The 55,780-nt window shown below is 68.0% G+C and carries 48 protein-coding genes; 18 read left to right on the top strand and 30 right to left on the bottom strand.

Annotated elements, in window-relative coordinates:
• Nucleotides 1-193 precede the first annotated feature (193 nt).
• On the top strand, nt 194-769 hold the full coding sequence (locus tag D7V77_RS04455) for a hypothetical protein (RefSeq protein WP_120575022.1): 576 nt from the start codon (nt 194-196) through the stop codon (nt 767-769).
• Nucleotides 770-783: 14 nt separating this feature from the next.
• Here the strand turns inward: D7V77_RS04455 and D7V77_RS04450 are convergent, their stop codons facing one another.
• Together D7V77_RS04450 and D7V77_RS04445 are read right to left on the bottom strand one after the other, a co-directional pair.
• Nucleotides 784-1,197 carry a hypothetical protein gene (locus tag D7V77_RS04450; RefSeq protein ID WP_233596680.1) on the bottom strand — a complete coding sequence of 138 codons (414 nt, stop codon included), beginning with the start codon at nt 1,195-1,197 and terminating at the stop codon, nt 784-786.
• Nucleotides 1,198-1,392: 195 nt separating this feature from the next.
• Nucleotides 1,393-1,980, bottom strand: a complete 588-nt coding sequence (locus D7V77_RS04445) for a Crp/Fnr family transcriptional regulator (RefSeq protein WP_120575021.1) — start codon at nt 1,978-1,980, stop codon at nt 1,393-1,395.
• A gap of 67 nt (nt 1,981-2,047) precedes the next feature.
• On the opposite strand from D7V77_RS04445, the gene D7V77_RS04440 reads away from it, so the two are divergent.
• Together D7V77_RS04440 and D7V77_RS04435 are read left to right on the top strand one after the other, a co-directional pair.
• Nucleotides 2,048-3,295 (top strand): sterol desaturase family protein, encoded by a 1,248-nt coding sequence (locus tag D7V77_RS04440; protein WP_120575020.1) that lies wholly within the window; start codon nt 2,048-2,050, stop codon nt 3,293-3,295.
• Nucleotides 3,296-3,394: 99 nt separating this feature from the next.
• Nucleotides 3,395-4,237 (top strand): alpha/beta fold hydrolase, encoded by an 843-nt coding sequence (locus D7V77_RS04435; protein WP_120575019.1) that lies wholly within the window; start codon nt 3,395-3,397, stop codon nt 4,235-4,237.
• A gap of 20 nt (nt 4,238-4,257) precedes the next feature.
• On the opposite strand, the gene D7V77_RS04430 is transcribed toward D7V77_RS04435, so the two are convergent.
• From D7V77_RS04430 to D7V77_RS04410, 5 genes are all read right to left on the bottom strand, one after another.
• Nucleotides 4,258-4,929, bottom strand: coding sequence for a VOC family protein (locus D7V77_RS04430; protein ID WP_120575018.1), 672 nt, complete (start codon nt 4,927-4,929; stop codon nt 4,258-4,260).
• Nucleotides 4,930-5,148: 219 nt separating this feature from the next.
• Nucleotides 5,149-7,653: a hypothetical protein gene (locus D7V77_RS04425; protein WP_120575017.1), complete on the bottom strand. Its 2,505-nt coding sequence runs from the start codon at nt 7,651-7,653 to the stop codon at nt 5,149-5,151.
• Between the two features lie 18 nt (nt 7,654-7,671).
• The gene (locus D7V77_RS04420) at nt 7,672-9,036 is read right to left on the bottom strand and encodes a hypothetical protein (RefSeq protein ID WP_147451973.1); all 1,365 of its coding nucleotides are present in this window, start codon (nt 9,034-9,036) and stop codon (nt 7,672-7,674) included.
• Between the two features lie 224 nt (nt 9,037-9,260).
• Entirely contained in the window at nt 9,261-9,947 is a 687-nt protein-coding gene (locus D7V77_RS04415) for a TVP38/TMEM64 family protein (RefSeq protein WP_120575015.1), read from the bottom strand.
• An 8-nt stretch (nt 9,948-9,955) separates the two neighbouring features.
• A complete protein-coding gene (locus tag D7V77_RS04410) occupies nt 9,956-10,549 on the bottom strand; it encodes a hypothetical protein (RefSeq protein WP_233596679.1) in 594 nt (197 codons plus the stop codon).
• 366 nt (nt 10,550-10,915) lie between these two features.
• Here D7V77_RS04410 and D7V77_RS04405 point away from each other — a divergent pair, with 366 nt between their 5' ends.
• Nucleotides 10,916-11,875 (top strand): neprosin family prolyl endopeptidase, encoded by a 960-nt coding sequence (locus D7V77_RS04405; RefSeq protein ID WP_158624315.1) that lies wholly within the window; start codon nt 10,916-10,918, stop codon nt 11,873-11,875.
• A gap of 1 nt (nt 11,876) precedes the next feature.
• On the opposite strand, the gene D7V77_RS04400 is transcribed toward D7V77_RS04405, so the two are convergent.
• The 3 genes from D7V77_RS04400 to D7V77_RS04390 form a co-directional block, all read right to left on the bottom strand.
• Nucleotides 11,877-13,205 carry a DUF418 domain-containing protein gene (locus D7V77_RS04400; protein ID WP_120575013.1) on the bottom strand — a complete coding sequence of 443 codons (1,329 nt, stop codon included), beginning with the start codon at nt 13,203-13,205 and terminating at the stop codon, nt 11,877-11,879.
• 515 nt (nt 13,206-13,720) lie between these two features.
• Nucleotides 13,721-14,968 carry a hypothetical protein gene (locus D7V77_RS04395; RefSeq protein ID WP_120575012.1) on the bottom strand — a complete coding sequence of 416 codons (1,248 nt, stop codon included), beginning with the start codon at nt 14,966-14,968 and terminating at the stop codon, nt 13,721-13,723.
• 297 nt (nt 14,969-15,265) lie between these two features.
• Nucleotides 15,266-16,678 (bottom strand): hypothetical protein, encoded by a 1,413-nt coding sequence (locus D7V77_RS04390; RefSeq protein WP_147451972.1) that lies wholly within the window; start codon nt 16,676-16,678, stop codon nt 15,266-15,268.
• Nucleotides 16,679-17,839: 1,161 nt separating this feature from the next.
• Between D7V77_RS04390 and D7V77_RS04375 the strand changes: the two genes are divergently transcribed.
• Complete coding sequence (locus D7V77_RS04375; RefSeq protein WP_120575009.1) at nt 17,840-18,355, top strand: hypothetical protein; 516 nt, start codon at nt 17,840-17,842, stop codon at nt 18,353-18,355.
• A gap of 76 nt (nt 18,356-18,431) precedes the next feature.
• Here the strand turns inward: D7V77_RS04375 and D7V77_RS04370 are convergent, their stop codons facing one another.
• The 4 genes from D7V77_RS04370 to D7V77_RS04355 all read right to left on the bottom strand — a co-directional run bounded on the left by D7V77_RS04370 (nt 18,432) and on the right by D7V77_RS04355 (nt 23,748).
• The gene (locus D7V77_RS04370; protein ID WP_120575008.1) at nt 18,432-19,433 is read right to left on the bottom strand and encodes a PD40 domain-containing protein; all 1,002 of its coding nucleotides are present in this window, start codon (nt 19,431-19,433) and stop codon (nt 18,432-18,434) included.
• A 286-nt stretch (nt 19,434-19,719) separates the two neighbouring features.
• Nucleotides 19,720-20,490, bottom strand: a complete 771-nt coding sequence (locus tag D7V77_RS04365; protein ID WP_158624314.1) for an NTP transferase domain-containing protein — start codon at nt 20,488-20,490, stop codon at nt 19,720-19,722.
• Nucleotides 20,487-21,116, bottom strand: a complete 630-nt coding sequence (locus D7V77_RS04360; protein WP_120575006.1) for a gamma-glutamyl-gamma-aminobutyrate hydrolase family protein — start codon at nt 21,114-21,116, stop codon at nt 20,487-20,489. Before D7V77_RS04360 ends, D7V77_RS04365 begins: the two co-directional genes overlap by 4 nt.
• Nucleotides 21,109-23,748 carry a PEP-utilizing enzyme gene (locus tag D7V77_RS04355; protein ID WP_126933154.1) on the bottom strand — a complete coding sequence of 880 codons (2,640 nt, stop codon included), beginning with the start codon at nt 23,746-23,748 and terminating at the stop codon, nt 21,109-21,111. The genes D7V77_RS04360 and D7V77_RS04355 overlap by 8 nt, the downstream gene beginning before the upstream one ends.
• Before the next feature lie 188 nt (nt 23,749-23,936).
• Between D7V77_RS04355 and D7V77_RS04350 the strand changes: the two genes are divergently transcribed.
• Entirely contained in the window at nt 23,937-24,725 is a 789-nt protein-coding gene (locus tag D7V77_RS04350; protein WP_120575004.1) for a hypothetical protein, read from the top strand.
• Between the two features lie 5 nt (nt 24,726-24,730).
• Here the strand turns inward: D7V77_RS04350 and D7V77_RS04345 are convergent, their stop codons facing one another.
• From D7V77_RS04345 to D7V77_RS04320, 6 genes are read right to left on the bottom strand one after another with little or no spacing between them, the layout of a single operon-like run.
• Nucleotides 24,731-25,720, bottom strand: a complete 990-nt coding sequence (locus D7V77_RS04345) for a nucleoside-diphosphate kinase (RefSeq protein ID WP_120575003.1) — start codon at nt 25,718-25,720, stop codon at nt 24,731-24,733.
• Nucleotides 25,717-27,405, bottom strand: a complete 1,689-nt coding sequence (locus D7V77_RS04340; RefSeq protein WP_120575002.1) for an alpha-amylase family glycosyl hydrolase — start codon at nt 27,403-27,405, stop codon at nt 25,717-25,719. Before D7V77_RS04340 ends, D7V77_RS04345 begins: the two co-directional genes overlap by 4 nt.
• The gene (locus D7V77_RS04335; protein ID WP_120575001.1) at nt 27,402-28,313 is read right to left on the bottom strand and encodes a nucleotidyltransferase domain-containing protein; all 912 of its coding nucleotides are present in this window, start codon (nt 28,311-28,313) and stop codon (nt 27,402-27,404) included. Before D7V77_RS04335 ends, D7V77_RS04340 begins: the two co-directional genes overlap by 4 nt.
• The gene (locus D7V77_RS04330; RefSeq protein ID WP_120575000.1) at nt 28,310-29,560 is read right to left on the bottom strand and encodes an aminotransferase class I/II-fold pyridoxal phosphate-dependent enzyme; all 1,251 of its coding nucleotides are present in this window, start codon (nt 29,558-29,560) and stop codon (nt 28,310-28,312) included. Before D7V77_RS04330 ends, D7V77_RS04335 begins: the two co-directional genes overlap by 4 nt.
• The gene (locus tag D7V77_RS04325; RefSeq protein WP_120574999.1) at nt 29,547-30,356 is read right to left on the bottom strand and encodes an ABC transporter permease; all 810 of its coding nucleotides are present in this window, start codon (nt 30,354-30,356) and stop codon (nt 29,547-29,549) included. Before D7V77_RS04325 ends, D7V77_RS04330 begins: the two co-directional genes overlap by 14 nt.
• On the bottom strand, nt 30,353-31,246 hold the full coding sequence (locus D7V77_RS04320; RefSeq protein WP_255424546.1) for an ATP-binding cassette domain-containing protein: 894 nt from the start codon (nt 31,244-31,246) through the stop codon (nt 30,353-30,355). The genes D7V77_RS04325 and D7V77_RS04320 overlap by 4 nt, the downstream gene beginning before the upstream one ends.
• Before the next feature lie 306 nt (nt 31,247-31,552).
• Here D7V77_RS04320 and D7V77_RS04315 point away from each other — a divergent pair, with 306 nt between their 5' ends.
• From D7V77_RS04315 to D7V77_RS44205, 5 genes are all read left to right on the top strand, one after another.
• Entirely contained in the window at nt 31,553-32,491 is a 939-nt protein-coding gene (locus tag D7V77_RS04315) for a hypothetical protein (protein WP_120574997.1), read from the top strand.
• A 237-nt stretch (nt 32,492-32,728) separates the two neighbouring features.
• The gene (locus D7V77_RS04310; protein WP_120574996.1) at nt 32,729-33,355 is read left to right on the top strand and encodes a hypothetical protein; all 627 of its coding nucleotides are present in this window, start codon (nt 32,729-32,731) and stop codon (nt 33,353-33,355) included.
• A gap of 50 nt (nt 33,356-33,405) precedes the next feature.
• The gene (locus tag D7V77_RS04305; RefSeq protein ID WP_120574995.1) at nt 33,406-33,879 is read left to right on the top strand and encodes an RICIN domain-containing protein; all 474 of its coding nucleotides are present in this window, start codon (nt 33,406-33,408) and stop codon (nt 33,877-33,879) included.
• A gap of 196 nt (nt 33,880-34,075) precedes the next feature.
• Nucleotides 34,076-34,345, top strand: a complete 270-nt coding sequence (locus tag D7V77_RS45500) for an SDR family NAD(P)-dependent oxidoreductase (protein WP_120574994.1) — start codon at nt 34,076-34,078, stop codon at nt 34,343-34,345.
• Complete coding sequence (locus D7V77_RS44205) at nt 34,342-34,893, top strand: SDR family NAD(P)-dependent oxidoreductase (RefSeq protein ID WP_255424545.1); 552 nt, start codon at nt 34,342-34,344, stop codon at nt 34,891-34,893. Before D7V77_RS45500 ends, D7V77_RS44205 begins: the two co-directional genes overlap by 4 nt.
• 130 nt (nt 34,894-35,023) lie before the next feature.
• Here the strand turns inward: D7V77_RS44205 and D7V77_RS04290 are convergent, their stop codons facing one another.
• The 3 genes from D7V77_RS04290 to D7V77_RS04280 all read right to left on the bottom strand — a co-directional run bounded on the left by D7V77_RS04290 (nt 35,024) and on the right by D7V77_RS04280 (nt 40,084).
• Nucleotides 35,024-37,921, bottom strand: coding sequence for an HAD-IC family P-type ATPase (locus D7V77_RS04290; protein ID WP_120574993.1), 2,898 nt, complete (start codon nt 37,919-37,921; stop codon nt 35,024-35,026).
• Between the two features lie 161 nt (nt 37,922-38,082).
• The gene (locus D7V77_RS04285) at nt 38,083-39,330 is read right to left on the bottom strand and encodes a TerB family tellurite resistance protein (protein WP_120574992.1); all 1,248 of its coding nucleotides are present in this window, start codon (nt 39,328-39,330) and stop codon (nt 38,083-38,085) included.
• Between the two features lie 247 nt (nt 39,331-39,577).
• Complete coding sequence (locus tag D7V77_RS04280; protein ID WP_120574991.1) at nt 39,578-40,084, bottom strand: SgcJ/EcaC family oxidoreductase; 507 nt, start codon at nt 40,082-40,084, stop codon at nt 39,578-39,580.
• Between the two features lie 269 nt (nt 40,085-40,353).
• Here D7V77_RS04280 and D7V77_RS04275 point away from each other — a divergent pair, with 269 nt between their 5' ends.
• The gene (locus tag D7V77_RS04275) at nt 40,354-41,904 is read left to right on the top strand and encodes a hypothetical protein (protein WP_120574990.1); all 1,551 of its coding nucleotides are present in this window, start codon (nt 40,354-40,356) and stop codon (nt 41,902-41,904) included.
• Here the strand turns inward: D7V77_RS04275 and D7V77_RS04270 are convergent.
• Nucleotides 41,898-42,443, bottom strand: a complete 546-nt coding sequence (locus D7V77_RS04270; protein ID WP_233596678.1) for a DUF2378 family protein — start codon at nt 42,441-42,443, stop codon at nt 41,898-41,900. The two genes, D7V77_RS04275 and D7V77_RS04270, sit on opposite strands and share 7 nt — an antisense overlap.
• 299 nt (nt 42,444-42,742) lie before the next feature.
• Between D7V77_RS04270 and D7V77_RS04265 the strand changes: the two genes are divergently transcribed.
• The 3 genes from D7V77_RS04265 (at nt 42,743) to D7V77_RS04255 (ending at nt 48,065) form a co-directional block, all read left to right on the top strand.
• Nucleotides 42,743-43,561 carry an SDR family NAD(P)-dependent oxidoreductase gene (locus tag D7V77_RS04265; protein ID WP_120574988.1) on the top strand — a complete coding sequence of 273 codons (819 nt, stop codon included), beginning with the start codon at nt 42,743-42,745 and terminating at the stop codon, nt 43,559-43,561.
• A gap of 198 nt (nt 43,562-43,759) precedes the next feature.
• The gene (locus D7V77_RS04260; protein WP_120574987.1) at nt 43,760-44,938 is read left to right on the top strand and encodes an efflux RND transporter periplasmic adaptor subunit; all 1,179 of its coding nucleotides are present in this window, start codon (nt 43,760-43,762) and stop codon (nt 44,936-44,938) included.
• Between the two features lie 19 nt (nt 44,939-44,957).
• Complete coding sequence (locus D7V77_RS04255; RefSeq protein WP_120574986.1) at nt 44,958-48,065, top strand: efflux RND transporter permease subunit; 3,108 nt, start codon at nt 44,958-44,960, stop codon at nt 48,063-48,065.
• Between the two features lie 66 nt (nt 48,066-48,131).
• On the opposite strand, the gene D7V77_RS45495 is transcribed toward D7V77_RS04255, so the two are convergent.
• From D7V77_RS45495 to D7V77_RS04240, 3 genes are read right to left on the bottom strand one after another with little or no spacing between them, the layout of a single operon-like run.
• Nucleotides 48,132-48,263, bottom strand: coding sequence for a hypothetical protein (locus D7V77_RS45495; protein ID WP_255424544.1), 132 nt, complete (start codon nt 48,261-48,263; stop codon nt 48,132-48,134).
• A gap of 5 nt (nt 48,264-48,268) precedes the next feature.
• The gene (locus D7V77_RS04245; RefSeq protein ID WP_120574985.1) at nt 48,269-48,868 is read right to left on the bottom strand and encodes a hypothetical protein; all 600 of its coding nucleotides are present in this window, start codon (nt 48,866-48,868) and stop codon (nt 48,269-48,271) included.
• Nucleotides 48,865-49,806, bottom strand: a complete 942-nt coding sequence (locus D7V77_RS04240) for a 3-hydroxyacyl-CoA dehydrogenase family protein (RefSeq protein ID WP_255424547.1) — start codon at nt 49,804-49,806, stop codon at nt 48,865-48,867. Before D7V77_RS04240 ends, D7V77_RS04245 begins: the two co-directional genes overlap by 4 nt.
• Before the next feature lie 301 nt (nt 49,807-50,107).
• Between D7V77_RS04240 and D7V77_RS04235 the strand changes: the two genes are divergently transcribed.
• Nucleotides 50,108-51,616, top strand: coding sequence for an aldehyde dehydrogenase family protein (locus D7V77_RS04235; protein ID WP_120574983.1), 1,509 nt, complete (start codon nt 50,108-50,110; stop codon nt 51,614-51,616).
• A gap of 80 nt (nt 51,617-51,696) precedes the next feature.
• Complete coding sequence (locus D7V77_RS04230) at nt 51,697-53,382, top strand: hypothetical protein (protein ID WP_120574982.1); 1,686 nt, start codon at nt 51,697-51,699, stop codon at nt 53,380-53,382.
• On the opposite strand, the gene D7V77_RS04225 is transcribed toward D7V77_RS04230, so the two are convergent.
• Entirely contained in the window at nt 53,383-54,237 is an 855-nt protein-coding gene (locus D7V77_RS04225) for a class I SAM-dependent methyltransferase (RefSeq protein ID WP_120574981.1), read from the bottom strand.
• 75 nt (nt 54,238-54,312) lie between these two features.
• Between D7V77_RS04225 and D7V77_RS04220 the strand changes: the two genes are divergently transcribed.
• Nucleotides 54,313-54,744, top strand: coding sequence for a helix-turn-helix domain-containing protein (locus tag D7V77_RS04220; RefSeq protein WP_120574980.1), 432 nt, complete (start codon nt 54,313-54,315; stop codon nt 54,742-54,744).
• 20 nt (nt 54,745-54,764) lie between these two features.
• Here D7V77_RS04220 and D7V77_RS04215 read toward each other — a convergent pair whose 3' ends face one another.
• On the bottom strand, nt 54,765-55,082 hold the full coding sequence (locus D7V77_RS04215; RefSeq protein ID WP_120574979.1) for a hypothetical protein: 318 nt from the start codon (nt 55,080-55,082) through the stop codon (nt 54,765-54,767).
• Nucleotides 55,082-55,471, bottom strand: a complete 390-nt coding sequence (locus tag D7V77_RS43570; protein ID WP_158624310.1) for a hypothetical protein — start codon at nt 55,469-55,471, stop codon at nt 55,082-55,084. Before D7V77_RS43570 ends, D7V77_RS04215 begins: the two co-directional genes overlap by 1 nt.
• Nucleotides 55,472-55,780 lie beyond the last annotated feature (309 nt).

Raw genomic sequence — 55,780 nt, 5'->3', positions numbered from 1 at the left:
GGCCTTCCGCGGGGACGTCCTGTCCGAGCTGCCCCGTACAGGCCAGCCAGAAGGAGACAGCCAGGAATGCGCATGGCTTCAGTCTTGAGATGTTCACCGTCCCGAGCATAGGCGGAATGTGAGCCCTCCTGTGTTGTGGACAAGGTCAGGTGCCGGGTCTGCTGCTATGAATGCGTGACGCTCAAGGAGCCTCATGGGAAACGCATCCGGCAGACAGAAGCAGAAGCCGCTCATCCTCGGTCCAGCTCCTGGCTCCGGCATGGGCTCCTACGCGGTGGCGTTCGATGAGTTGGAAGACCGCGAACTCGCCACGCTCAAGGAGAGCGAGTCCCCTGATGCCTTCTACCTGCCGTGGAAGACCGGTGACGTCACGGAGGGCGAGATCGATCTCACGACCGACACCCTCGCGTACTTCTTCACCGCGAACCTGAGCGGTTGCAGCCTCTGGTACAAGTTCCAGGATGGCAGCATCTTCATCCGGCACGAGGCGCGCACCGACAGCGCCTCGCAGAACCTGCACAAGCTGGCCGGCTTCAAGTGTGTCGTCGACAGCAGCCTGAACCCGGACGACGTCCAGCTCTCGGTCGACGAGGAGACGATGGTCCGCAAGGCGCGGTACTACGTCGTCTACGCGCTCTTCGACCACGATGCGCGGCAGGTGGAGTTCCGCGCGCAACTGGTCGCGCAGCAGACGAACCTGCTCAACCGGCAGGAGTCCTACGACCTCGTCAAGGTCACCACCGCCGTCGTCAAATTCCCCAAGCTTTAGAGCTGGAGGGCGGGCTACTTCTTCTTGCCCTTGCCCTTGCCCTTGCCGCCCTTGTGGTGGTCGTCGTGATGATCATCGTGGTGATCATCATGGTGGTCCCGGTCCCGGTGGTGGTCGCGCTCATGGTACGACGCGGGCACGGCAACATGCTTCTTCTTGTGCTTCCACCGCTTGTAACGGCCGGGAGGCACCTTGACGACGGTGACGGGGACTCGCCGCTCCTCCACGTACTCCCAGCCTCCGTGGTAGTCGCGCGCCCTGAACCACCGCCCATCGCGGCGCACCCAGTACACATTGTCCACGACGTAGAGATCCTCGTCGTAGTCCTCCACCACCTGCACGCCAGGCTGCACGACGACGAGTGGCGGCGGGGTCGTGAAGACGATGTCAGGCAACTTCACATCGATGCGCACCTGCCCGAAGGCCATCGAAGGAAGAAGGATCAACGCTGCAAGCAGTCGGGTCATCGGGCGAGCGTAGAAGCGGGCGTGCTCGCCAGACAACCTCCATCTGTCACGGAAGGATGGATGAAAACTTTGGCTCAGGTTGTATCAACTTTCCACGAGGCGTCCTGTCAGTCGACCTGACCCCGCACTGTGTGTCGTTGCGTCCGGGCTTGCTGCTCAATCGGTGCGCTTGCGCCGCCGCGACACGATGCGACTCAGGCCCACCTCGGTGATGCCGAGGTAGGCCGCCACGTCGCGCTGGGGAATCCGTCCCTTCAGGTGCGGATGCTCCTCCCAGAAGTTCACGAGCCGCTCCTCCGCGGACAGCTCCAGGAACTCCTGCTCCCGGCGCTCCTTGAGGAGGAAGTGCTGCTCCGCCACCCGACGCGCCAGCCGCTCCCAGCACACGTGGCCCTGCTCCAGCGTCTGGAAGTCCCGCGTCTGGAACACCAGCACGCGGCTCGGCTCCAGCGCTTCAATCGCGGTCATCGAAGGCTTCCGCTGCAACATCTCCGCGTAGGCGCCAATCAGCTCGCCCTCGGCGCGGAAGGCCTTGATGGACTCGCCTCCGCGTGGCGACACGCGCACGCCCCGGAAGACGCCCTGGAGCACCACGGCGAACCGGTCCGCCGCATCCCCCGGACGCATGAAGAACTCCCGCTTCGCGAGCGACTGTTCCTTCGCCACGGCCTCGGCCTTCGCCCATTCCTCGGGAGGAAGCGGGGCCAGCGTGGCGAGGCGCTCGAAGAGCTTGGGGAATCTCACGTCTCTCAGGACCCTGGCTTGACCTGGGTTAAGGCGCAGGCCGCTCGGGGGACCATATACCGGAGACATGTCCATCAACGTCTACGCCGTGGCGACGCCCTTCGTCATCGTCCTGGCCCTGACCGAGTTCGCCTGGTGCGTGGTGCGCCGCAACGGCTACTACAGCTTCCAGGACTCCATCGCGAGCATGGGCACGGCGGTGATGAACCAGTGCGTCAACGTCGCGGTGGCCCTGATGGTGCTGCCCCTCTTCACGCAGCTGGGCCAGTTCGCGCCGTGGAGGCTGGACGCATCGTCGCCGCTGTCGCTGGTGGCGCTCTTCCTGGGAGTCGACTTCCTCTTCTATTGGTTCCACCGCTTCGGGCATCGCACCAACATCGGCTGGGCGGCCCATTCGCCGCACCATTCCACCGAGGAGCTCAACTACGCGGTGGCCCTGCGCGCGAGCGTGACGCAGCGCCTGTTCTCGTTCCTCTTCTACTGGCCGCTGGTGCTGGTGGGCTTTCCGCCGGAGGCGGTGCTGGCGATGGTGGCCTTCCACCTGGTGCTCCAGTTCATCCCCCACACGCGGGTCATCCCCAAGCTCCCGCGGTGGGTGGAGTCGTGGCTGAACACGCCGTCGCACCACCGCGTGCACCACGCGCGCAACGACGCGTACATCGACAAGAACTACGCGGGCTTCCTCATCATCTGGGACCGGATGTTCGGCACCTACGAGGAGGAGACCGAGCCGTGCTCCTATGGCCTGACGACCCCGGCGAACACCTGGGACCCGACGGTCATCAACTTCCAGGCGTGGGCCCGGCTCTTCGCGGACGCCGTCGCCACGAAGAGCCACTGGGACCGGCTGCGCCTCTGGGTGATGCCCACGGGCTGGCGGCCCGCGGACCTGCCTCCTCGCACGTTGGGCTACTGGCAGCAGGAGGGCGCGGAGGTGAAGTACCACTCGCGGGAGCTACCTGGCGTCCGGGGGTACCTCGTCTTCCAGTTGTTCGCGTCGATGCCGTTCATGCTCCTGGTGAGCCACCACGCCTCGCCGCTCTCCGGCTGGCAGAAGGTCGCGTTGAGCCTGCTGCTCTGGGCGATGGCGACCGCCTGGAGCGGGATGCTGGAGTCGAAAGCGTGGAGCGAGCCACTGGAGCTTGCCCGAGTGCTCGCGATGGGGGTTGCGGTGACGCTGTGGCTGGTCTGGGCCAGCGCGCCCCAGACATGGAGCGCGCTCACTGCGGCATGGCTGATGGTCTCGCTGGTGTGGCTGCGCGTGGCGCGGGGAGCCGCCGCCCGGGGGCCCCAGTCGAATCCCCATCCAAGCTGAGTCATCAGGCCTGGACTCCGGTCTGGGTTGTCGCGGTCGTGTCGGCCACCCACCTTCCGCGCCGTCCCGCGCCACGCGCGGGCCCATTCGGAGAGGCCGATGAACGCTCAGCGCTTCACCCAACAGAACGTATGCCGGCTGGGTCTGCTCTATGCCCTCTGGGCACTGATGGCTGTCAGCGTCACTCCTTCCCAGGCCGTTGCATCCGAAGACGCGTGGAACACCGGCTGTCGTCGCAAGCCCACCATCGTCCTTGTCCACGGCGCATTCGCCGACGCATCCGGCTGGGCCGACGTGATCAAGCGGCTGCAGAAGCAAGGCTACACGGCCTACGCGTTCGCGAATCCCTTGCGCAGCATCTCGGGTGATGCGGAGTACCTGCGGTACTTCCTGGGAACCCTCACCGGTCCCATCGTCCTGGTCGGCCACTCCTACGGTGGCGCCATCATCACGAACGCAGCCACCGGGAATGCGAACGTGAAAGCGCTCGTGTACATCGCCGCGTATGCACTCGACGAGGGGGAGACCATCTCGGAGGCCAACACTCTTGGTGGCGGCCATTCCGAGCTCAGCGAGCACCTCGTCTTGCGCCCGTTCCCTGGGGGAGGAACCTCGGACGCCGACGCCTACATCGACCCCGCCTTCTTCCAGGAGCTCTTCGCGGCAGATATCCGTGACAAGGACGCGGCGGTGGCGGCCGCCAGTCAGCGCCCCGCCGCCGCCTCCGTCTTCGATGAGCCATCCGGCCCGCCGGCGTGGAAGGCCATCCCGTCGTGGTACATGGTCGCCCGCGACGACAACGCCATTCCGCCCGAAGCCGAACGCTTTATGGCCCGGCGCGCTCGCGCCCGTACCGTCGAGATTCGCAGCTCACACGTTGCGATGATCAGCCACCCCGAAGCCGTCACCGAGCTGATCTTCAAAGCAGTTGGCTGCCGTTGACGACGGAGATGGCTCGCTTTTCAGGTCGGCAGCTCCGTCCCGGCCCGCTCCGCGGCCATGTACGCGGCGTACCAGTCGGGCCAGTTCGCGTCCCTCTGCCCGGTGCGCTTCTCGTGCTGGCCGTGGGCGGCCTCCGCGCGCCGCAGTGCGCTCGCCAGATCGCTCGCGGAGCCGAACGCTGTCTTGGAGGGGTCGACCCGGCCGGGCAGCCGCGTCGTGACCTCCTGCAGCAGCCAGCCGTTACCGTCAGGGTCGCTGAACGAGGCGAAGGTGCGGTAACTGCCCTGTCCGGGCTCGGGCCCGCGCAACCGGCCGTCCATGCCGAACTGAGCCCCTGGCTTCCCTGCATGGAATACCTCGCTGACCTCGACACCGTGGCTGACGAGGTCGTCTCGCGCGGCCTGGATGTCGGAGACAATCAGGTAGAGGCCCTGGGCCGTGCCGGGCGCGGCTGACGTGACGTTCGTACCGAATTGGATGGAGCCCCCCGAGCCAGGCGGCGTGAACTGGATGACCCGGAAGCCGTTATCGAAACGGAAGTCGGCGTCGAGCCTCCACCCAAGCTTCCCGTAGAACGCCTTCGAGCGGTCGACATCCGATACAGGAATGACAGCGGCTTCGAACTTCATGTCGACCTTCCCGGCGCGCGCGTCGGTGGTCGCATCCTGACTCCGGGTTGCGGTGGTGCTCATGGCTGCCTCCTGGCAATGGCATCGCGTGCGGACGAGCGCATGAGGGCCTCCTCAGCGCTGAGCGCGTAGGTCAACCCTGTGCATGACCTCAAGTGAAGACAATGCAGGCGCCCGAGCCAGGCGCTCGGGAGGCATTCTTGGGGGCTACCGGAATCACGACACCCACGGCGGGCCCACGCATCAGGCCCGCCGCGAGTCACGGCGGTAGCAGTCCCTTGTTCAGAGCAACTGCACGTTGCCGCCGAGCGAGGCGATGTACTTCGTTCCGCCCGAGTGCACGACCGTCGTTCCGAAGAAGGACCGGATCGCGCTTCCGGTGGGCACGACGAGCGAGTAGGGCTTCGCGCCAGACACGTTCGCCATCGTCCCGTAGGGGCCGTAGGTCTTGCCCCGCGCCGTCTTGAACGTGACCTGGGCAATCTGCGTCATGCCGAAGTACGTGCCCGTGTAGCCCGTCATCGACACGATGCCGTCGTCCGTGAGGTCGAGCGTGTGCGCGTTCCCTCCAGGGCCGCCCTGGTAGGGCGCGGCGTTGGAGCCATAGCTTGGCTGGATGGCGTCGATGATGTCGCCCGAGCGCACCAGGAGGCTCGTCATGGGCCCCCATCCGCTGACCGCCGGCAGGTTGTCCCAGGCCGTCCCCGAACCGCCCTCGGGGCCCATGGGTCCGTAGGGCATGCCCGCGTTGAACCAATCCAGGATGAGCTTGAGCTTGATGGCGGACAGGTCGCGGCTCACCGGCATGTGCAGCGGCTGGCTGATGTCCAGGCCGAGCACCCGCGCGATCTTCTCGCGGTTGTTGATGATGCCGTCATAGGTCCACAGCTGGAAGCGGCCCATGACGGGATAGAGCATGCCGTACTGCCGCAGGATGTCTCCAATCCCATTGACCCACGTCGGCGTGCCCGTGATGGGGGTCTGCTGGTAGATCTGAACGCTGACCAGGTCGTTGGGGTCCTGCTTGTAGTCAGCGACCGTGGGACTGAAGGTGTACCGGGTGAAGTAGACCTGCCCGTCCACGTAGACGCGGGGATTCTTTGGATCCGCCGCGGTGAGGGTGACGGTGGCCTTGCCTCCGGTGACGCTCACGACATTCGGGGAGAGCGCCAGGATGTTCTCGGGGGTCGAGATGTTCTTCTCGCTGATGCCATTGGTGCCCTGAGTGCCCAGTGTGTTCAGGGTGTAGTCGGCCGCTTCGGTCGGGGTGAGGGTGTTCAGGGCGATCTTCCATTGCTCCGTCCCCTCGATGCGGCCGAACTTGCGCACGTAGAGGTTGAGGGTGTTGGTCTCCCCGAGCTGGAAGCCAGGCGTGGTCTGCATGCCCGGGTTCATGCGGTAGATGAACTGATCCGCGCGCAGGCTCAAACCCTCGGAGTTCTCCTCCAGCAGGGTCAGCGTCACGGCATCGGTGCCAGTGCCGGTCGTGCTCCGGAGCGCGAGCGGCAGGTTCGCGAGGCTCTTGGGATCGACACCGCCAAAGTTCGTGACGACCAGCATCCCGGACTGCTTGTCGATGAAATCGGGATTGCTGTAGTCAATCGACGGGACGATGGTCGTGTACGTCTTCGAGTCACCGGAGCCCGTGTAGTACGCGAGCGACAGTGTCCCCAGCTTCTCCGTCCAGAGCGAACGGCCCGGCCACTGGACGGGCAATGAATTGCCCAGGTCGAGCGTCAACGAGGGCGTGGAGTCCAGGTTGAGCTGCGCCAGGGCCCACCACGCTTTCACGGCCGGACGCGGGTGCGGGATCTGCGCCAGGGTGCGCGCGGGCACGGCGAAGGTGGGCTCGTCATCCAGACAGGGGCCCACGGAGCCAACGAGCTTGCCGTAATTGAAGTTGAAGAGCGGCTGCTGGGGCAGGGGCTCCTTGGTGGTGTAGTTGATCCACGGATGGTAGGGCTGCTGGGTCACCGCCAGGATGGTGGGCCCGTACTGTTGAGCCGTGGCCTGGCCCAGCAACTGCTCCAGCAGGGAGCTGACGTACATCTGCGTGGGGATGTAGCCCCGTCCCGGCTCCACCGGCTTGCCATCTTTGTCCACGTTCATCACGTAGTCCTGGAGGATCGCGAGTTTGTCCACGATGGCGGCGGGGACCCCCTGTGCCTGCATCGCCTGGAAGGTGGCGGAGTTGAAGGCGAAGAGGTACGGGGCGTTGTTGTGGGCGCTGACCACCAGGCGGATGGACAGGCGGTGGGGGGACGCCTTCTGCAGTGCCTGGAGGACCGCCGAATTGCCGACGTTCCACTTCAGGTTCGTGAGCGTGGATTGATAGGCGGCGGAGCCGCTCGCGGAGCTCCTGGGGGTGTTTGGGTCCTGCGAATTCATCCAGATGCCGTTGAATGCAACCGGCGTGAACACGCCCTGGACATTGGCGCCGCTGATGTCACCGATGATGACGTTGAAGCCCCAGATTTCACTGCCGTTCTGCTGCATGGGATCCAGGTCCACCAGCTTGGGCGGAGACCCCATGTACAGGGCGCTCACCCCGGCTCCCATGAGGGAGTCGCTGCCGCCGCCGGGCAGCTCGACGGTGGTCACCTTGCAGTCGAGCAGGTCGAAGATGCTGTCGCCCTTGGGCTCCCAGTAGAGCTCGATGTTGTTGGGCTTGAGCGAGTCCTCGTTGTAGTTCGCCGGGTTGTAGTTGTTGGGCGTGTTGTTGATGGTGGCCGGCGAAGCCTGGAACGAACCGGAGAAGTTGATGCGAGGCGTATCAAGGTAGCTCATGGAGGTCTCCTCGGGGGTCTAGTTGCCGCTGCCGATGTAGGGGGCGCACGCGGCGGGAAGCGAGCCGTTCGTGCACCCGCCGGGCATCTGGACTTCGTCGAACAGGTGGCTCAATCCCGCGGGCGGCAGGTTCTGGCTTCCGGTGGGGCCCGACATGTCGTGGCAGCTCAAGCAGCTGTAGGGATTGGTCATCGCCGCGACGCCGTTCTGGACGAAGGTCTCCATGGAGGTGTTCGCGGCGGACAGCGAACCCTGCTGCGCTTGCAGATAGGGCGGGACCGTGCCGTTGACGGTCCACACGTTGCCGACGAGCTCGTAGTTGGCCCAGACCTTGTTGATGCGGCCGGGGTTGGCCTGGATCAACGCCTGGACGCTGCTGTTGATGGCGTTGAGCGCCTGGGTGCTCTGGGCGAGCATCGTGCGGGTCTTGTCCTGACAGGCGAACTGATTGGGATTGACGCTACAGTCGACGCCGCCGGGGAAGGTGCCGATGGCCGAGTCCCCCTGCGGGTGCATGCGGCAGACCTGGGCGGGCTTGCCCGGCTGATAGGTGTTGGTCACGCAGTCGGTGCAGGCCGGGTTGTAGAAGTTCCACGTTCCTCCGAGCGGAGGCGCCGCGGAGAGGTTGCTACAGTCGGGCGCGTTGTTGCGGTGCTCGAACGTGGCCCAGATCATCGCCGGGAAGCTGGGCGTCTTGGACACGATGTGCATGCCGGTCAGTCCCAGGTTCACCTGCCGGCAGGGGCTGTCCTTGACCTGGATGAGGCCGGGAACCACATAGAAGAGGCCCGAGCTGGCCGTCGCCTCGTCGAGCACCATCCAGCTCGTCTTCAGCTCGACGGCCGTGTCCGGGTACGCGAGGTTCGGATACTTCTTGATGATGTCGATGCCGTTGTTCCCGGGCTTGAGCTGACCCGCGCAGTTCGCCTGGTAGAGCTGACAGGACGTCAGCATCGTGTAGGTGCTCTGGTTGACGGACATGCCGTAGTAGACGAACTCGCCCTTCAGGTCGATCAGCGGCTGATCCGCGCCGGCCTGCTTGATGATGTCGGTGTAGAGGCGGGGCGGCTTGCCACCCGCCGTGGGCTTCACGGCGTTGGTGCAGGAGACAGGCGGCTCCTGGCCCCAGGCCGTCGGCACCCCGTCCTTGATGAAGATGCCGTAGGACGGCATCCACGTCTCGAACTGCACCATGTCGGGCTTGCCGCTGGCGGGCTGGACGAGCGCGAGCATGCTCTGCCACATGAACTGCTCGAAGTTGCAGATGGTCTTGTTCCCCGGCACTTCGCTGGGGAGGGTGGAGCTGTTGAGCCAGGCCACGTCCGCCGGGCAGTCATTGGCTTCGAGCGCCGTCGCCTTGGGGACGGGGGGGCCCGAATCCATGAGCGACGTCGTTGGGCAGGCCAGGAGGCCGGTGGCACCCAGTGCCACGGCGAGCAGGACGCGCGGTTTGTCGGACAAAGGCAATCTCCCCCATGCGGTTGAGCCCGACGAGACGCCGGGCTTGGGCGCAAGAGTTTAATCGCTGCGGGGGAGAAGCCGTCGAGGGCTAAACAGACTAAAAACGGTCTTGGCTGAAATTCGTGCTGGGGCGGCAAAGTCCGCTGTCAGTCCATTGGCGATGTCTGGGTTGCGGGACGCCCGGGTAGAAAGCGCCGCACCAGCCAGAGCGCGAGTCCAGGCAGTAAAACCATGCCCAAGAACAATGTCAGGAATGACCCGAGTCGCGCCGAGTACGCCCCCACCGCCGCGTAGGTGGCGCAGACGCCCAGATTGGAGAGCGCGCAGGCTCCGAGGAAACTCCCCAGAGGCATGCGGCTGGCGCCAGCGAAGAGGACGGAGGACTCCGCCAGCATGGGCACGCCGCGCAATGCAATCAGCAACCAGGCACCCCGGCGTTCGGCCAGACGTGACAGGCGTTGGAGTTCCACCGGACCCAGGGTGCGTCGCAACGCCGCCTCGCCGCCCCTGGCGCCCAGCAGGTAGCCCCAACCACAGCCCACCATCATTCCCACCCAGCAGGCCGTCAGGCCGCCCCAGAAGCCCAGCAGCGCCCCGGACGCCGTGCCGACGAGGCTGGAGGGCACCGGCAGGACGATGTCCCCCGCCAGCAACCCTCCCAGCACGAGCGCCACCTGCCAGTCGGGTGGACGCGCCTCCAGGAAGGATTGGGTGGCGGCCTCCAGTTGCTCGCCGAAGAGGAGGAAGGGAACGAGGATGGCCGCCAGCACCACGCAGACGCAGAGGCTCCAGCCCACCGCCGCGCGCTTCGTTCCAGGGCTCGCCAGGGTCATGGTGCGGCTCAGAATCCAACGCCGAGCGTGAACGAGGCGCTCGGCTGGAAGCGGGCCTGCGGTCTGATCAACTGCGGCGCGGCGTTGAAGTACGCGGCGCTGAACCCCAGCTCCCCCACGAACTCAAAGCCGGAGGAGATGGGCAGCAGGGCCCGGAGGGACGCGCCCACCTCGGGGCCGGCGGTCTCCACGCCGGTGGGGCCGGAGCCCCCGAAGTCGAAGCCCGAGCTGTCCTCGCCAATCTGCAGCTCGGCGAAGCCGGCGCTCAACCGGGGCTGGAGCCAGCCGATGCGCGTCTTGAAGGAGGTGAGCGTCAGATTGGCGCGGAAGTGGGCGATCTCCGGTTCCGGGTCGCGGTGGAGGAACCCCGAACCCGTGCCGCAGGCCTCCACGCCGAGCCGCGCCAGTGGAGACAACTCCAGACAGATGCTGGGACGCCGGCCGGAGGTGGACGCTCCGGCGCGCAGGTTGCCGTAGTTGCGCGGAGGCTCGTCCCGCCGGTCCTCCGCGACGCCCACCGGGGCCTCCTCCGCGACCGAGAAGCCGCCTCCCATCAGGATCGCGAACACCAGGAGGCGCTGCGGAAGGCCAAGGCGTGTCATCAGGCACCAGGGATGCGACCGCGGGGAGAAGGCTGGCCATGTTGCCCGAACAGAGCAGGCGCATCCAGGCCATGTCTTGAATTCGCCCCTGGCGGTCATCATCGACCCCTGTACGACAGATTTGTCATTCCATCCCCCCGATTCTTCCTGGATGTTTTCACTCTGGCTGTCTTCATGAGCGAAAGACATCCACGTCTGGCCGGCGCCGTCGTCAAGGCCGGGTCAGGAGAAACCGCGGCCCGGGTCCACCCGGTCCGGAGCCACACCTGGATGACGGCAGGCCGCATGTCAGAGTCAGAAGAGAAGATGGCCGGTGTCGATGTACGAAAGGAACCGTCCATGTCGAGAGCTGGCTTGTTGCTGTCAATGTTTTTCATCGGATGTGGCGAGCCTGCGAGCGAGGTTCGCCCGGAGGCCGTCGCCGATACGTCGGAGGTGGAGCTCGCGCTCGCGCCTGGGGAGTACCGCTGCGAGGCGATGACGGAGGCCGCACGCGCCGCCGTGCCTCCGCCTCCCCCCAGCGTGGAGAAGGCCGCGTTCGCCCCCCGTGTTCGCGCCGTCTGTCCCCCGGGCCAGGTGCCGATCTACGCGCAGGCGGAGCTTCGGACGCGCAAGGCCGGTCCGCCGTTATCTGGCCCGGCCGCCATGAAGTCGCTGGCAGGGTCGTACTGGTACGCCGGAGTGATGAAGCCCACGGACGCGTTGAGCCAGAGCGGCGTTGGAGCGTCCATCCTGTTCTCCAACCCGGCGGTGTACGACCAGAGCGACATGGTGACGTCCCAGATGTCCATCGTCCGTGGCGCCAACTATCACCTGGTGGAGATGGGCCTGCGGAAGTTCTGGGACGCCTTCCCGCGACTGATGATCTCCCAGTGGAGCTACGGCCAGTTCAACGACGCCGCCGGGTTCGTCCAGGTCCACGGCGTCTACGGGCCCGGGATGCCGCTCTCCAGCTATTACGGGTACTCGGTCCAGCAGTACATCCGCTATGACAACGGCAACTGGTGGATCTGGTTCAACGATGCCTGGGTCGGCTACTTCCCCGGCACGCTCTGGAATGGCCAGTTCACTTCTGGCGACATGGCGCACTTCTACGGCGAGGTCTACTCGGCGCAGAGCCGGGTCCCGCCGCTCACCGACATGGGCACGGGACAGTTCTCCGGGACCTTCGGCACCGCGTACATGCAGGGGATGTGCATTCACACCGCGGGCCCCAACTGCACCTACGTCACCGACGGCTGGCCTTTCCAGACCAACGCCGCGTATTACTCCCTCTCGTATTGGAATGGCTCGTATATGGAGTTCGGCGGGAACGGCGGCGGCTGAGCTATGCCGGCGCCGTGGTGCGTTGGTCCGAGCCGTCATCCCGGCGCATCGGCTGGGCCTTTCCATACGTCAGCGACCGCCACACCCACTCGGCGGGGCCGAAGCGGAACCTGGCCAGCCACAGGTGGCTCCACACCCCCTGGACGCAGAAGATGGCCAGGCAGTACGCCATGCACGCCGCGGGGCCCAGCTTCGTGATGAAGCCCAGTCCGTAGCCGTAGAAGAACAGCACGCTGATGATCGACTGTGACAGGTAGTTCGTCAGCGCCATGCGGCCCACCGGCGCGAGCAGACCCAGCGCTCGCTGCCAGGTGGCCCGCTGGAAGAGCAGGGTGATGCTGGACACGTAGACGGCCGCGAAGCCCAGCTCGCCCAGGTTCCGCAGCGGCGCCATGGCGAAGGACACCCACGCCGGCAGTGTCTCCGGCGTGAAGACCTGCTTCAGCATGAGCTGTTGCAGCACCAGGCCGCTGCCGCTGCCAACCACCCCCGCGACGAGACCCCAGCCGAGGATTTTGCGGAACAGCCCCAGGTGCTGGGGCACGTCGTGGAAGATGCGGCGCTTCCCCGCCAGCAGGCCCAGCAGGAACCGGCCAAACGTCGAGAGCGTGATGGCCAGCAGTAGCGGGAAGTAGTCGCGGAAGAAGAAGTGGAAGGTCGCCTTCGTCACGTCCAGCCAGCTCCCGCTGGCGTAGGCCGCGAGCGTCTGCGCCTTGATGGCCGCGGACTTCTCGGTGGCCGCCTTGGCGATGGCCGCGCCGGCCTCCGGCGTGTCCGCCATCAGCTGCGGGAGCTTGAGGATGGCCACGCCGACGACGGACCACCCCAGGGCGAACAGCAGGGCGCAGATGAGCAGCGTTCGCTCCGAGCGCCCCCGGAACAGGAGCAGGCCGAATCCCAGCACCGCGTAGGTGCTGAGGATGTCGCCGTACCAGATGAGGAACAGGTGGGAGAGCCCCATCACCAGCATCACCCCCAGCCGCCGGACATAGAGCGGCGTGATGGAGGTCCCTCGCGCCTCGGCGCGGCCCATCTGCACCGCGAAGCCAAGGCCGAAGAGGAACGAGAAGAGGGTGATGAACTTCCCGGCCACCAGGAACGAGAACGCCTGCCAGGCGACGGTGTCGGCGAGCGACGCGTTGTTCAGCGCCGCGAGGGTCTGCTCTCGCGGCAGGAATACCCTCCCGCTGAACCACACCATCACGTTGGAGATGAACACGCCGCACAGGGCGAAACCACGCAGTGTGTCGAGCAGCGCCAGCCGCTCGCTGGAATCCACGGGACGGGCCTCGGCACTGGGGGACGAGGCCTCGGATGGAACTGTGGGCATGCTCGGAGAAAGGGTGGGCAACGTGAAGCTGCCTTCCAGTATTCCGAACGAGCGCGTCACACGGACTTCGCGTCAGGGAGGCGTGTCCTTGGGGGCGCGCGAGGACGAACCTCTCTGGCGGGCGGTGCTGGCGCGCAAAGGAGTTCAGCCTTCTCGAGTCGGTTCGCGCAGCGGCCACTTCGACGCGAGCACGTCGCGCGTCATGAAGGTCGCTCGGCGAAGGAGGCTTCGACGAGGAGTTCGTCGGCCCCACCTGGGCCAGAATCACCTGGTCGGCGCAGGGCCAGCAGCTGGAACCTACCTGCCTGGGGACACCCGGCTGAGGAGTCGGGGCCCGCGCACGCAAAAGCGACGTGGGCCCGGCACGCGCGGACGCCGGTCTTGAGCTCAGGCCCCAGGGGACATGGGGGGGGGAACGAACGCGCGGCGTCAGGGGGCCGGAGACACGCCCGCCGGGCCCCCCGTGATGGAGGACCCGGCGGCGGAATGCGAAGGTTCAGCCGGAGCGACAGGGACTACCGGGCGTCGCGCGCGTCCACGGTGAGGCAGGGCTCCATCTTCTCCGGGGCGACGAGGAACAGCTCCTCGCGGCCCAGGTCCTGGGTGAGGCCCGACGTGGCGAAGCCAATCTGCCCGCCGCCGTCATACGCGAGCGCCGTCCAGTCGTTCTGAGACGCGGGGAACACGTCGGCGAAGCCGTTGCGGTTGAAGTCCCGGACATAGGCCGCGGCCTGGATGCTCCCATTGTTGTTGAAGTCGGTGTTGGTGCTCGCGTTGCCCGTGACCTGGGCGTCGTTGAATCGAAGCCCGCTGATCTTCGCGAGGTCCGCTTCGGTGGTGGGGGCGACGGGCGCGAACCCGGAGACCTCGTTGACGCTCTGCTCGTTGAAGGAGGCCACCTGCACGCGCGAGTAGTCGAGCACGTTGTTCAGGCCGCCAATGCCGAAGCCATAGAACTGGTACTCGTAGTTCATGATGCTCAGGTAGTTGGGCTTGTAGTTCGAATCGTCGTTGCCGCCGTGGCGCAGGCCGATGTTGTGCCCCAGCTCGTGCATCAGGGTGCCGGCCAGTTGCAGCTCCGTGATGCCGGCGGCGAAGCCCAGCGTCACCACGAAGTCATGCGCGGGGATGCCGCGCGAGATGCCGCTGGAGTTGCCACCGCCGTACCGGTTCGCGAACAGCATGTAGTGGAAGTAGGGCGCGCGGTTCGCGGCGAAGTACTTGCCCTTGATGACGTCGAAGTCCGTCCAGACGGGGCTCAGGTCCAGGTCCGCGTCCGCCGCGGTGATCTGCTGGTCCACCACCAGGTGCAACGTGATGCCCGTGGAGCCATCCGGGTTGGACACCGGCGCCTTGGAGAAGGCCGTGATGACACGGTTCAGCATCGCCTGGGTCGGCTGCTGTCCCGGGTAGTAGTCCACCTCGATGAAGATGTCCTTCTTGCGCGCGTTCGCGCCGAGGGCCGTCAGGTCCAGGCCGCCGCCGAAGCCGAACGACTCCGCGTAGTCGTTGAGCCGGTCCCCATCCGTGTCGGGGTTGTTGGGGTTGGTGCCCAGCAGCGTCTCCACCAGGTCACAGACGCCGTCGCCATCCGTGTCCAGCGCGCCCGCGCAAGCGGGGATCGGCAGCGGGATGGCCGCCGCCACCTGCATGCCCTGCTGGGCGGTGGCCAACTCCGGCTCCGGAAGCTCCGTGCCACCACACCCGTTCAACCCCAGGAGCGCGACGGAAGCGGTCAGCAGCGTTTGATGAAGCTTGGACATGGAATTCCCTTTGTTCGCAAAGGATTGGCAGCGCACCAATCACCCCGTACTTGCTATCCACTGGATTTTTTGGCTATTCATTATTTACGTGAATAGGACGATTTTCAGGAATCGGGCTCTATTTGCTGCTGATGCGGAGCCGCCGGAGCCCCCCTGACGCGGGGCCCGGCGGTGGAGTGCGACTTCCAGGCATGTGGGATGGTGACTACCGGGCACGTTGTTCACACCGCCCATGCGAAAGCCATACACCTGATACTCGTAGCTCCTGAGGCTCAGGTGGCTGACTCGGAGCGGCGCTCAGTAGCAGAGATAGTTGTTGTTCCAGCCGTGAGCGGAATCCGCGGGCTCGTTCCACGCGATGCAGGTCTTCCCAGAGATGGGGCCTGCGCTGGACCACTGGAAGTTGAGCAGGCTGAGGTTGGGCACGCAGACGTAATTGTTGTTCCAGGTGTTGGGGTCGCTGGGCTCGTCAACGAGCGTGCACCGCATGCCAGCGATAGGCCCCGCGTTGCTGAAACGCACGCCTTCGTCCACCTCGGAGCACAGGAAGTTGTCATTCCAGCCATTCGGGTCGGCCGGCTCGTTGACCGAGACGCAGGTGGTACCCGCGATCTTCCCCGCGGGGGAGAACGCGAACCGCTGCGTGTAACACAGGTAGTTGTTGTTCCAGGAGTCGGGGTCGCCCGGCTCATTCCACTGCGTGCAGCGCATCAAGGGGATCGGGAGCAACGAGGACCAGACGAACTGCAGGGGGCTGTAGGTGGGCACGCAGAGGTAGTTGTCATTCCAGCCATCGGGGTCGAGGAGCTCGTTGATCAGGGTGCAGCGCTGGCCCGCGATGGGTCCCGCATAGGACCAGCTCACCCCCTCCTGACCCGCGGTGCAGAGGTAATTGTCATTCCAGCCGTGGGAATCGCCCGGCTCGTTGACCAGGGTGCACGTGGAGGGGAACGCGTAATGCTGGAACTGGAACTCGACGGGAGACACGCCATAAACCTGGCGCAAGCCCTGAATGTCCAGGGCGCTCAAGGTCGGCCGGCCCCACGCGGCGCAGTAGTTCATGGTCGAGAGAGGGTCGTACGCGGTGATGACCTCGCCATTGGCCTGCTGAACGATGGTGTTGTCGCAGTAGCCCGGCGTGTTGGGTTGATTGCCCGGAGAGTCCTGCTCATGCCAGAAGCCCAGGGCGTGGCCGAACTCGTGCAGGGCGACGCCGCGGATGCAATATTCGCGGTCATCTCCCGGCAACGATGCGTCATCAACACCGTCGTTGCAGACGTGGCTCCAACTGGCGAAGTTGAAGTTGAGCCACATGCTGGGGCTGCTGTTCGAGCGGCCGACGATGGAGCGCGGGCCGCTCTCATCCACCTGGATGCGGATGGCCTGAGCAGGAGTAAGGATGTCGCAGTCGCCCCAACCCGTGAAACGCAAACTGCTGTTCGTGTCCCACTGCGCCTCGACGATCTGCCTCACCCACGTCTTCTCCGAGTTCCAGCCTGCCGTGGTCCAACAAACGGGGACGTCGGTGAAGCCCGCGGCGTTCGTGGGCCAATAACCGGCGGGATTGCCATAGAGTTCATCCTGCCGTGAGTCCACTGCCACGACTTCCATGTCCGGGAAGGGCTCGGCCGCGGGATTGCAAGCCACGAGGAGCGAGGAGAGCAACCCAAGGACCTGGGTCACTCCAATGACACGCAAACTGTTTTTCATGAATTCCCCCGGCGAAGCATTTTTCACTGCGGGTCATTGTCTAGCACGGAATAAAAGCCGGCCCCAAGCAAAGGCTTGTTGCCTTCCAGTGCGATAGAAATCGTCTGGCTGGAATAATCCACAAAGTCAGACGGAAGGCGCGCCTGGGCTCCAGGGCTCGAACACCTGATGCGTTTTGACGTGCAAGTGTATGTCGACCCCCAGCTCCCTCCCGGCTGCGAGGACACGCCCCCACGCCCCTCCTTCGACGCGGGGACCCCGGATGCCGGCCCCTTTGTCTGGGGCGGCACGTACACCGAATTGGAGGAGCACGGAGATTGGGGGGCCGGGACCCCTTCGCGCCGTGCGGCTTCGATTCGCGGGACGCGTCCAGCAGGGCCTGCGAGGAGCTGTCCCGCTTCGATGTCTCGAATTGCGCCCCGGCGGCGCTCGCCATGCTTCCCGAGGAGGGCATCTGTCTGGCCAACACCCGGGATGAGCGACGCCTGGAGGACGGGGGCACCCTCATCAGCACCGGCCCTGTCGGCTTCCAGCTCCGGAGTGACGGAGGCACGAGCACGTTGTACGACGAGCCGCTCCGCTTCCGGGACACGCAGCGTGGCCAGCAGCAGCAGGGGCGTCCTTGTCTACGGCCTCGCCAATCCCGCGCTGCCTGTCTTTGCGTATAGGCGGGATAGAGGCCATGTGGAGGGTGAGGGCAGGAGCGGAGGTGCCGCGGAGGGCCGCGGACGGGGTCGCTCAAGCAGTGTGAGCCAGGCGGGTGGAGGAGCGGCTTGAGCCCCTTGGGGTACACGCTGGCCCTGGCCGCCCGCTCATGAGGTGCGCGGCAGGGGCCTGGCTCTCTGGGCCCTGGCGGCTTGAGCTTCAACACCCTGCGGCTTGGAGGGGTCCGCGCGCAGGGGAGAGCCTCGCACCTGCCGTGGGCAGGCCCAGGTGCTCTAGAATCGCTCGCACCCCTCCTGCCTCGTTCACGTACGCCAGCACCCGGCGCCTGCCGTCACACCTCGCGCGGGCCCACACGTCCAGCGCCCTGCGTGCGGCGTCCCGTTGTACGAGGTGCTCCAGGGACCTTGAGCATCCCGCCTGGGGTAGAACCACCGGAGCAGGCTGTCAGACCGCGAGGGCAAGCTTCCTTCGACTGGCACCGAGCGAAGGACGTTCATGGCAACCCTGAAACAGCTGGCGTTCCGGATGGCGCGCACCCCTGCCTCCGGCTCCCTGGTGCGCTTCGGCTTCGCGCACGCGGACCGGCTCCTGCCCCTCACCTCCGTGGACCGCTCGGAGCAGGCCGCCATCTACCGGCACCCGCGTCCCGTCTACGGCACCTTCCATCACATCGCCGTTCCCCTGCGGGGAGTGCCGGACGTCTTCGCCCTGGCGCACCCGCGCCATGCCGGGCTTCGCACGGGCCTCTTCGCGCTCATCGCCGGAGCACGGCAGCGGACCCCCGCGTCGGTGCTCGTCAACGCGGGGCCTCGGCAGGACGTGGGGCAGGTGCACTTCCACCTCACGGACGACACGCCCTTCAGCGACGCTGTCCGCTCGGAGCACCTCACCTGGCCGGACTGGGACGCGGCAGTCCGCGCGCTGACCTCCGTGCCCGACATCCAGGAGCGCTACCGCGCTGGCTTCTCGCTGCTCCAGGATGCCGGGGACCCTCGGGTGCGCCTCATCTGACCGCGGCATGGATGCGGCCGCCTTCACGCTGGCGCGCCCACCTGGCGGGTGGGCGCGCCGTTTCACCGGGCTTCCATTACTGCCAGGACGGTTCGACGTCGTTCGCGCTCACGGTGTTCGTCAGGTTGGTCAGGGTGCCGTTGACGGACCGCATGAAGATTTCGCCACTGCTCGCGCTGTTCGTGAAGCGTTCGAACACCAGGGTATCCGCAGTAGGACTGTAGGCCGGGCATTGGTCGTCCTCCGGCCCGTTCTGCAGCGCGACCAGCCCCGTCCCGTCCGCGTTCATGGAGTAGAGGTCCCGCTCGTACAGGCTCTGCACCGAGATGCTCGCGGTGAAGGCAATCTTCGTCCCCGCCGCGTTGTAGACCGGGAAGAACGAGGTCCAGTTGGACGGGCCTTCGTTCAGCCTCACCAGGCCCGTCCCATCCACGTTGATGCGGTAGATGCCCCGGAAGGGAATGTCCGACGTGCTCAGCGCCTCGTAGCCGAATACGACCTGCAGGCCATCGGGGCTGAAGCTCGGCGTGATGTAGCTGCCGGCGCCTTGCAGGTCCGTGGCCAGGAGGGCCAGGTGCTGGCCGTTGGCGTCCATCAAGTAGAGGCTGCACCGGGAGGTGCAGTGGACGAAGACGATGCGCGTCCCGTCGGGGCTGAAGGCGGGCTGTTCGTCATCACCTTCCCAGTTCGTGAGCCGCTGCATGTTGCTGCCGTCGATGTTGGCGGTGACGATCTCGAAGTCGCCAAAGTACGGATACGTCTGGCCGTAGGCGCGCTGCCAGACCACCTGGGTGCGCGCCTTGTTGAGTTTGGGGCGCCGGTCCATCACGAGGTCGTTCGTGAGGCGGTTCAAAACGGTGCCATCGGTGCCCATCACGAAGATGTCGTAGGTGTTGATGGGGTGGGCGGGGTCGCTTCCCCGGTTTGACGCGAAGGCGATCTTCGTCGGCGGTGGGCAGTTGGGGAGGCACGTCTTCGCCGTGACATCGTCCTCCGCGACCTCCTGTTCAGGGTCGGAGACACCACACGCGGCCGTCAGCAGGACTGCTCCAAGGATGCAGCTTCTTCCCATCATCATGGCACTGGCTCCCAGCTGTGTTTCAGGTTCGCCGTCCTGGCCCCGGCCTCGCGAGGCTCACCCTGGAAGGGGGGGCCCAGGCGGACCGGGACGGAAGGGCGGACATGCCGTCGACAGAGCAAGGGCAGGGCCAATCCACGTTCCAGGCCGCTTCCCCTGGAGCAACCTGCGAGGACGGCAAGTCTTGCCGCGATCCGGCGCTTCGGGCTGGCAAGAGTTGCCGTTGCCGGCTGGGTTTGCCGGCCGTGGACCTGCTCCAGGACGCCTGGGGACCCCAGGGTGCGCCTCATCTGACGGCCGTGGGGGACCAGAAGCCCGCCAGCGCTCCCGAGGCGTGGGCCTCCGTGTAGCGGCGCAGGTCCTCCGCGTTGTCCGCCTCCAGCCAGCCGGATGCGATGGGCACGGCGTGGACCGCCACGCCGTCGGAGATGACGTCCTGGAGGAAGGCCGTCATGGAGATGTTCCAGTAGCGCGGGTCCTTCGCCACGCGCTGGTCGAAGCGCTCCAGGAGCGCGTGCAGGACTCCGGGCCCGAACCGCAGCAGCCCGATGTATTGCCCCTGCACCTCCTCCACCGAACGCACCCGCGAGCCGATGTCCACGATGCGCTCGCCTTCCAGGCGCAACGACTCGCAGTCCGTCGTGGGGTCCTCCATCCGCAGCTCCCAGAGGCGGCGCCACTGCATGTCGATGGCGACTTCGACATCCCGGGACGCGGCGAGCATCCGCCCCAACACCTCGTGCGAGAAGACGATGTCCCCATAGGAGACGAGGACTGGCTCCGTGCGGGACACCACCGGCAGGCTGAAGCGCAGCGTGGAGACCATGTTGCCGGTGGTGTAGGCCGGGTTCACCACGACGCGCACGTTGCGGCCCGCCTTGGTCAGCTCGGGATACGCGCCGGCCATCACCGTGACGTCCACGCCGAAATGCGCGTAGACGGCCAGCTGATGGTCGAGCAGCGGGGCTCCCGCCAGCTCCACCAGGCACTTCGGCCGGTTCGCCGCGAGCGGCCCCATGCGGGTGCCCAGGCCCGCTGCAAGGATGATGGCTTTCACGGTTCGTACGCCTCCATGGATTCGAGGACCGAGTGAAGGTGGTGGGGCGCCCGCTCGGGGTGCCAGAGGACGCCCAGCGAGCGCCGCTCCCAGTTCGCGAAGGCCTCCACCGCGCCGTCCTCCGAGCGCGCGAGGACGTCCCATCCGTCAGGCATGGAGTCCTCCGCCACGCTCCAGTGGTGGAAGCTCGCCACCTCCGCCGGGCCCCGCCACGCATTGGCGAGTGGACCCGTCAGCGCGTGGCGCACGCGCACGTGGCCTTCGACAGGCACGAGCCGCATCCCCGCGAAGCGCGCGAGCATCTGCGCGCCCCGGCACACGCCCAGCACCGGCGTCCGCGTCCGGGCGGCGAGCGACAACAGGACGGACTCCGTCTCGTCGCGCGCGGGAACGGAATCCGGTCCCGTTCCAGGAGCGTCGTTGCCTCCACTCAGGATGACGAGCCCCGGACGGAGGGCTTCGAACTGGGCCACGGCAGCGGCGGCCACGTTGACCACGGGGAACGGCACCCAGCCGGCCCCCCACAGGCCCGAAGCCCAGGAGTCCTCGAGCCCATCCCGCACCTCCGGACGCCCCGAGACACGGTCGCTGCGCTGGGTGATGAGTGCCACGCGGCGCTCACTCATGGACGAGCCTGCGCCCCCCGCAGTCCAGCGTCATCACCCGCCCACCTGACAGCCGCCGGAACTGCTCCCGGCCCACGCCAATGGCGGCGGGCAGCTGCAGCTCGGTGCAACGCACCGCCATGTGCGAGTTCGCGCCTCCGTACGCCGTGACGATGCCTGCGACGCCCAGCGCGAGCAGCCCGTCGTAGCCGGGGTCGGCGCGCTCCAGCAGCACGATGTTGCCGCGCACGCGCTCCGGGTCTGGCAGCCCGTCCGCGACCAGCACCGGCGCGCGCACGCACGCCTTGGTGACGAACAGGGGCTGCTCTCCACTGCTCACGTGGAAGAGCAAGTGCGACGCGCGCGTCAGGATGTCCGGCAGTTCGATGAGGGTGACGGCGGCGGCATGCTCGCGAGCCTCCTCCACGGCGTCGCGGCACCACGACCGGGCTTCGAGTGGCGGCAGCGCCAGGGCGGTCTCCACCTGCTCCAGCGACAGGTGCGCCAAATCATCCCGGCTCAGCCCCAGCGGCTCGCCCCACTCCGCGAGGTGTTCGAGCACGCCACTCAGCGTCTTCGTGAACACGTGCTTGCCGTACTCGCGCCCCGCGATGCCCGCGCCCAGGTGCGCGAGAAACACCTCGCTGGTCATCGACAGGCCGGCGCTCCGGAGGCCCGCGCCCAGGCGCTCGTGGAGGCTCAGGGACAAGGGGGCTTCGTGCCTGAACGGTTCCTCCGCTCCGGAGATGAGCGGGCCGAGGTAGCGCTCCGGATCCGCGCCATAGCGTGGCACCCGGATGTCATAGGTCCCGGGGCGCAGGTGCCCGAACTCCGCGACGAGCGCCTCCAGGCCCAGCTCGCCCCGCCGCACGCGGAACGCGTCCGCTTGCAGCTGGCCCGCCACCGTCCGGATGCGCTGGAGCACCTCGCGCTGCTCGCTCGAATTCATCACGCCCTCGCGAACGAAGCTCTTGAGCAGCGCGGTCACCACGAACGCCGTCCGTGCCAGATGCGCGAAGGGCAGGGTGCCCAGCTTGCGCAGGCGCGCGAGGACGGGACCGAGCCCGCCATCGAAGCCCGGCGCGAACGGTTCGGCCCGCAGCCGCTGCACCTGCTCCACCTGCGCGGGCAGGTCGCGAAGCCCGTGGAGCGTGATGTCCCGCAGCGCGGTGGCCAGGGCATCCAGCTCGCCTGCATCCAACGAGGACGCATAGAGCCTCCGGAGCCGCTCGCGCAGGCCGAGGCTCGCGCACGTGTCCGCGATCTCGAACTCCACCTTGTCATGCAGCTCGGGGGCGCTGGCCAGCCGGGCCAGTTGCTGGGAGACCAGGACCTCCGCCACGCGCGCCGGGGTGACGGCCGGGATGAAGGAGTTGAGCGACGCGCGCACGTCCACATAGGCGTGCCCCGCGAAGTCGCGCAGCAGGGGAGTGCCGCGCAGGTCGCGGTACCCGTAGGCCGCGCGCTGCTCCGCCCAGGTCTGGTCCGTGATCAGCCTGCCGTAGAGCGTCCGCGCGAGCGGAAGCGGACGCCGGCCAATCATCTCCGCCGGGTTCCAGTCCGTCATCGTGCTGTAGACGGGACCGTCTCCGACGACGGGGGCCTTGGGCCGCAGTAGCGCCTGGTGCGCCGTGCAGGCATCCGCCAGCAGCATCGCCCGGCGGACCTCGCCTCCCTCTGGCAGCGACGAACCCTTGGCGATGGGACGCACCTGGAGGAGGTGGAAGTCACCGCCTGCCAGCGCGAACTCGATGTCCAGCGCCTCCACGCCAACGAGCTTCACCAGCTCACGCCCCACGGTGACGACGCGACGGAGCGAGTTCGGCAACAGGCCCCGGGGCACGCCGTGCTCCACGTACGCGGAGGAGGGCTTCTCCAGGGCGCCGGACGTAATCTGATCCGTGCGCCCGCTGGAGACGTCCGACGCCACCACCCAGTACGAGGCCAGCGTCTCCGGGTGCCGCGCCATCAGCACGCCGCTTTCGCTCACGGGGTGGACGTAGGACTGGAGGAAGACCTTCTCTTCCCGTGCCCCCGGGCCATACGAATCGAACACGTCCGAAATGGCGCCGCTCACGGCCACGGCATCGCCCGCGTCCACGTCGAGCACGGAGAGGAAGCGTCCCGCGTTCGACGCGGTCCACGCATCCTCCGCGGAGCAGGAGGAGCGCACCACGATGCGCACGTTCCCGAAGCGCTCCCGCACACGTTGGAGCACGGCGTCCCGGTCCTGGGCCCAGTCCCCGCTCCACACGATGTGCGGCCGGGAGACGCGCCACGGCCCGTGCAGCTCCGACAGGATGTCGAGCGTGCGCGCCTTGTCCCCCAGCACGAGCCGGCCTACGGGGGCCTGGGGCTCGCTGGAGACCTCGTCGTCTTCCATCTCGAAGCGCGCCACGTCTCCGGCCTGGGCAAGCCGGTCCGCCACCTCGTCCAGGTCCCATCCCTCCAGCGCCTCACGCACCGCCTGGGTCCTTCCGACGATGAATCGGCACTCTCCCCGCCAGGTCGCGATGACGGCGGAGGCCTCATCGAGCAACACGCGGAGCGCGCGCGGACGCGGGAGCACTGTTCCCTTGAACGCGAGCGTCAGCGGCACGCCGTCGTACGTCTGGGCGAGCGTGCCCAGGACGCGCTCGGCCCAGGTCCGCATGGAGGCGTGCACGGGGCCTACGCCGCGGATGCGGCAGTCAGGAGGAGTTCCAATCGGAGGGGTAGGGCGAAACGTCTCGACTTCGCATTCCAGGGCTGTCACGGGCGACCTCGCACGAGCGGACGTGGTGCATGGCGCGTGCGCGGCATCGCATTGTGGCCTCTGCCCACGTGTGGTGGATTCGATGCATGAGAACCTTCGCCACGGATGAGCGGCTGGCGTACCGCCGCGCGGGCAATGAGCTTCAGCCCCGCCCGTCCGAGGACCATGTCCTCTCCTACGAGTACCGCTTGATGCAGCTGCCGCTGGTGCGGCCGGACCACCCGGAGGTCGTGCCGTTCGACCTCAAGGCCGGCTACGACTGGCTGGGCACCTACCGCGCGCCCCGCGTCTCGCTGGTGGGCTTCGTGGACTTCGGCGCCTTCGCGCAGAGCCCCCAGTTCAACCGCTTCATGAACGCCGTGGCGATGACCGCCGCGGCGCGGAAGATCGCCTGGGACATCGTCGAGCGGCGCAAATACAGACACCACTTCACCATCTGCAACGGGCTGCATGAACGGATGCCCATCGCGGACATCGTGCCCTTCGTGAAGCAGCGGCTGGAGGGCTTCCCCCGCTTCCGCATCCAGGTGAAGGGCGGCTGGCTCTGGGGCAAGAAGAACGGCCGCATCTACTTCCCCGTCTACCCGGAGCTGACGGACGGCCCGAACCCCGTGGACCACCTCACCGAGGTCCAGACGCGCCTGGGCCATTCGCTCCACCCGGGCTTCTACATCGGCTGTCTCCAGTTGATGGACCACCTGCGCTTCAACTCCGAGCTGGACGTGCACGAGGCGGACGAGCTCTTCGGCGTGCTGCGGCGCTTCCGCGAGACGACCATCGTGGAGCTCGACGTGACCGAACTCTCCATCCTGCGCACGCACGACGACCTCATCCTCAAGAGTCGGGTGCTCGAACGCGTGCCGCTGGCGGGGTGAGGGGTTCATTCGAACTCCTGGAGCGCGCTGCGCAGGAGCACGCGCTCGTAGGCGTTGCGGACCAGCGCCCCCAGCGGACCGATGATCCGCGTGAGGTCCGTCTCGCGGTACAGCGCCGGGTGGTGGAGCAGCTCCAGCACCGTGGCGACGAGCGCCGGCTCCACGCGGTAGTCGAACATCCCGGGCCGGCGCGGATGTGAAAGCCCTGCCTGGACCGCATCGTTCACCAGCGCCGCCTCACGGGCCACGACGCGCAGGTACACCTCGCGGGACGCCGGGGGCTCGGAGCGGAGTCCCTCCAGCTCGTTCGCTGCCTCGCGCCACGGCGAGACCAGCTCCTCGGGGAAGGGAGCGACGAGCTCCACTTCTTCCGCGAGGCGCAGGCGGAGGTGGACCAGGAACTCCAGGGGCGAAGGTCGCCACGTACGCCCCACGACGGCCCCTGGCAACTGCTGGATGGCGGAGTTCGCGCGCAGGGTGGGGCGACCTTCCGACTCCAGGAGCATTCGCAGTTCACGGGGATCAAAGGCCGTGGCGGCCTCTTCAATCATGGCGCGCGTGTCGTCCGAGGAGTGCATGAGGCTCAGCGCGCGCGTCGGGGCCTGGAGCCGGCTGCGCAGGTGGTGCGGTGAGCGCTTGTTCGGATCCGCCGACCCCTTGAGCGACTTGAAGGCCGCGCAGGCGGACCGGCTCGGGGTGCGGAGGATGAGCGCGCAGGAGGACTCCAGCAGGTACACCTCGCCAGGCACGGCCCACGTCTTGTCGAGCGCGATGGGGCGGTTGGGGCTGTACACCGCCTCGATGCTGCTCTGCGTGTATTGGACGAAGCGCCGGTCCACGACGCGGAAGCCCTCGTGCTCCAGGAACGCGAGCGCCTCCTCCGCGAGCCCGAGCCCGATGGCGTACGGGTCGAAGAACGTGAAGACGAACTCCTCGCTCCCCGGACGCGAGCCGAAGGCCTCCACGAGGCCGGACACACTGGCAACGTTTCTCATGTGAGGTCTCCACTTCCGGCTTCCACGAGCCACAGCGCTTCTGAAGGCGCGAGCAGGACCTCCCCCTGGCCCTGACGCCCGCCGAGCAGGTCCGTCCACTTCCGCAACGGCACGGGGACGGACACGGGCCCCACGCCGAAGTTCACCAACACGTGCAAGGGCTGACGGCCATGGCCTCGCGTCAGATGCACGACCTGGGGCGCTGGCAGCCGCGCCTCGCAGCCGCTGTCCTCCCTCAGCGCGGGCGTCCGGTCGCGCAGGCGGATGAGGCCCAGCAGGGACTTCAGGATGCGCGCGTGTACCGGCTGTCGGACCAACGCACGCAGGGCTCCATCCGAGTACCGGTGCCGGTTCGCGGCGCGAGGATTGGAGGGCTCGACACCCACCGCGTCCGGCAACCCGAACAGCGTGGGGAAGTAGAGGCAGGGAGTGGCGGGGAGCGCGAAGAGCAGCGCGTGCGCGGCCAGGTATCGCTCGACGTCGAGCCCTGCCTCCGTGGAGAAGATGCGGTGCAGCGAGCTGTTGAGTTCGTACGGCTGGGATTTCCCCCCCACGTCCGCGTGTGACACCCGGACCCCGGCACGCTCCATCCGCTCCATCACCCGCCGGAGGGTGGGAGCATCCAGCGGCGGATCCATGGGACGCAGGTGCACGCCGTCATGCGTCTGGAGGAAGGCGTAGCCGTCGCGGCCGTGGGCATCGGCCGCGGACGCGTTCACCCAGTCCACCAGCGGACCGCCTTCGCCCGCGAGCGCCGCCGCGAAGACGAGCAGCGGCACCGCGAGGTGGTTGTCGTGCTGCGCCAGCTCCTCGCCCAGGTAGCACCGCTCGCCCGTGCGGTGGTCCGTCTCCGCGAGCAGGCGCACCGACGGGTCCACCAGGTCGGCCACGGCGCGCAGCGCTCGCACCAGCAGCTTCGCTTCCGGCTGGTGAGGCCCTCCAGGAACGCGCTTCCACACGTGAGGAATGGCATCCAGACGCACGACCCGCGCACCCGCCTCCACCAGCCGCAGCAGCGTGCCCGCCATGGACAGGAAGACGTCTGGCGAACCGTGGTTCAGGTCCACCTGCGCGCGCCCGTACGTGCACCACGCCCAGACCGCGCCGAAGCGCTGGAGGATGGAGGAGGTCCGCACCCGCGTGCCCCAGTCGATGTCCCGCGGCTCGGAGAAGAGGTGGAAGTCCCCGGGCCGTCCCTCCCCGCGCAGCACGTCCCGGAACGCCGGGTGCGACGTGGACACGTGGTTCATCACCAGGTCGAGCATCAGCCCGCCGCTCACCTCAGACAGCCGCTCCAGGTCCTCCCACGCCCCCAGGCGCGGATGCACGGCCCGGTGGTCCACCACCGCGAAGCCGTCATCCCCGTCCGACACATAGGGCGGGAGCACATGCAGCAGCGCCGGCCCCACGCCGCCCACCTCTTCTTCGAGGAAGCGCCGCAGCGCCGCGAGGGGAGCCATGCCCCCGTCGAGCACGTGGTCCGGATACACGGCGATGACCGCGGGCCGCGCGTCCACCGCCGCGCGCCCGGGCCGCGGGCACGCGCGGATGCCCTCCGCCGCCTGGGCCAGCTCCCGGACGAGCGCCTCCGCGCGCTCCGCCCCGTAGAGCTGTCCCAGTGCGTCCCCCAGCCGCGCCCTCGCGGGGGCGAGGACCGGGTGGGCCGTGTATCCGGAGGCGCTCATCCCTGGTGCTCGAGGACGTAGTCGATGCTGCCCTGGAGGAACTCCACCGCGCGCGCCAGCTCCGGCTCCGCCGACATGCGTTGGGCCATGCGCTGGTGGAGCGCTTCGATGCGCGTGAGGCATCCGCCCAGCGGGCCCGTCGCGCAGTCCGCGTGCAGCAAGAGCCCTTCCTCGAGCAGGCCCCGGTCCACCTCGCCCGCGGTGGCCATCGCCTTGCGCGACTCGATGAGCAGCCACTTGCGCGCCGCGCTTGTTATCCCGAGGGCCGCGAGGATGGAGACCAGCGCCTCCTCCACCGCGATGCGCGCCACGTGCCGGCTGGACTCCTCGCTGATGGCGCGGTGGCTGATGGCGTCCTCCAGGTACTCGTGGACCTCCATGAAGTGCCGCACGGTGAGGTAGGTGGGCAGCAGCTCCACCAGGAACTCATCCCGCCAGCTCGCCACCAGGCTCGGGTTCATCAGCGGCAGTCCCACGCGCAGCCGGTGCAGGAAGCGCAGCTCCGGGCCGTCGATGATGGGGATGAACTTCAGCTCGGACGGCTTGTAGAGCGCCGGCGCGATGGCCGTCATCCACGTCATGATCTCCGCGACGCGGCTGCGCTCCGCCAGCTCGATGTTGACCTCGATGCCGTCGCAGTACTGGAGCGCTTCACTGAAGCGGCTGTTCTTGAAGCGCACGCCCTCCTTCGTGGAGATGAGCGACGTGCGGTGCGGCACCAGCACCATCAGGTCCACGTCCGAGCTCGGCGTGCCATTGCCAGCCGCGAGTGAACCCGTCAGCAGCACGCCGCACGAGGCGGGGTCGCTGACCAGCTCCGACAGGATGCGTTCGACGTCCACGCCGTGCGCGCGAAGCGTCTGCATGGTGAGCGGTTGACCACTGGAAAGCTGATGCGTGCGCTTCATGATGCCACCTTCCCCCGTCCCTGATGGGACAGCTGCAAGTCCGAGAAAACGTCCGCGCACGCGTCCGCGACGGTGCGCACCATCTGCTCCTCATGGGTTCGCATCACGCTCAGGCGCAGCAGGCCGTGGCCCGCCGGGACCGCTGGATGGATGACCGGGTTGGCGTAGATGCCCCGGTTCCACAGCAGCCTCCACGCCTGGAGCGTGTCGAAGTCCGCGCCCACCTCCACGCTGACGATGGGACCGTCGGACGGAATGGGCCGCAGCCCGCGCTCCACCAGCGCCTCACGCAGCGAGCGCACCCGTTCCTTCAATTGGGCCACCAGCCCCGGGTCCTCACGGAGGATGCGCAGGGCGGACAGGGCCGCGGCCACGGAGGCCGGCGTGTTGGCGGCGGTGAAGAGGAAGGGCCGCGTGAGGACGCGCAGCGCCTCAATCTGGGCCTTGTCCCCGATGATGGCGCCGCCGCAAGAGCCCAGGCTCTTGGAGAAGGTGATGGTGATGAAGTCCGCGTCCTGGACGACGCCGTCCTCTTCCACGGTGCCCAGTCCCCGAGCGCCCACCGTGCCCAGGCCGTGCGCCTCGTCCACGACGAGCGCCAGCTGCGTCTCGCGGCACACCTCCAGGAATCGGCGCAGCGGAGCCCGGTCTCCGCGCATGGAGTAGACGCCCTCTACAACACACAGGCCGGAGGCGGTGTCGTCCTTCGCCTGGGCCAGCAGGTGCTCCGGGTCGTTGTGGCCGAAGCGCTTCATGTTCGCGCGAGCCAGCCACACGCCGTCCAGGACGGAGGCGTGCATCTCCTCGTCCACCCAGGCGCGGTCATTGCGGCCCAGCAGCGAGCTCATCAGGCCCAGGTTGGCGCCGTAGCCGGTGGAGAACACCATGGCGCCGGTGCGGCCATAGAAGCGCCGCAGGGCTTCCTCCAACTCCTCGTGGAGCGTCAGGTTGCCGTTGAGCAGACGTGAGCCCGTCACACCCGCGCCCCAGCGGGCGGAAGCCTCCTGCGCGGCGGCGATGACACGAGGGTCGTTCGCGAGCCCCAGGTAGTTGTTGGAGCCGAAGTTGAGGATGTCCCGGCCCTCCATGCGGGTGATGGGGCCGGTGGCCGACTCCACGCGCGTGAAGTAGGGGAGGCGGCCAATGCGCTTGCCCAGACGGGCCTGCGCCACGCGTGGGTCCCCGAGCAGCCGCTGGATGACGGGAGCCCGAGGGCGGCCCGCGGTGTCTTGTTCAGGTCGTGTCATGTTTTTGGTCCCGGAAGTCGAACGCCAGGCTCGCGGCGGTCGCGCAGACAGCGGTGAAGGTGAGGATGACGGCGGTGCTCTGGAGCACGACGCTCCAGCGGCCCGCGCCGAAGGTGGCTTCGTTGAGAGCACGCAGGGCCCAGTAGTGAGGCGTGGCGTAGCCGAGCGTGCGAGACCAACCCGGCAGCGCTTCGGTGGCGACGATGGCGCCACCCACCGCGCTGAACGTCACCAGCACCAGGTAGGAGAGGTTGGAGAGCGTGGCGGTGCTGCGCGTGATGGCGAAGAGGAGGAAGCCCAGGGCCGAACCGCTGGTCACCAGCGCCGCGCCGGTGAGGGCGACCTGGAGGACGTTGCCGTTGAGCGGCAGGCCCAGGAACACCGCCGCGAAGCCGGTGAAGAGCAGCAGCTGCACGAAAGACATCGCGCAAGCGGGCAGCACCTTGCCCATGGCGAACGCGAGCCGGGAGGGGCGGACCAGCGCCTGCCTGCCGTCGGTGTGGTACCAGAAGTCCCGGTAGAACGCGTGACCTGAGTAGGTCACCACCATGTAGCTGAACATCACCGCGAAGCCGATGGTGGCCCGGCCCATGGCGCCCGGAGCCGCGTCGAGCCCCGACACACCCGGGCCCAGGATGGCGGAGAGCACCGCGGGCAGGATGAAGATGAACACCATGGCCGTGCGCTCTCGCGCGAGCACCCGCCACTCCGTCAGCGCGTAGCAACGCACCACGTTGACAAAGCCAGCCACGCCGCTGGGCGCGGATGGGGTACTGGAAGCGATGTGGTGATTCATGGCCCTTCCGCCTCCCGGGCGAAGGCGCTCAGGGACGGGTCCCTCAGCAGGATGTCGCGGAGCCGGTTGCCGGACAGGCGCAGCTCGGACAGGTGGACATCGGAGGGGACCTCGCCCAGCTTCGAGCGGACCTCCTCCATGGTGCCGGTGGCGAGCGTGAGCTCCCACGAAGCATCGGGACGCGCGCCACGCAGCGACAGCGTGCGAGCCTGGTTCGACAGCACGGTTCCCAGTTCACCCAGGTCGCGAGTCTTCCCGTCCCGCAGCAGCACCAGCTCCGTGGACAGCTCCTCGATGTCCTCGGGGTAGTGCGCCGTGACGAGCACCGCGGCGCCTTCCTCACGCCACGCGCGCACGCGGCGCACCACCAACTGGCGGGCCTCGAAGTCGAGCGCGACGGTGGGCTCATCCAGCAACCGGATGGGCGGCGCATGGACGAAGCTCGCCGCCAGGTGCACGAGGCGCCGCTGACCACCCGACAGGTGATGCACGCGCGTGCGGGCAATGGGACCCAGCGCGAACTCCTCCAGGGTCCGCTCGACGGCGGCCTTCGCCTCCCCGCGTCCCAACAACAGCAGGGCCAGGTGCCCGACGTTCTCCTCCACGGTGAGCACGGGATAGAGCGCGATGGCCTGCGTCGCGAACCCGATGGCGCGGCGGGCGTGCAGCCCACCCACGTCGAGCCGCACCGAGCCGCCAGTTGTTCCCCGCACGGTGCCGGTGAGCGCTCCGAGCAGCGTCGTCTTGCCCGCGCCATTGGCGCCGAGCAGTCCCACGGATGTTCCCCCCTTCAAGCAAAGGGAGACATCGCGAAGCACGGGCGTCCCCTGGGGGAATGCGAAGGAAAGCCGCTCCGCGGAGAGCAGGGCGGTTCCGTGCGCGGACCCCATGGACTGACGAAGACGCCCAGGTGTTTTGATTGGATCCTGAAATGCTGTTTCTTCAGGAAAAGTGATTTTGTCGGTCATCGTCGGGATGACCTTCTACAGATGCGGTCTGACATCCAGCGTCAGCACGTCGCGTCGAAGATGACGCGGACGCAACCCATCACGGCGCCCTCATTCTGGAGGGCGGTGATCCATTCCCCGATGCCATGCTGAGGGGCGAAGTGACACGAGGACTCCTTCTGGACACGGGGCTACATGGGAGGCGTCGTCCCCGTCCTTCCGGCTCCGGCTCGTAGTAGGACCGCCCCGATGTCCGAACTCGACGACGCCGCGCTCCTGGAACTGCTGGACCTGACCTTCGACGCGCTCTGTGCGTCCCGCGTCTCGGATTGGGTGGACCCCGACCGGGTTCTCGCCGCGGTCGACCTCTCCCTGACGCCCGAACGGGTGACGGGCTGGCACGCCCGGTTGGGTGTCCCCATGCGCACGCGCCTGCTCGCGCGCGCGGCGAAGAGCCGCATCAAGATGGGCGCGTGGCTCCCCGCTGAGGCCACCGCGTCCCTGACGGCGCTCCTGGGCCAGCCGGTGCACCTGCCTCGCAAGGCCATCGATGAAATGGTGGCGTCCGAGCAGGTACGGGAGACTGTGCGCACCACGCTCCAGGAGACCCTGTCGTCCCTGGTGAGCAAGGTCATTGCGGGAGCTCCCGGGGCTGGCGTCTCCGGGCTGAGGGATGCGCTGAGCTGGGGCGCGAGAGCGGCGGCCTCGGCGGGCAAGGGAATCCTGGGGGGCCTGGGCGGCAGCTTGCAGGACCGCGTGCGCGAGGTCATCGACGGCTCCATGGCCCTGGTACAGCGGCGGATCGCCGAGCGGCTCGCCAGCGAGGAGACCGCCCGCGCCCTGGGAGCACGGCGCCAGAAGGTCTTCCTGTCCACCCTGGAGAAGACGGAGGCCGAGGCCGCGCAGGCGCTGGGCCGGGTGCCCCACGAGCACCTCGACTCCCTGGGGCCTCAGGTGCTTGCGCACAACCTCGCGCGCCCCGAAGTGCGCGAGGGGCTGAAGGCCGAGCTCCACGCCGTCCTGGAGGACCTGTCACGGCACACCGTGGGAGAGTTGCTCGAACAGGCCGGACTGCGTGAAGCGACACGCCAGTGGCTGCATGCGCACGGCCTGCCCTTCGCGCGCACGCTGGTTCACTCCGCCCCCTTCATCGCCTGGAGGACCCTCGTGAAGCGCTCCGGGCCGTAAGCCCCGCCGACGCAACGCGTGTGGCCCCCAGCGTCTGGGAGAGCTCCACCCCGGTCAAACCACCCGAGCATTCGTGCTCCGAGCGTCCTGCCGCCCTTGGTCGCGGCGTACCGGAACTCCTCGCTGAAGTGCTTCCAGGGAACTGGCAGGGCTGGAATCCCCCATGATTGCGTGTGGGTTTCCCAGACGAGAGACGTTTCAAGTTTCCGTTCACCCAGCGAGCAGAGGAGCTGCCCCATGCGGATCGCCAGGGTTCTGGCTGCACTGGTTGGCACGCTGCTGATCTCCAGCACGCCGATCACCGCAGCCGAGCAGCCGGGTTCCGGCGTGCAGACTCGTGCGGAGGTCCGCACCTCCGGTGCCACGCTTGAGATCGCCTGGGACCAGCCGATGCCGGCCGCCGAGGCGGAGGCGTTGACGAAGAGCCTGCAGGGCGACGGAGAGGAAGAAGACGTTCAAACCTTCATGCCCAAGCCCAACGGTCATGGGCCGCAGTATGACGTTGTCAAATGCGACGAGGCGAACCACATCTTCACGGACCGGAACGGCATCTTCAGCGCCCGCTACAACTGCCGCTTCGATAACGTCAACTGGGGGTTCAAGGTTTCGCAGAAGCTCGTGGCCATCGCTGTCGGAGACATGAAGGAATCTGGGATGGTCTGGCATACAGCCACGAAGAAGCTGGGTCATAACGGGCACCACACCGTGCCCGTCAACTACCAGCTCCACGGCACCATCAAAGGAGTCAAGGATGGTGACGTCTTGCATTGGTCCGACAGGATCACCTTCCGCGTCAATGCGGGGGGCCGGGAGGGGACCGCCGTCCTCAACATCGGTGGAACCTTTAAAATCTCCCGCCGTTGAGAGCCTCTGCCAGGGGACAAGGCGCGCCGAGGACATTCAAGGAGGTCGTCATGAAACGCTCGATTCTGACCCTGCTCTGGGCCGTTCCCTTGTGCTTCCCTGCGTCATTCGCGGAGGCGCGTTCACTCCAGACTTCCAACGCCAATTACTGCGTCGGTGTCAATCACGCGAGCGAGGTCGCTGGTGCGAATGTCAAGCAGTTCAGGTGTGATGGCGGAGAGAATCAAGGGTGGGCCCAACGGGACGAAGGGGGCGGATATTTTGCCTTGCAGAATGACAAGAGCCGTCTGTGTATGGGAGTGAATCACGCGAGCAAGAAGCCCGGCGCGGACCTCAAGCAGTTCGAGTGTGACCACAAGGAAAATCAGAACTGGAAGTTCGAGAGGTGCCCTGACGGGAGCGGCCAGTGCCTGGTGAACCAGAAGAGCGGGCTCTGTGCCACTGCCGATCCTCTGGCGCACGATGTCCAGCTGGAGCCAGAGCAGTGTATCGGTGGGCCGACCCAGGTCTGGAACGACGTCTAGCGTCAGCGGGTTCGAGGCAGGTGGAAGGCGGGGGCGTGCCGGGGAATCGGACTTTCGAACGGTGGCCTCGGCGTGGCTGGTCTTGAAGTTCGCGCTGTCCGCCATCCTCTTCCGCATCCTGGGGCAATGATTGTCAGGTGGGCCCGCGGTTCACTGGAGTAGGCTCGCACTGTCCGTGAAAAAGACAGGAGCCACCATGAAGCTGATATCGAGCAGTGCCATCGTGACGGGAGCGGGCCAGGGCATCGGACTGGGAATCGCCGCGCGCCTCATGCGGGACGGAGCCAACGTCCTGCTCTTCGGGCGGACCCCGGAGAAGGTGGAGGCGGCCGCCAGCGAGCTCAACCGGGTGATGGAGGGGCACGCTCGGGCCGTGCCCTTCGCGGGCGACGTGGTTCGCGCGGAGGATGTGGCGCGGGCCATCGAGGTGGCCACGCGTGAGTTCGGCCTCCCGGGGATCTGGTGAACAACGCGGGGTCGGCCACCCTCCGCCCGCTCCTCGAATTGCCGGCGGAGGAGTTCGACCAGATCCTGGCCATCAACCTCAAGGGGCCCTTCCTGTTCACCCAGGCACTCGCGAAGTCGCTCGTCGCCGCGAAGCAGCCGGGCTCCATCGTCAACATCTCCTCGTTGAACCAGACGGCCGTGACGGACGGGCTCGCCCACTACTGCGCCTCCAAGGCGGGGCTCGCGAACTTCTCGAAGGTCGCGGCTTCGGAACTGGGGCGCTACGGCATTCGTGTGAATGTCGTGGCCCCGGGTGCCATCCGCACCCCCCTGGCCGAGGGTGCCGGCCTCATGAAGGGAGCCATGGGGCGGGAGTTCCTCTCCCACACGCCGCTCGGAAAGCCGTGTGGCGAGCCGGAGGACGTGGCGAAGGTGGTGTCGTTCCTCTGCAGCGACCTTGCGTCATGGATGACCGGCGACACGCTGGCCGTCGATGGTGGCAATCACATTCGCGGGCTGCACAGCTACGCGGACACCCTGGGCCTCACCCGTCCCGTGGAAGGCTGAGCCGCCCGCCGCTTGGGGTCCCCGGGTGCCTGCCTGTCAGGTGCCCGGAGTCGGAGGCGAGGGCGGTGCGGCTGGACGGCATGGATGTCTCGGTTCCGACTTCCCGAGAGGACAGGGAAGGTTGAGTCAATCACCGGCCGCTCCACGTGGGCATCGCGCCCATCAGGGCCGGCAGGACGAGGCCCACGGCCAGCCCGCCGAACGTCAGCGCCGTGGGCGCGGGAAGGCCCAGCACCCGCCGTAGCGGGGGGAGGGTGAGCGCCGCGATGTGCACGGCCGTGGCCCCCCCGATGAAGACGGGGAGGCGCCACTCGCCGTCCGCGGGGAGGTGGCGCCGCGTCTCCCTCGGCGCCCGGCACACGGCCGAGTAGCCCAGCTGCACCGCGGTGAGCGTCCCGAAAGCCAGCGGCGGCCCGCCCAGCGCCAGCCCCAGCCCTCCCACGCCCGCCATCAGCGCTCCGTCCCGCACCACGCGCCGCACCGCCGGGCGCGTCAGCAGCGGCATGCCTGGCGGCGCGGGCGGCCGGTCGAGGATGGCCGGGTCTCCGGGCTCCATCGCCAGGGCGATTCCCGGCAGCGTGTCCGTGAGGAGGTTGATCCACAGCAGCTGCAGCGGCGTGAGCGGATCCGCAAGGCCGAGCAGGCCCGCGCCCAGCACCAGCGCCATCTCCGAGAGGTTGGTGGCGAAGAGGAAGCGCAGCGCGCGGCGCAGGTTGTCCTGGACGATGCGGCCCTCGCCCACCGCGGACATGATGCTGCGCAGGTCCTCGCTGGACATCACTACGTCGGCCACCGCGCGCGCCATGTCGCTGGAGCGCACGCCCACCGCCACGCCCACGTCCGCCGCCTGGAGCGCCGGGGCGTCGTTGATGCCGTCACCCGCCATGGCGACGATTTCTCCGTGCGCGCGCAGCGCCTTCACCAGCTCCCGTTTGTTCTCCGGCGTCACGCGCGCCAGCACCGCCGTGCGGTCGAGCCTCCGGCGAAGCTCGTCACCCGTCAGCTCGAGCATCTCCGCCAGCGCTACCGGGGTGAGCGTGTCGCCCTCCAGCCCCACCTGCCGGGCGATGGCATCGGCCGTGCGGGGCTGGTCTCCCGTCAGAATCACCGTGCGGATGCCCGCGCGGCGCGCCTGCCGCACCGACTCCGCCGCGCCGTCGCGAAGCGGGTCCCTCAAGCCCACGAAGCCGATGAAGGTGTAGCCGTCCGTGGGCGCGTGTTCCCCGTCTCCGGGGAGCCTCCGCCATGCCAGCCCCAGCACCCGCAGCCCGTCCTCCGCCAGCGCGTCGTTGCGCCGCGCCAGCCGCTCCCGCGTGCGCGCGTCCAGCGGCCCCTTCAGGTCCCGCTCGCACAGGGTCAGCACCTGCTCGGGGGCCCCCTTGACGAAGGCCACCATGCCGCCGCCGGGCACACGGTGGACGCTCACCACGTAGTGGATGCCCTCGGAGCGCTCGAGGAGGTGGCAGCGAGGGAAGTCGCGGCGCAGCGTGGCCCCGTCCAGCCCCGCGGCGTGCGCGGCGGCCACCAGCGCCTTCTCCGTGGAGCTGCCGGACACCGCCATCTCCTTGCCGTTGCGGTGGACGTCCACGTCGCTGTTGAGCAGCGCCAGCGCCAGCGCCAGCGTGGGTGGGTCCTCCAGCACGGCGTCGGGCCTCAGGCGCAGCGAGGACAAGTCCAGGGGGCCGTCCCCGACGTCCAGCACGTCCAGCCGCATCTCGTTGCGGGTGAGGGTGCCCGTCTTGTCCGTGCAGATGACGGTGACGCCTCCGAGCGCTTCGGCGGAGGAGACGCGCCGCACCACCAGGCCGCGCGCGTGAAGCCGCTGCATGGCGCGCACCAGCGCCGCGGTCGCCACCAGGGGCAGGCCCTCCGGCAGCGCCGCCACGCCCAGCGCCACCGCGCCGCGCAGCACGTGGGGCCCGGAGCGGCCATGCGCCAGCCCCACCAGGGCGGACAGCCCCGCCGCGCCCACGGAGGCCACCGCCACGCGCCGGTCCAGCTGGCCCAGCTTGCGCGTCAGCGGCGTGGGCGGCGCGGACTCCTGGGCCACCAGCTCCCGCACGCGCGCCTGCTCCGTGTCCGCGCCGGTGGCGACCACCAGGGCGCGCCCATGTCCCGACGCCACCGTCGTGCCCGCGAACAACAGGGACGTCCGCTCCGCCAGCGGCGCCCGCGCATCCACGGGCGCGGCCTGCTTGGTCTGCGGCTCGCTTTCTCCGGTGAGGGGCGCCTCGTCCGCGGAGAGCCGGTGCGCGTCCAGCACGCGCGCGTCCGCGGGCAGCACGTCCCCCGCGCGCAGCAGCACCACGTCCCCGGGCACGAGCTCCGCCACCGGCACCGTGAGGAGCACGCCGCCGCGCAGCACCTGGGCCGCGCCCGCCTCCAGCTTCTGCCACGAGGCGAGCATCTCCTGGTTTCGGCGCTCGATGCGGTAGCCGATGCCCGCGTTGAGCCCCACCACCGTGAGGATGGCGGTCGCCTCCACCGCGTCACCGGCCAGCGCCGAGGCCCCCGCCGAGCCCATCAGCAGCAGCGTGGGCACGGAGGCCAGCTGCGAGCCCAGCATGGCCAGGCGCGAGCGCGGCTTCTCCACCACCGCCAGGTTGGGGCCGTAGTGCTTGAGCCGCCGCGCCGCTTCCTCCGACGTGAGCCCCTGGTCCGTGGCGTCCAGCCGGACCAGCACCGCCTCCACCGTCATCGCGTGCCACGACTCCCGGGGAGCGCTCCGCGTGCCTTGCACCGGGCGGGCCTGATGCGGGACGGGCCAGGGGACCGGCTCGTCGGGTTGCTGGCGCAGCTGGGCCAGCAGCGGGGCCCCCGGCGCGTAGCGCACCAGCAGGCGGCCGGTGCGGGGCTCCGCGCTTGCCTCCTCGATGCCGGGCCAGGTGGCGAAGGTGCGCTCCAGCCGCTTCCCGAGGGAGTGGTTCCACCGCAGGCCGGGGACCTCCAGGCGCAACCGCCGCGCCGCGGTCGCGTGGCGGACCACCCTCGCGGGTGCCGACTGTCCATCCATCAGGAACACCACCATTCGCCCACCCCCCCCCCGACTGGCATCAAGAAATGGGGAGGGTGGTGCGTCCGGACAAGGAGGCTCGGCGCGCTGTCGGAAGATGAAGGTGTGACATCCGCGCGCCGGCTGTTCCACCCGTCAACACCCCGCTCCTCCTCCAGGGCCTGAAAGGGGGGGCCTCAGTGGATGCGCGTCGGCTCCTCCCGCGCTCCTGCCGCCCGCGGGGCCGGCGCCCCCTTCCGGCCGGCCGGCTGGCGTGCCGGTCGCGCGGCTCGCGCCGGGGCGGCGAACGCGTGTGCCACGCCCTCCTCGCGGTAGCGGTGCACCAGCGTGTCCAGGTGCCCGCCGTCCATGGAGGTGTGCAGGGCCTCCGCGGCCCTGTGCAGCAGGTCGCGCTCGGCCGCGGACACGGTGAGGTCCGCGGCGGAGAGCTGGTGGAGGGACCACATGAGGACCTCGCGCGCCCTGGCCGGCGCCGAGCGCAGGCGCTTGAGCCACGCGGTGACATCCTCCACGAAGTGGCCCACGGTCTCCTGGCGCCGTGCCGGAGAGAGCCGGGAGAGCTGGTGGGTGAGCACGGCGGACTCCTCCTGCCGGAGACGGCCGTCGGAGACGAAGAGGAACCACGCGCTCTCCAGCAGCAGGCTCACCCCCTCCGGGGCCACGCGGCGGATGGCCGCTTCGGAGTCCTCCAGCGCGCGGCGCAGTCGCACGTAGCTCAGCACCGAGTTGCCCAGGTGCCGGGTGCGCCGCCAGTTGGCCACGGAGGACGTCACCACGTTCAGGAACGGCACGAGGTTGCGCGACACGCTCTCGCCCAGCAGCTTCGCCCCCAGGTCCTCGCCCAGGTCGGTCGCCCTCGCCTGCGCCAGGTGCTCCACGCGCCCCAGTCCGAGCGAGTCCTCGTCCTTGTCCTCCTCATGTTCCCCCTGGCCGCGGGTGATGGCGTAGAGGCGCGAGAAGTCGGAGGGGTCCTCCGGGTTGAAGCGCACGCGGAAGGCGCTGGCCAGGTCGCACGCCATCCCCAGGTTGATGAGGGCGTTCACGAGCATCTCCGTCGTGATGACCAGGCCCGAGGCGGGGATGGCCAACATCAGTCCGGGGGCGCCCGCGTCCGCCGAGACCGCGGTGATGCCGGAGGTCAGCGAGCCGCTCCCCGCGCCGGAGAGGAATGCGGCCCCGCAGGCCCGCCGGATGATGGCTTCGGTGACGGCCGCGCCCGTCCCCTTCGCGGCGGGGGTCCTTTGCAGCACGTGCGCGTCGTAGTGCCGCAGGTAGATGGACAGCAGCTTGGTGAACCAGCGCCCCGTGCGCAGGTCCTTGGGGGAGAGCTCGTGCGTCAGCGCCCCTGCCAACTGCACGGAGCGTTGGAGGAGCGCCGCGCCCTCCCCTCGCTCTCGTGGAGCCAGTTCCATCGTCGCCGTCATGGTTCCTCCTCGCGGACCCTCGCCAATGGGGCCGGTCAGGCATTCCTGTGTGTCATTGCCTTGCAGGAACGTTGGACACGCGCGGACGCCCTGACAGGCACTGGCTCCGGAGGGACGGCCGCTGCCTGGGGCGCTCGGGATCCATGACCGCACCGGGCTGCGCCTACTCTCCGGCCTTCAGTACGTCGGAGCGGTCACGGATCACTTCGACTTCTTCGTCACGAAGAACGGCTGGTTCTTCGTCCGTCTACGGCACAGGCTTGGGAACCGGCTTCACGTCGGTGTTCTGGCCCGAGACGATGCGCCACTGCTTCTGGGTGCGCTTCAGCACGTACCGCATCTGCGTGCGCAGCAGCCCCTCCTCGGTGTTCTGCACGCCGGGAGGGAGGCCCGTGTGACCGGTGACCTCGTGCAGCGTGTCCACCACGGCGATGTCCTCGCTGGGGAAGCGGATCTTGCGCACGGTGACCTTGGCATGGCTGGTCTTGAAGATGCTCGCGAAGATGGCGGCGTGGCGCGTCTCGATTTCCGCGCGGCCCTGGAACACCGTGCCGACGATGTTGATGAAGTCAGCGTCGTCCGCGAAGTCCCGCGTCCATGCCGCCGCGTCGTGGGCGTTCCAGGCCTCGGTCTGCGCCTTCACCCACTGGCGGAGGTCCTGCTCGTCCCGGGCGTGGTCCGGGGCCGTGCACGCCGTGGACACCAACACCAGACTCAGCGCCGCGACGATTCCGAAAGAAGAAGAGCGGGTCATGGCCGCAGTCTGCCATGAGGGACGGTGATGGAAGGAGCTCACTTGCGAGTCCCAGCGCACGGGGAGTCAGTCGAACTGGACCACGCTCCAGACGTTGCTGAAATCCATACATGCCAGCGCTTCCTTCTGACGGACATAGAATCCCGCAGAACCTGGCGAAGGCGTCCGGTGTCGAAGTGCATGGGAGCAATAGGTAGGGAATGTGGGATATCGCTGCCATGCCGAGCGACGTGGAGCTAGACTCTGACGGAGCATGCGACTGAGGGCATATGCGTATTCATCCCTTGCTGTTCACCGTGTTGCTGGCCGCGTGCGCCTCCCAGGGGCCCGCGTCACATCCGGTCTTCTTCATGCCCCAGGCAGCCGCGGTGGCTCCCGCCATCCCTGCCGAGGACTACGGCACCGCGCATCCGTTCGTGCTCGTGGACTCCGCACCAGACGGGCGGTGGCTCCTCGCCTGCCAGGCACGAGAGGACACCAACGGCGATGGGCGCATCGAGACCGTCTTGGGCTTCCACGGAAACATCGTGGGTGACGCGCTTCGCCCGTACCTCTTCCTGGAGCCCGGAGCGGGCATCCGCATCGACGAGGTGCTCGCCGTGGCTCCCACGGGACGCTTTCTCGTCCTGGTGCGTGACACCACGCTCTGGCTCCTCGACGTGGAGACCCGCGAGGAGAAGGTGCTGGTCTCGGATGTCACGCCCGACACGACGAGCCCCCATCCACCCATCCGCGCCAGCTTCTCCCGGGATGGCCTGCGGCTTCTCTACCTGCGTCCCGAGGGCGGGCGCCCCGTCGCCGTCGTGCGAGACCTGCTCCAGGGGACCGAGCGTGTGCTCGATGCGGGTCGTGGCCTGCTCGGACAGGCCCTGCTGGATCCCTCCGGTCAGTGGGCGGCGTTCGACGTGGTGGAGGACACGAACTCGGATGGAAAGGAGAGCTGGCCCAAAGAGGACACCACTCTCGCACCCGCCACATGCCGGGGGCCGGTCATGTCCAGTTCGCACTTCGGCTGGGAGGGCGACACCCCCGTGCGCCGCTACCGCCGGCTGGAGGGAGGCCCCCTCCTCCAGGGCGACGACGTCCTGCAACCCATGGGTAAAGGAATGCTGCGTCGCGCTCTGGACCGCTCCATCGCTCTCGAGCATGCGGATGGACGGCGGGAGACCTGGGTCCCCTCGGGCTGCAATGGAACCCTGTTGTTCGCGGACGCGGCGCACGAGCAGGTCCTGGTGGTCTGCGAGACACAGCCGGACCTCGGCCCCCTGGAATTGCACGGCGCCAGGGTTCATCAACCCCTGGGTTGGCAGATGTCTCCCCCATTTTCGGACCGGTACATCCACGTGTCCGGAAGCGACGGAAGGCTGCTGTCGTTGTTTGTTGCTTCCGAGCTCGAGCCTTCCAATGCGGTGCACGCCGTCATCGATCTGGAGCGGCGCACCGTCCGAGTGGTGCCCTTGGGGCAGGTGGTGGCTTCCCTGGGGGCGCATGCCCTCCTGGAGGAGAGCATCAGACCTGCTGAGCCCGGCGGCCAGTGGGGAGATCGGCTGTGGCTCTGGAACGTGGGGACAGGGTTTCCACCGAACGTCTTGAGCGAATCGACGGACTCCGGGCTGCTCTGGGCGGGCGACACGGTGCTCGTCATGGGGAAGCGGATCGACTTGCGAACGGGCAAGGTGCTGGGGGATGCCTCGGGCGGGGCTCTAGCGCTCGATATTCGAGGTCGGGTTCTGCGCCCGAGTCCCACCGCGGTGAAGGAACCGGGCGCGTCGGCCCAATCCGGTCCTGTCCGGTGGGAGCCCGCGCTGAAGGCTCACTGATCCCAGCGCACGCGGTACGAACAGGCGTGGCCGTTGAAGTCGAAGGGCTCCACGCGGATGTTCTTCGCGCCGGCCCGGGTCAGCCCCGCTTCGATGATGCCCATGTGGTAACCCGGGTTGCCGTTGCACTCGCTCACCTTGATGGTGTGGTCCGCGCGGCCGTGGGTGATGAGCTCGGTCTTCAGGTAGTTGTTCACCGTGGCGAAGCTCTCCTGCATGCGGGAGAGCACGCGGTCGGGCCCGAAGATGGGCCACAGGGACACGAGCGCCTTGCCCAGCAGCGTGTGCTCCAGGCCTTTGATGACGCCCATGCCGAGCCGCCGGTAGCCTTCCTTCGCGTCCACGTCCGGGTAGAGGTAGCGCGCGGTGATGCCCAGGGCCTCCGCGAAGACGTGACGAGGCGTGTGGTGCGGGATCTTCTCGTCCAGGTTCAGGCCGATGGCCCGCAGCCGGTCCTTGAGCTCCGGCGTGAGGCGCGTGCCCACGGAGCGCAGGAAGAGCCCCTCGATGGCATGGCGGTAGACGATCTCTTCACTCAACGCGGCACCCATCCCATGCGTCCGACCCAGGCCGGGGCGGGACGTGCTGGAGCATCCCTGGATTGTCCCTGCAATGCACACGGGCGCGGGGTGAAGGGCGGATTCAAGCGGTCGTCGCAACACTCGAAACACCGTCTTCTGGCTTTGGGGCTGGTTTCCTCTCATGCGCGCGCGGGGCCCACCTGCTGGGCATCGGCGAGGCAAGGGGGTGCCGCGGCCGACGCCCATGACCGCGCCGTTCGATTCGCACTCGCGGTGAAGTAGATTCACACCCTTCCGCGAAGCACACAGGAGCCACCATGAAGCTGATATCGAGCAGTGCCATCGTGACGGGGTCGGGCCAGGGCATCGGACTGGGAATCGCCGCGCGCCTCATGCGGGACGGAGCCAACGTCCTTCTCTTCGGGCGGACCCGGGAGAAGGTGGAGGCGGCCGCCGGGGAGCTCAACCGGATGATGGAGGGGCGCGCGCGGGCCGTGCCCTTCGCGGGCGACGTGGTTCGCGCGGAGGACGTGGCGCAGGCCATTGAGGTTGCCACGCGTGAGTTCGGCCTCCCGGGGATCCTGGTGAACAACGCAGGGTCGGCCACCCTCCGCCCGCTCCTTGAGTTGCCGGCGGAGGAGTTCGACCAGATCCTGGCCATCAACCTCAAGGGGCCCTTCCTGTTCACCCAGGCGCTCGCGAGGGCGCTCGTCGCCGCGAAGCAGCCGGGCTCCATCGTCAACATCTCCTCGTTGAATCAGACGGCGGTGACGGATGGGCTCGCCCACTACTGCGCCTCCAAGGCGGGGCTCGCGAACTTCTCGAAGGTCGCGGCTTCGGAGCTGGGGCGGTACGGCATTCGTGTGAATGTCGTGGCCCCGGGCGCCATCCGCACCCCCCTGGCCGAGGGTGCCGGCCTCATGAAGGGCGCCATGGGGCGGGAGTTCCTCGCCCATACGCCGCTTGGAAAACCGTGTGGCGAGCCGGAGGACGTGGCGAAGGTGGTGTCGTTCCTCTGCAGCGACCTTGCGTCATGGATCACCGGTGACACCCTCGCAGTCGACGGTGGCAATCACATTCGCGGGCTGCACAGCTACGCGGACACACTGGGCCTCACACGTCCCGTGGAAGGCTGAGTCGTCCGCCGCTTGGCTTCTCCAGCACGCGCCCGTAACGGCCACGTTACGGGTGCGCTCGAAAAAGAGCGCGCGAAACCAACCCAGGGAGTGGTCACAACCTGAACAGATTTTCAAGGGCGCAAACGCGCGGCGGTTCGGCTACAGGGCGGCGCATTCCCTGACACGGCTGCTCCCGTCAGCCCGTGGGTGCCCCAGATGCATGCCTCCGCTCCTGAAGTGCCTCTCTCCTCACCGCCCCGCGCCAGCCGCCTCAAGCGATGGATCATCGGCGTGGTGCTCCTGCTCGCGGTCTTCGCGGGGCTCGTGGCCGTGAAGGCGGGCCAGATCGTCTCGATGATCAACGCCGGTGAGACCTTCGTGCTGCCGCCTGAGTCCGTCACGTCCACCCAGGCGGAGTCCTTCGGCTGGCAGGGGACCCGGAGCGCCGTGGGCACCGTGATGGCGCTTCGGGGCGTGACCCTGAGCGCGGAGCTGCCGGGCGTCGTCAACGACATCCGCTTCGAGAACGGCGCTTCGGTGAAGAAGGGCCAGGTGCTCGTTCAGCTCGACACCTCCAGCGAGCAGGCCCAGCTGGCCGGCGCCGAGGCCGACGCGGAGCTCTCGCGGCTGAACCGCGAGCGCGCCGAGAAGCTCAACGCCCAGGGCGCCAATACCCAGTCGGACCTGGATGCCGTCCGCGCGCGGTCGCTCCAGTCCTCCGCCACCGTGGCCCACCTGAAGTCCCTCATCGCCAAGAAGACCATCCGCGCCCCCTTCGATGGCCGCATCGGCATCCGCCAGGTGGAGTTGGGCCAGCTCGTCTCCCCGGGCAACCCCATCGCGTCCCTGCAGTCCTCCACCCCCGCGCTCGTGGAGTTCCAGCTGCCCCAGCAGGCGCTGGCCCAGGTGAAGCAGGGTCAGAAGGTGCGCCTGCGCGTCGACGTCTTCCCGGGCGAGTCCTGGGAAGGGGACCTCACCACCATCAACCCCGAAGTGGAGCTGTCCTCCCGCAACGTGCGCATGCGCGCCACCGTGCCCAACGCGGACGGCCGGCTGCTTCCGGGCATGTTCGCCAGCGTGGAGGTGCTCTCCGACGCCAGCGAGCAGGTGGTGGCCATTCCCGCCACCGCCGTGCTCTTCGCCCCCTACGGTGACTCGGTGTTCACCCTCTCCGAGGGCAAGGACGCCGCGGGCAAGGCGGCCCTGCTGGCGCGGCAGCAGTTCGTGCGGCTGGGAGAGCGCCGGGGTGACTACGTCGCGGTGACGTCCGGCCTGAAGCCCGGGCAGACGGTGGTCAGCAGCGGCGTCTTCAAGCTGAAGAACGGCATGGCCGTCGTCGTGAACAACGCGCTGGCGCCGCCCGTCGAGGTCGCTCCCCTGCCGGTGAACCCGTAGGGCCGCGAGAGGCGAACCCATGAACTTCACCGACCTCTTCATCCGGCGTCCGGTCGTGGCGCTGGTCGTCAACCTCATCATCATCATCGCCGGCCTGCAGGCCCTGCGCTCGCTCAACGTGCGGCAATACCCGCGCAGCGAGAACGCCGACATCACCGTCACCACGGTCTACGTCGGCGCCAACGCGGAGCTCGTCCGTGGCTTCATCACCACGCCACTGGAGCGCGTCATCGCCGCGGCGGATGGCATCGACTACGTCGAGTCCACGAGCTCGCAGAACGTCTCCATCATCCGCGCCCGGCTCAAGCTCAACTACGACGCCAACCGCGCCCTGAGTGAAATCAGCGCCAAGGTCGACCAGGTTCGTGGCGACCTTCCGCCCGAATCCCAGGTCCCCGTGATGGGCATCGAGTCCGCGGACAGCCAGTTCGCCGTCGCGTACCTCAACTTCACCTCTGACTTCCTCGAGCAGAACGAGCTGTCCGACTACCTGGTGCGCGTGGTGCAGCCCCGGCTGTCGTCGGTGGAGGGCGTGCAGCGCGCGGACATCCTCGGGGCGCGCACGTTCGCCATGCGGGTGTGGATGAAGCCGGACCAGATGGCCGCGCTCAACGTCAGCCCCATCCAGGTCCGTCAGGCGCTCGCCACGAACAACTCGCTCGCGGCCGTGGGCCAGACGAAGGGCTCGCTCGTGCAGGTGAACCTCACGGCGAACACGGGTCTGCGTTCCGTGGAGGAGTTCAAGCAGCTCATCGTCCGCAAGGATGGCGGCGCGGTGGTGCGGTTGTCGGACGTCGCGGACGTGGTGCTCGGCGCCGAGGACTACGACACCGACGTGACGCTCAACGGGAAGACGGCCGTGTTCGTCGGCATCTGGGCGCTGCCCAACGCCAACTCGCTGGACGTCATGCAGCGCATCCGCCTGGAGATGGACTCGCTCAAGAAGGACCTGCCCGAGCAGATCCACGGCGGCGTCGCCTTCGACGGCACGGACTACATCCAGAACGCCATCGACGAGGTGGTGAGCACGCTCATCGAGACGCTCATCATCGTCGTCATCGTCATCTTCCTGTTCCTGGGCTCCGTGCGCTCCATCCTGGTGCCGGTGGTGGCCATTCCGGTGTCGCTCATCGGCACGGTGTTCCTGATGCAGGTGTTCGGATTCACGGTGAACCTGCTCACCCTGCTCGCGGTGGTGTTGTCCGTAGGCCTGGTCGTGGACGACGCCATCGTCGTGGTGGAGAACGTGGAGCGCCATCTGCGTGACGGACTGCGCCCGGTGGACGCCGCCATCAAGAGCGCGCGCGAGCTGGTGGGTCCCATCATCGCGATGACGCTCACGCTCGCCGCGGTGTACGCACCCATCGCCTTCCAGGGTGGCCTCACGGGTTCGCTGTTCCGCGAGTTCGCGCTCACGCTGGCCGGAGCCGTGACCCTGTCGGGCGTGGTGGCGCTGACGCTCTCCCCGATGATGTCCTCCGTGCTCCTGAAAGCGGGCCACGAGGACAAGGGGCTCGCGGGCGTCATCAACCGCGGCTTCGAGCGTCTGCGGGCCGCGTACTCCCGCTCCCTGGACAGCTCGCTGCTCGTCCGCGGGCCCGTCTACGCGGCGTGGATCTTCCTGAGCGTGCTCGCCCTGGTGATGTTCAACCAGTCGGCCCGGGAGCTGGCGCCCGTGGAGGACCAGGACTTCGTCATCGGCATCATGAGCACTCCGTCCAACTCCACCCTGGATCAGCTCAAGCCGTCCGTGACCAAGACGAGCGAGTTGCTGATGGACATGCCGGAGTCCAGCTTCAACTTCCAGATTGTCCAGCCGAGCAACGGCTTCTGGGGCCTGGTGCTGAAGCCGTACAAGGAGCGCCAGCGGACCACGGCGCAGGTGCTGGCGGAGGCGCAGGAGCGGGTGAACACCATCCCGGCGGTCCAGACCTTCACCCTCCAGCCCCCCGCGCTGCCGGGCGGTGGCAACTTCCCGGTGGAGTTCGTCATCGCGTCCACGGCGGAGGCGGAGGAGTTGCTGGGCTTCGCGCAGCAACTCCAGGAGAAGGCGACGCAGAGCGGGATGTTCGCCTTCCCGCCCATCATCGACGTGAAGCTGGACCAGCCCCAGTCGGAGCTCGAGGTCGACCGTGAGAAGGTGGCGCAGCTGGGCCTGAACCTGGGGACCGTGGGCCAGGACCTGGGGACCGCCGTGGGCGGCAACTTCGTCAACCGGTTCAACATCGCCGGCCGCAGCTACAAGGTCATCCCGCAGGTCCTTCGCTCCTCCCGCCTCACCCCGGAGCAGCTCAAGGACATCCACGTCACCGGTCCGGACGGCAAGCTCGTGGCCCTGTCGGCCATCGCGTCCATTCAGGACAAGGTGGCGCCCCGGTCGCTCAACCGCTTCCAGCAGCTCAACGCGGTGAAGCTCAGCGGCGTGGCCATCCGTCCGCTGGATGAGGCGCTCACCTACCTGGAGACGGAGGCCTCGCGCATCCTGCCCGCGGGCTACCGCATGGACTACACGGGCGAGTCCCGGCAGCTCCGCACGGAAGGCGACTCGTTCGCTCCGGCGTTCGGGCTGGCGGTGGTGTTGATCTTCCTGGTGCTCGCGGCCCAGTTCAACAGCTTCCGGGATCCGCTCATCATCCTCGCCGGGTCGGTGCCGCTGGCGCTCTTCGGCGCGCTGATAACCACGTTCCTTCGGATGCCGAACCCGATGATGCCGTACTTCACGGACAGCTTCACCACCACGCTCAACATCTACTCGCAGGTGGGGTTGGTGACGCTGGTGGGACTCATCGCGAAGAACGGCATCCTCATCGTGGACTTCGCCAACCGCCTCCAGGAGGAGGGCAAGTCGAAGCTCGAGGCGGTGAAGGAAGCGGCCTCCGAACGGCTCCGTCCCATCCTGATGACGACGGTGGCCACGGTCGCGGGCCACTTCCCGCTCGTCCTGGTGTCGGGACCGGGCGCGGCGGCGCGCAACAGCATCGGGCTCGTGCTGGTGACGGGCATGGCGCTGGGCACGCTCTTCACCCTCTACTTCGTGCCGGCCATCTACCTGCTCATCGCCAAGACGCGCACCGTGGCCGCCAGCGAAGCACCGGAGCTCCAGCAGGCGCCCGACGCCGCCACGTAGGCGAGGGCTGAAGCAGCGCCGTTGGTTGAGCCGCCTGGAGGCACATGCCCCAGGCGGCTCTTCTTTTTAGCGACGGGACAGCGCGAGCTTCGCGCCGACCGCGATGAACACGCACCCCGTCACGCGGTCCATCCCGGGAGTGATGGCGAGGATGCCCGCGGCCACGAGGAACGTCAGCAGGGAGGAGGTGACTGTCATTGCCGCTACCTCAAGCCCCTCTCCGGAGTGCGCATGCGGATGGAGAGCGCGCGGCAGCCCGTGGCGGACTCCGCGTCGTCGGGCGGGGCCCACGCTCCGAGCGAGTGGTAGAGCCTGCCCTCTCGCCGCTCCAGGTAGAGGATCATGTTGAGCGGCCAGCCACTGCCCTGGAACAGATGCCGGTCCATGGGCGTGGGCTCCTGGCTGACGCGCAGGCCGCGCTCGTGGGGCGGGCCAATGCGGTGCCAGTCCGGGTGCAGGTGGATGGAGCCGAGCACTTCCAGTCCCTCGGCCTCGGCCTCGGCGGTGATGCGCAGCAGCTCGCGGGGCTCACACCAGTAGCCGCGCCGACCGTTGGCGTAGCAGGCGCCGAAGCGGGGGATGATGGCCGCTTCGAACTCCTGGAGCACGGTGTCGTCCGTCTCGCGGATGTTGGTGGCGAAGCCCACGCGCTCCACGTGCATCACGTCGTCCGTGAAGCGGCCCAGCAGCACGGCCCAGCTGCGTGGCGGAAGCTCCGGCGTGCACGCCGCGTACTCCCGGACGGCATCCGCCATGAAGTCAGACAGCGCCGCTGGGTCCATGAGCACGACGTCAGCGCTCATTCGCCGGACTCCGGCGTGGGGAGGCGGCCCGCGGCCCGGTCCTCGCGCAGCTGCGTGATGAGGTGGCGGGCCATGCGCTCCTCGAAGGCGGCGGCGCTGTCTGGCGTCCACGGATAGAAGCCCTGGCCCGTCTTCAGACCCAGCTCGCCCTGGTCCACCTTCTGGGCGAGCACCGGCGGCACCGGGCGCCCCGAGCCGCGCAGGACGTTGGTGATGAAGTCCAGGCCCACGAGGTCCAGCCGGTCGAAGATGCCAGAGGCACCCAGGCGCCGCCCGATGCCCTGGGTGAGCACGCGGTCCACCATCTCCGGCGTGGCCACGCCCTCCTGCACGATTCGAAAGGCTTCGCCAATGAGCGCCTGCTGCAGGCGCGGGCCCACCGAGCCCGGCACGTCCCTCGCGAACACCACGGGCGACTTGCCCGACTCTTCAAGGAATCGCCGCACCGTCTCCACCGCGTCGGGTGAGGTCTTCTCGCCAGGGATGACGTCCACCAGCGGCACCAGGTGCGCGGGCAGGTAGTAGTGCGCGGAGAGGACACGCTCCGGGTGCGCGCAGTCGCGGGCAATGGCTGTCACGCTCAGCGCGGTGGTGTTGGTGGCGAGCAGGGTGTCCGGTGACGCGAGCCGGTCCAGCTCCTTGAAGAGTTGCTGTTTGAGCGCCAGGTCCTCGGGGATGGATTCGATGACCAGGTCCTGAACCACGGCGGCCTCGGCGAGCACCGTGGTGCGATGGATGCGCGCGAGCGCGGTGGTGCGTTGCTCCGCGCCGAGCATCCCTGTCTCCACCAGCAGCGCGGCGTCGCGCTCCAGCTTCACGCGCGCTGCCTCGCTGCTCTCCGCCTGCCTGTTGAAGAGCACCACGTGTCTGCCGGCGATGGCGAGCTCGAGTGCGATGCCGCACCCCATGGCTCCGCCGCCAACAACGCCAATCCTCATCAGCCGCTTGTGTCCCATGTGCCGCGAGCGTGGCCGCCCTCCGCACGCGTGGCAATCACTTGAATGGCGGCTGCAATTGTCCAGGACGCATGCGTGACGCGCCGAGCCTTCAGCGGCGTCACGGATTCACAAAGCGCCCGTGCTGCTCGCCTTCAGGGCGCGCACATCCCGTCCGACGGGCCCTTGCCTGCCTCCCCAGACAGACGGGGCGTGCATGACGATATTGCGCTCATGCCGCAGCTTGTCATGTGCCGGCGCTTCAATGGATTCAGCGCGCGTCAACGCGCGAGGAGGAGCACCCATGCTGGATACCGAACGTGTTGGCGAGCCCCTTCGTCGTCTTGAAAGTCGCATCCTGCTGGCCGAGGCCCGGAGGGCCGTGCCGGAAGCCTTCGACTCTCAGGGTCGGCTGCTCTCTCCCGTCGCTGGGAAGTGGGTCCAGCCGCCTGCCTGGTTCAATGCCATCTCGCCCATCGACGGCAGCGTCCTCGCGGAGCTGCCGCTGCTGGGCGCCGCCCAGGTCGCCACGGGGGTCGAGCAGGCAGCGGCGGAGTTCGCGCCCTGGGCGGCCCGTCGGCTCGATGACCGCGCCCGTGTCGTCGCGGAGGCGGTGGTGTTGCTGCATGCGCACCGGGATCTGCTCGTCCGGATTCTCGCGTGGGACATCGGCAAGACGTTGCCCACGGCCTCCAACGACGTGGACCGGTGTCTCGCGGGCATCGCGTGGTACCTGGAGCAGATGGACCGGATGATCGATGGCCGCAAGCCGCTCGGCCTGGTCTCGAACATCGCCTCCTGGAACTATCCCTTCTCCGTCCTGCTGCTCAACGTGCTCGTACAGTCGCTCGCGGGCAACTCGGTCATCGCGAAGATTCCGACCCAGGGCGGCGGCGTCTCACTCACACTCGCCTTCGCGTTGCTGCGCCGCGCGGGCCTTCCCGTCTCGCTCGTCGGTGGACGCGGGCGGGACCTCTCCGAGGCGCTCGTCGGTCATCCCCGCATCGCGGGCGTCGCCTTCATTGGCGGCCGCGCCAACGGTGGCGAGGTCCACCGCCGCCTGCGTGAAACGGACAAGCGCTACGCGTTGGAGATGGAGGGCGTGAACGCCTACGCCATCACGCACTTCACGGATTGGGACGGGCTCGGCGAACAGATTCGAAAGGGCTTCGACTTCGGCAAGCAGCGCTGCACCGCCTACACCCGCTGGGTCGTCGAGAAGTCGCTCGTCCCGAAGTTCGTCCGGACGTATGTCGATACCGTCTCCGCGTTGCGCGTCGGCAATCCTGTCCTGGGGGCGCACGTGGACTTCGGGCCGCTCATCTCCCCCAGCAAGGCCGAGGAGCTCCGCGCCCTCATCGCCGAGGCGGCGAAGCAGGGCACCCAGGTGCTGCATCAGGGGATGCTCGCGGAGGACGCCTTCACCGCTCGGCAGGAGCGGGGCGCGTACCTGCCGCCCGTCCTGCTCTTCGGCATCCCGCGAGACAGTGAGCTCTACCTGCGCGAACCCTTCGGCCCCGTCGACATCCTGGTGTCGGTGGACTCCGAGGAGGAGCTGCTGCGGGAGGCCAACGTCTCCAACGGAGCGCTCGTGGCCTCGGTGGCGACGGACGACCCGGAGCTCGCCCGGCGCATCGCCAAGCGGCTCCATGCCTTCAAGGTGGGCATCAACGCGCTGCGTTCGCGTGGCGACCGTGAGGAGTCCTTCGGCGGCAGGGGCGGCTCATGGGCAGGCGCCTTCGTCGGCGGCACCCACCTGGTGCGCGCCTTCACGGACGGCCCGCATCCCATGGAAGGCAACTGGCCCGCCTGAAGCGTTCACCCGCGCGTCAGTTCCAGGGGGACACGCGGCGTGGCAGCATGGTGCGACCTTGAGTCAAACGGGAGCGCACGATGCAGGCTTTGAGGAACGCGGGCACGGTGTTGCTTGTGCTCGCACTGGGCGGTGGGGCTTTCGCGGAGGAGGACGGAATCTGGTCGCCCAATGACCAGTTCCACGAGCCGAATGGGGATTGTGAGCTCGTGGCCGTCCTCCCCGCGCCCAAGGGCGCCTGGGGCGTGGTGGGGCACACCTGCAATCGATTGAACGGCGAGCCCGTGGGCAGCGTCGTGGTCATCGACGCCCAGGGCAAGCGCGCCACGTCGCCGGCTTCCGTGGCGCTCGAAGCCGCGTCCGACCGGGACCGCATGAAGGAGCTGGTGCAACTGCTCGCCGTGCCTTCCGGGGGCTACATCGCGACGTATCGCTCCCGCGACGAGAAGGCTCCCAGGGGCGAGAGTGGGCCCGCGCTCGTGGCCCATGAGCTCGTCCGCCACACGGCGGCGGGGGCGAGGGCCGACGCCTTCAACAGCAAGGTGCGCGAGGCGCTGCTCGACAAGGTGGGCGCCTCGTCGTTCATCATCACCGCGGAGGTGGATGCGAAGTCGCGGCTCATCGTCGCGGCGTCAACGCCAGACGAGACCTACCTGAAGCAGGTGCCGCTGTGGCTGCTGCGCTTCACCCCCGAGGGCACCCTCGAACGCGCCGAGCGCTTCGACTCGGTCCTGAAGGAGCTCAAGCTGGGCTGGTATGTGTTGAAGCAGGTCCGTGCCCGGGCCGACGGAGGCCTCTTCCTGAGCGGCCGGTTCCAACCCGAGGGGATCCGGTCCGAGGTTCCCGTGCTCGCCCTCAACGCGCAGTGGAAGCCTGAACCGCGCTTCAACACGCCTCTCATCTCCTGGGCGATGAAGGGGGAGGGCGGCATCGAGTTGAGCCTCATCGCCCCCCGTGCGGACGGCTCGGTCGTCGGGGTGGGAGACGTTGTCCAGGGAGAGACGCGCGCGGACGTCATGCGCCTGACGTCCGACGGGCGGCTCGACCCCACCTACAAGACCTTCCGGCAGGAGGGGGTATATCCCCAGGGCCGCTTCATGCGCGTGCCGCAGATGGGGCTTGGACCGGGCGGGAGCCTCGTGCTGGCCCAGAACAACATCCCCGCCGTGGATCCGCCGGAGGGCCCCTGGCGTGCTCCGGGCCTGGTGCGCTTGAAGGCGGACGGCTCGGTGGATGCGCGGTTCCAGAAGGGACTCGGCGCGGGACTGCGCTACCGGAAGGCGGCGGCGGAAGTGAAGCGGAGTCCCGATGCCGCGGGTTTCCTCCGGATGGTGGCGGCGATGCCGGACGGGTCGGTGGTGGTGGATGGGCTCTTCGACGAGTTCGCGGGCCAGCCGGTGACACCGCCCATCCGGCTCGCGGCCGATGGCACCCGGGTGGCGGGCTTCCAGGCGCGATTCGAAACGGTCCTTCCGCCGAAGAAGGAGGTCCCCAACGCGACGACGAGCGCGTTCTTCCAGGCGGACGGCAAGACTCACTACGTCGAGTGCGCCCGGCCGGGAGAGATGACGGAGACGTTCCTCTACTGGACGAGTGGCGACATCTGGGGACACACCCCCTCGTGCGGGGTCCACCTCGGCGGGAGCATGGCCACACCCGCGGGGGCGTGGCAGCACTGCGATGCGCGGGTCCGCAGGGCCCAGGCCCAGGGGGCCACCTGCAAGGAGACGAAGGAAGCGCCGATGGGCCTCCGCCGCCGTCCGTGATCAGGGGCTCGCTGACGCCCTGGCCTCCACCTTCCAGCAGGCAGCGGTGTAGCGGACTTCCGCTCCGTGCACGAACGGCTCGAACGCGGCGCGGACCGTTTCGATGACGTGGGTGCGAGTCCGGTCGTCCGCGTCCTGGAGGACCCTGCTGAGGAGACCGAACCGGGTCAGGTAATTGACCAGCTCCTTCTCGGGCAGGGTGCAGGTGACATCGATGGGCTGGATGTCGATTCCGGCCCAGCCGCTCTCCTCCAGGATGCGGTGGACACGGTTCGAATCCGCGAAGGCGAACTGCCCTGGCGCGTCCGGCCGGCGTGCGGGGATGTTCGACACGAGCGGCGCCGCGGCGCGCTCGGCTGTCGTCATGAACGGATTCTCCGAAGGACTCCGCCACGCGATGGCCAGGAACTCGGCGTTATTCGTTGCGGCATGTCGCAGGTTCGCGAAGGCCCGGACGGGGTCCTCGAAGAACATGACGCCGAAGCGCGAGATGATCATGTCGAAGCTGGCGGGCTCGAAGGCGTGCAGCTGCGCGTTGGCTCGGATGAAGCGGGCCGGAGTGCCTTCCTGTTCAGCCCGGGCCCGGGCGGCGGCGAGCATCGGCTCCGAGATGTCGATGCCGGTGCAGTGGCCCTTCGTGCCCAGCCGCCGCGCGACCGCGAGCGTCGTGCTGCCCGTACCACAACCGACGTCGAGTACCTGGCGCGCGGAGCTTGTGACGACTGCTTCGGCGAGCAGGTCTTCAATCGGCTTGAACATTCCATCGAGTACCGCCTGCGCTTCGACCCAGGCGTGTCCGGCGGTGCCGTTCCATAGCTTCGTCTGCTCGTCCTCAAGCTGGCGCGTGTCATCCATGGGGATCTCCTCCTGCTTGCCTTCAAGAACCAGAAGCCGCAGGGTGCCACTTCAAGTCGACTTGAGGTCAAGAGGATGACTGAATTGGACATCACGGAGGTGGCGAAGCGCTCCGGCGTTCCCGCCTCGACACTGCGCTTCTACGAGGAGCGGGGGCTGATCGCCTCCATCGGCAGGCGGGGGCTGCGCCGTCTGTTCGGGCCCGAGGTGCTGGAGCGGCTGGCGCTGATAGCGATGGGGCGCGCCGCAGGCTTCACGCTCGATGAGATCGCACTGATGTTCGCGCCGGACGGGCGGCCGCGAATCGACCGGAAGATGCTCGCGACCCAGGCGGAGAAGCTGGACAAGACGATTCGCGAACTGAGCGCGATGCGCGACGGCCTGCGACACGCAGCGGCCTGCCCCGCGCCGAACCACATGGAGTGCCCCACCTTCCGCCGCCTCCTGCGAGGCGCAGCGTCAGGCGCGATGGGCGCGCGAAGGAGGAGGACACCGCGGCGGCCGTAGAGCCAGGACGGGCTCAGTCATCAACCAATGGCGATCTCGGAGACTTCGTTGGGATCCAAGCCGCTGAGCCCCTCCAGAATCCAATCGATGCGTTCGAGAAGCGACTCATTCTTCGGGTTGCCTGCCAGTGCGTCCCGCAGCTTCCGGAGTTCATCCATCACCGCCGGCAGGTCTCCCACGTCGACAGTGGGGCCATTCTCGAACAGGGGAACCCACTTGAGTCCAAGCTTCTCGGCCGTAGGGAGCCACAAGGCGTGGTACGCCCCTTGGGTGGCAACCGGAATGTAGAGTGAGTCCCTGTCTTTCGCTTTGAATGTGATGAGAAATGCGACGGACATCAGCGGCTCTCTTGATGGTGGCCCATGGTGGCCCAGTCCGGGAGGGGCGGCAACCGGAGGTCAATGCCCCAGCGGACTTCGAACGTCCAGCCTGGATGAGCTGAGCGGAGCATCTGCAGCGCAGCCTCCACTCCTGCACGCAGTCCCGGAGTGTCCGCGTCGATGCGGAATTGCAAGCGACGGAAGCCTTGGATCTCCGCGAGAGTGGGGACCTCAGCCGAGCCCTCCAGAGTTGGCCGTGTTCCAGTCGCGGTACCTGTGAGCGCCTTGATGCGGGCGACAGTGCTCTTGAAGATATGCCTTCCGGCCCATTCCACTGGGTTTTTTGGTGGGTTTGACAGATGAAGCTCCCGCGCCGTCTTGTATTCGATAAGGAGCCGCTGGTGCATGTCGATCCCATCGAACTCTCCCAGGGACTGGTGATTCCCCTTGGGCGTTCGTTGGACGAGCTCCACTCCCCGAAAGAAGCGGGCTTCCATTATCTTTTGAGCCAATAGCCCCAGGGCTTCCCGTGGGCGCACTCCATGTTTCTCTCGAAAGAGATCGAGGCGCTTGTGAAGCCACTTCGCTAAGAGCGCCTAACAAAAGTCAGGTTTGAAAGGGAGGGTGGCCGGAGAGCCGGGCCATGAGCACCTGGGCTTCATGGCTCGCGACCTCGTACCGGACGCGCTATGGGAGCGGGTGGCTCCACTGCTTCC

The sequence above is a fragment of the Corallococcus sp. CA041A genome (genome assembly GCF_003612075.1).
In the GTDB taxonomy this organism is placed as follows: Bacteria; Myxococcota; Myxococcia; order Myxococcales; family Myxococcaceae; genus Corallococcus; species Corallococcus exiguus.
Note: the sequence above shows the minus strand (reverse complement) of the source record. Positions and strands in the feature narration are given on the sequence as shown.

Excerpts from the sequence above, each read along its gene's own strand:
- D7V77_RS04405 (WP_158624315.1), top strand. The coding sequence starts at position 10,916 with ATGTTTTTCATCGGATGTGGCGAGCCTGCGAGCGAGGTTCGCCCGGAG.
- D7V77_RS04260 (WP_120574987.1), top strand. The coding sequence starts at position 43,760 with ATGCATGCCTCCGCTCCTGAAGTGCCTCTCTCCTCACCGCCCCGCGCC.
- D7V77_RS43570 (WP_158624310.1), bottom strand. The coding sequence starts at position 55,471 with ATGCACCAGCGGCTCCTTATCGAATACAAGACGGCGCGGGAGCTTCAT.
- D7V77_RS04310 (WP_120574996.1), top strand. The coding sequence starts at position 32,729 with ATGCGGATCGCCAGGGTTCTGGCTGCACTGGTTGGCACGCTGCTGATC.
- D7V77_RS04340 (WP_120575002.1), bottom strand. The coding sequence starts at position 27,405 with ATGAGCGCCTCCGGATACACGGCCCACCCGGTCCTCGCCCCCGCGAGG.
- D7V77_RS04420 (WP_147451973.1), bottom strand. The coding sequence starts at position 9,036 with ATGGATTCGGGCCCCCCCGTCCCCAAGGCGACGGCGCTCGAAGCCAAT.
- D7V77_RS04450 (WP_233596680.1), bottom strand. The coding sequence starts at position 1,197 with ATGGCCTTCGGGCAGGTGCGCATCGATGTGAAGTTGCCTGACATCGTC.
- D7V77_RS04290 (WP_120574993.1), bottom strand. The coding sequence starts at position 37,921 with ATGGTGGTGTTCCTGATGGATGGACAGTCGGCACCCGCGAGGGTGGTC.
- D7V77_RS04370 (WP_120575008.1), bottom strand. The coding sequence starts at position 19,433 with ATGATGATGGGAAGAAGCTGCATCCTTGGAGCAGTCCTGCTGACGGCC.
- D7V77_RS04335 (WP_120575001.1), bottom strand. The coding sequence starts at position 28,313 with ATGAAGCGCACGCATCAGCTTTCCAGTGGTCAACCGCTCACCATGCAG.
- D7V77_RS04285 (WP_120574992.1), bottom strand. The coding sequence starts at position 39,330 with ATGACGGCGACGATGGAACTGGCTCCACGAGAGCGAGGGGAGGGCGCG.
- D7V77_RS04235 (WP_120574983.1), top strand. The coding sequence starts at position 50,108 with ATGCTGGATACCGAACGTGTTGGCGAGCCCCTTCGTCGTCTTGAAAGT.
- D7V77_RS04345 (WP_120575003.1), bottom strand. The coding sequence starts at position 25,720 with ATGAGAAACGTTGCCAGTGTGTCCGGCCTCGTGGAGGCCTTCGGCTCG.
- D7V77_RS04360 (WP_120575006.1), bottom strand. The coding sequence starts at position 21,116 with ATGAGTGAGCGCCGCGTGGCACTCATCACCCAGCGCAGCGACCGTGTC.
- D7V77_RS04265 (WP_120574988.1), top strand. The coding sequence starts at position 42,743 with ATGAAGCTGATATCGAGCAGTGCCATCGTGACGGGGTCGGGCCAGGGC.
- D7V77_RS04305 (WP_120574995.1), top strand. The coding sequence starts at position 33,406 with ATGAAACGCTCGATTCTGACCCTGCTCTGGGCCGTTCCCTTGTGCTTC.
- D7V77_RS04400 (WP_120575013.1), bottom strand. The coding sequence starts at position 13,205 with ATGCCCACAGTTCCATCCGAGGCCTCGTCCCCCAGTGCCGAGGCCCGT.
- D7V77_RS45495 (WP_255424544.1), bottom strand. The coding sequence starts at position 48,263 with ATGACAGTCACCTCCTCCCTGCTGACGTTCCTCGTGGCCGCGGGCATC.
- D7V77_RS04390 (WP_147451972.1), bottom strand. The coding sequence starts at position 16,678 with ATGAAAAACAGTTTGCGTGTCATTGGAGTGACCCAGGTCCTTGGGTTG.
- D7V77_RS04455 (WP_120575022.1), top strand. The coding sequence starts at position 194 with ATGGGAAACGCATCCGGCAGACAGAAGCAGAAGCCGCTCATCCTCGGT.
- D7V77_RS45500 (WP_120574994.1), top strand. The coding sequence starts at position 34,076 with ATGAAGCTGATATCGAGCAGTGCCATCGTGACGGGAGCGGGCCAGGGC.
- D7V77_RS04215 (WP_120574979.1), bottom strand. The coding sequence starts at position 55,082 with ATGTCCGTCGCATTTCTCATCACATTCAAAGCGAAAGACAGGGACTCA.
- D7V77_RS04240 (WP_255424547.1), bottom strand. The coding sequence starts at position 49,806 with ATGAGGATTGGCGTTGTTGGCGGCGGAGCCATGGGGTGCGGCATCGCA.
- D7V77_RS04320 (WP_255424546.1), bottom strand. The coding sequence starts at position 31,246 with ATGGGGTCCGCGCACGGAACCGCCCTGCTCTCCGCGGAGCGGCTTTCC.
- D7V77_RS04255 (WP_120574986.1), top strand. The coding sequence starts at position 44,958 with ATGAACTTCACCGACCTCTTCATCCGGCGTCCGGTCGTGGCGCTGGTC.
- D7V77_RS04220 (WP_120574980.1), top strand. The coding sequence starts at position 54,313 with ATGACTGAATTGGACATCACGGAGGTGGCGAAGCGCTCCGGCGTTCCC.
- D7V77_RS04375 (WP_120575009.1), top strand. The coding sequence starts at position 17,840 with ATGGCAACCCTGAAACAGCTGGCGTTCCGGATGGCGCGCACCCCTGCC.
- D7V77_RS04275 (WP_120574990.1), top strand. The coding sequence starts at position 40,354 with ATGCGTATTCATCCCTTGCTGTTCACCGTGTTGCTGGCCGCGTGCGCC.
- D7V77_RS04315 (WP_120574997.1), top strand. The coding sequence starts at position 31,553 with ATGTCCGAACTCGACGACGCCGCGCTCCTGGAACTGCTGGACCTGACC.
- D7V77_RS04430 (WP_120575018.1), bottom strand. The coding sequence starts at position 4,929 with ATGAGCACCACCGCAACCCGGAGTCAGGATGCGACCACCGACGCGCGC.
- D7V77_RS04280 (WP_120574991.1), bottom strand. The coding sequence starts at position 40,084 with ATGACCCGCTCTTCTTCTTTCGGAATCGTCGCGGCGCTGAGTCTGGTG.
- D7V77_RS04395 (WP_120575012.1), bottom strand. The coding sequence starts at position 14,968 with ATGTCCAAGCTTCATCAAACGCTGCTGACCGCTTCCGTCGCGCTCCTG.
- D7V77_RS04245 (WP_120574985.1), bottom strand. The coding sequence starts at position 48,868 with ATGAGCGCTGACGTCGTGCTCATGGACCCAGCGGCGCTGTCTGACTTC.
- D7V77_RS04410 (WP_233596679.1), bottom strand. The coding sequence starts at position 10,549 with ATGACACGCCTTGGCCTTCCGCAGCGCCTCCTGGTGTTCGCGATCCTG.
- D7V77_RS04355 (WP_126933154.1), bottom strand. The coding sequence starts at position 23,748 with ATGCGGACCTGGGCCGAGCGCGTCCTGGGCACGCTCGCCCAGACGTAC.
- D7V77_RS04440 (WP_120575020.1), top strand. The coding sequence starts at position 2,048 with ATGTCCATCAACGTCTACGCCGTGGCGACGCCCTTCGTCATCGTCCTG.
- D7V77_RS04425 (WP_120575017.1), bottom strand. The coding sequence starts at position 7,653 with ATGAGCTACCTTGATACGCCTCGCATCAACTTCTCCGGTTCGTTCCAG.
- D7V77_RS04415 (WP_120575015.1), bottom strand. The coding sequence starts at position 9,947 with ATGACCCTGGCGAGCCCTGGAACGAAGCGCGCGGCGGTGGGCTGGAGC.
- D7V77_RS04230 (WP_120574982.1), top strand. The coding sequence starts at position 51,697 with ATGCAGGCTTTGAGGAACGCGGGCACGGTGTTGCTTGTGCTCGCACTG.
- D7V77_RS04435 (WP_120575019.1), top strand. The coding sequence starts at position 3,395 with ATGAACGCTCAGCGCTTCACCCAACAGAACGTATGCCGGCTGGGTCTG.
- D7V77_RS04325 (WP_120574999.1), bottom strand. The coding sequence starts at position 30,356 with ATGAATCACCACATCGCTTCCAGTACCCCATCCGCGCCCAGCGGCGTG.
- D7V77_RS04330 (WP_120575000.1), bottom strand. The coding sequence starts at position 29,560 with ATGACACGACCTGAACAAGACACCGCGGGCCGCCCTCGGGCTCCCGTC.
- D7V77_RS04225 (WP_120574981.1), bottom strand. The coding sequence starts at position 54,237 with ATGGATGACACGCGCCAGCTTGAGGACGAGCAGACGAAGCTATGGAAC.
- D7V77_RS04350 (WP_120575004.1), top strand. The coding sequence starts at position 23,937 with ATGAGAACCTTCGCCACGGATGAGCGGCTGGCGTACCGCCGCGCGGGC.